Origin of the sequence: Treponema brennaborense DSM 12168 (assembly GCF_000212415.1) — a bacterium.
Taxonomy (GTDB): Bacteria; Spirochaetota; Spirochaetia; order Treponematales; family Treponemataceae; genus Treponema_F; species Treponema_F brennaborense.
Map to the genome: position 1 here is coordinate 2,191,519 of NC_015500.1, position 57,671 is coordinate 2,249,189.

A 57,671-nucleotide genomic window follows, 5' to 3' on the forward strand; every position below is an offset into this window, starting at 1 on the left:
TAAAAACGCAGCGGAACATATCGCGAAGCAAATCGGAGCGGACACGGTCAAGGCGGAAGTGCTGCCGCAGGAAAAGGCCGAGGCCGTAAAAAATTTGCAGCGCGCGGGTGAACGGGTCATGATGGTCGGAGACGGCATCAACGACGCGCCCGCGCTCGTACAGGCCGACTGCGGAATAGCCGTCGGCGGCGGAAGCGACATAGCGGTGGACGCCGGCAGTATCGTTTTAATGAAAGGCGACTTACGGGACGCAGCGAAAGCGGTAAAACTGAGCCGGCTTACGCTGCGAACCATAAAACAGAATCTGTTCTGGGCGTTTTTATACAACGTCGTCGGTATTCCGATCGCTGCGGGCGCGCTGTATCCGTTCACCGGAACGCTGCTGACCCCCATGATTGCGGGATTCGCCATGTCCGTCAGTTCCGTATGCGTCGTTACGAACGCACTCAGGCTGAAAACAAAAAAATTATAAGGAAAGGATCACACTGATGGAAAACGCAACGGAATGTACGAAAGAATGCTGCACCTGCCGTAAAAAACACCGCGATACGGCGGAATTTACGGATCTGATCCATCGGCTCAGCCGTATTGAAGGCCAGATCAGGGGAATCCGCGGAATGGTGGAAAACGACAGTTACTGCGTGGATATTCTGACACAAGTTTCCGCCGCGCAATCGGCACTGAACGCGTTCAGCCGTGAACTGCTCGGCAACCATATCAAAACGTGCGTTGCCGACGATATCCGTTCCGGAAAAACCGAAACGGTAGATGAACTGGTAAAAACGCTGCAGAAACTGATGAAATGACGCCGCCAGAAACACGGCGGCCTGCGTAAAAAATTATAAGGTATTACAGGAGGTTTTCATGGTTACGTTACAAGTTCCCGACATGCACTGCGCGAAGTGCGTTGCCAGAATCAGCAAGGCGCTCGACGACGCCGGTCTTACGTATCGGGTATCGCTCGAAGATAAAACGGTCTCCATCGACGGGTGCGATAACTGCGTCCGGACGGCCGTACAGGAGCTTGACGATTTGGGCTTTTCCGCATCGGTTAAAAAATAACCGGCAGCAGAAAGACGTTTTCTCCGACAGAAAGACCGTTTCCGCCGACAGGAAAACGTTTCCGGCCCGCGGCGGGCAATTCAGCCTGCTGCGGGGCGGATTCTCATTCGCTGATCGCTAGAATGCGGCGGGAACCATATCGATTCCCGCCGTTTCGGCAAAACCGTACAGCAAGTTCATGTTCTGGACGGCCTGGCCGGACGCGCCTTTCAGCATATTGTCCAGCACGGACACGATCTGCAGCATTTTTCCGCCGTGCACGGCGTATACCTGCACGTCGCAGTAATTCGAGCCGCGGACGTTTTTAGTCGTCGGATTTTTTCCGGCCGGAAGAACGCGAACGAACGGTTCGTCCGTATAAAAATCGGCGTACATCGAGCGGATACGTTCGGTGTCGAGTTCCCGCACCAACGGCGCGTACACCGTACTGATAATGCCGCGGCTCATCGGCAGCAGATGCGGCGTAAAAACGACGCCGCACGGTTTTCCGGCAGCTTTTGCGCAATTGTGCGCGATTTCCGGCTGATGCCGGTGCGCGCCGACGGCGTACGCGGCCGCGGATTCACCGCATTCGCAGAAATGATTCGTCATGGACGCAGTGCGCCCGGCTCCGGTAACGCCGCTTTTGCTGTCTACGATAATCGGATCAGTTTCGATGATACCGGCTTTCAGTGCGGGAAGCAGTGCGAGCGTTGCGGACGTAACGTAACAGCCGGGATTGCCGATGATACGCGCACAGCGTATCCGTTCCCGGTTCATTTCGGGAAGTCCGTATACGGACTCCGCGTGAACGGCGGGATATTCCCATTCTTTTTTATACCATTGCGTAAAAGTCGCTTCGTCTTCATCAAAGCGGAAATCGGCGGACAAATCTATCAGTTTTTTGCCCGTTTTGACACAGCGGTCGGCGTATTGCTCGGCGATACCGTGCGGCAGCGCCGTGAACACGACGTCCGACGCCTCGACCACTTCATCCGCAGTTCCCAGCACGCCGGTCGTTTTTCCGCAAACCGCACCGTTTTTTGACGCGCACAAACCGTATAAATTGGGATAAATATCAGTAATAAGCTGACCTTCAAAACTGACGGAACTGATGTACAAAGCCTTTACGTCCGGATGCTGAAGCAAAAGCCTAACCAGCTCTACCCCTGCGTATCCGGTGGCGCCGATAATACCCGCAGAAATCATGACGAACCTCCATTCTCCGTTGAATTGTAGCCGAAAACGGCCGGATGGGCAAGAAGCCGCATTTATCGGAAAGCGTCCCGAAACGGCGACAGCACACGCAAAAGCCGGCGGTTCCGGCGACGGCGCGCGCACGATTCCGGACGCCGTTCCGCGTTACATTCCGGTCATGAACCGTATCCATTCGTTACGGTTCCGAACGCTGCATTTTTCATAAATATGCTGAATATGCGTCGCAACGGTGCTTACCGCTATACCCAAACGCTCCGCAATCTGCTTGTTGCTGTAATTATCGTACAGAAGTTCTCCGATTTCGATTTCACGGGGAGACAGATTCCGTTTTGCATATAACGCGGTGCGCGCCGTCTGCTGCGGCGCCATTTCCGGTCTGAAGTCGCCGCCGAACGGAGATCGTTCAGCACAGGCGTTCGTTTCCGCCGCTTCCGTAACCAGCTGCAAAACAGTCTGCGCATATTTTTTACGCACGCCGGCGCATACCGATAAAACGGCGCAGGCTTTCAGAAACAATTCGTCCGGCTCAATCGGTTTTACGACAAAATCGAGTACGCCGTCCGCAAGCAGTTCGTGCCGCGCGCGCGAATCGGATCCTTCGCACATCATAAGAAACGGAATGTGACTCAATTGACTGCTGCCACGGCACAGGCGGTACAACGTACCGCCGCTCATAACGGGCAACTGCATATCCGCTATAACGATATCGGGTACGGTTTTCTGCATTACTTCAAGCGCGCTTTGTCCGTGCCCTGCGGTAACCACGCGAGCGCTGTCGGCGAACAGGCCGGACAGCAGCCGAAGCAGCGCAACATCATCAGTAACCAATAAAACGGTACTTTTATGCAGAACCGGCAGCAGCGCGGCGGCCGGCTGAACCGTACCGCCCGGCGGACAAAACGGCCCGAATTCCGCAGAATCGCAAGAAAAACCGGAAACACAGGAATCGCCCCGCTCCGCAAAAACGCCGGCGGCGCAAGTCTGCAAGAAAAGGGACGCCGTAAAAACCGCGGTATAGCGGGTATAACGGGGAGACGTTCCGTTTCCCGATTCCGGCCGGCAGTCTGTCGAAAAAACGCCGCCGTAAAGCGCGCAGATACGGGAAACGAAGCCCTGTCCGACGTTCAGCACTTGTTCGTAAAAAGGCTGCGGCGGAACCGGCACACCGCTCGTAACGTGCACACGATATACGAGGTTTTCCGTATCGGGATCCCAATTCAGCTCCACCCGAACGGGGGCGTTTTCAGCGCCGTATGTTACCGCCGTATTGAATATGTTATAGCAGACCGTTTTCAGAAACAGCGGAAACGCATATACGGCTGCCCGGTCTCGGCAATCCGCGGAAAATTCCAAGCGTTTGCCGTGCAGTTCCAAATACGGCATAAAACTGTCGGAAATGTTTTTAAAAAGCGGTACGAACGCAACCGGAACACAGTTTTTCCGCATGACGGCAACACTGCGCTCCTGCTCGTCCAGCGTCTTTGCCAAAAACGCGGCGTCGGCCATTCTCGTACAGCCGTCCGCAAAAATCCGGACGAACGACGCAATCGTTTCCGGCATATAGCCGGCGTCGCCGAGCATATTCCGCAGCAGCGTAATCGGCGTCATCAGGTCCCGTGCAACTCCGGTCAAAATTGGAGCCAGCTGCGAATGTATGAGGCGAAATCGCTGCGCTTCAAGCTGCGGACGGACGGCGCAACAACCGATCACCGCGGTCAAAACGAACACCGCGTCGTAGCCGAAATAAAAATCGACCGCAGCGGCTGCTCTGAACGGCAGGGTGTACAAGCCGGCCGGCAGACACACGCAGTACGAACGGAACACGAACAGTGCGATCGGATAAAAACAAAGCGCCGCGGAAACGGCGCGGCGGCAGCCGATTTTTTTCAGCACGCCGTACACAGCGTACGCAAAACACACACTCGCAATCAGCCCGGCGGCGACATACGGAATTTTCATGTCCGCAGGCAGCAGGTACGATACGGCGACGCAAACCGTACATACGCAAAAAAAGACGAAGCGTCGCCGAGCCGGACGGCCGCGGTGTTCCGAATAATGTCCGAGGGCGGTACGGATAAAAATTGCCTGTACCGAAAAAAAGGCAGCTGCCAGAAAAACGAATCCGATACGCGCAAAAAAACGGGTATCCGCAAAAACGTTCCATAGATAAGCGGCGCCGAATCCTTTTTCCGCACATTGATACAGCGCGGAAAAGACGCTGAACAGACACAGATACGAAAACAGTTTTTCCCTTTTCACAAAGAAAAAAAACGCAAATCCGGCGGCGGCCGCGCACATGCCGCCCAACAGCAGCAATTGCAGCGATAAAAGTACCGACATCCGCGCGTAAAAAACGCTTACCGGATAAAAATCCCAAAATACGGCAAAGGGCCCGCCGCGTTCGATACGAACAAAAACCGTACCGCCCGAAAATTCCGGAGGAATTTCCAGCACGGTTCGCCATGATACGATACGTTTTTCATCGTTTGCCGCACGATATCCGGCGGAATCGAGCAGGACTAACTGCGCCGACGCGGAATCCGGCGAACGGCGATATGCGTATAAATCCGCACGCGCCACGATTCCCGGTCCCAAATAAACGACGAGCGGCTCCGTGCAGACAGCCGCGTCGGGCAAGTCCGCTGCAAGCCAATACGAACCGCCGCAATCAGGCACACCCCGCTCGGAGAACGCCGGTGGCAGCGCGTTTTCTTTCCGCAAAGAAGCGATCTGCGTTACGGTCAGCATTCCCGATTCATCGGCGTACCCGTACGCGGAATCTGCGCTCACGACCGTTCCGTGCTGAAAAACGGCCGAAAGCCGATCTGAGCAGCCGGTAAACAGGCCCATACCGCTCAAAACGCCGAATACGAGCAGAGAAAGCGTATGTATCTGTTTATGTAACCGTCCGCCGGATTGCATCTGCATTTACAACCGATTTATAAGAAAATCGGTTTCAATACCTGAAATACATCCGTTGTGCCGCTGAGTACCGGGCGTACTGCCGCCGGACAAATCGTTTCGCCGTTCCGTATGGAAACGCTCACGGCGGAGCTCCAAAGGGAGCATCTCTCCAAAAACATGCACTGCCTCCGAATTATTAAACGAGAAAAATGACTGTAGAAACCTATTAATTGTAATCTTCAATAAATGGATTAGAATATCGTTTAAATAATGATATTCAGATAGACTAAATAATGATATTTACGGAACATGATCCGAACCCGATTCATAAAACCGTTACGATTCACCGACTCGCCGATTCGTCCGTCGGCTCACCGAGTATAACACCGCCCCGCCCTATCAGCGGATGCGGAACGATATCTGATTCCGGCCAGCGCCTGCCGCCGGTATCGCGGCGGGAATCGAGCATTGAATCACACCGCAGTTCTTACCCGACGGCTCGTACGATTCTGAACCGCAGATAAAATCCGGTACGGAAACGGCAACCGCGGGACTGAGACCGGTTACGACTTCGGAACGCACGAGCCGGGACGCGGCTACCGGCAGCGTGTGCAAAACGCTGCGCAAAGCGAAGCTGTCCGTATGAGGCCACCTGATATCCTGCACCAACCGCCGGTAATTCGTGTCACCTTTTATTACCACCAAGGCACTTTCCGAAAAGTAACTGCACAGGCCGAACGGCATTTCATCGAACGTGCACGGCAAAATCCAAAAATCGGCGGTTCGGACGGAAATCTTTTTTCTTGCGATAAAATCCGCCAGCGTTTTATTGTTTCCGTCCGCCGTCAATTCGGCCGCGAGCCGGTAAAAATCGGCGACGGTAGCGTTCCGTTCCAAAAACGGATACGGTTTTACATGAAATACGACGCGCTCCGCAAGACCGAAGCACAGCAAAGTACACGCCAAATATATGTCGGCAAACAGTTCCGGCCCGCTGTCCGCACACACAATATCAATTCGCGCAGTCCGATCGTTCCGCCGCACGAGGTAATCGAGCGCCGCAGCCGATTCGTCGCACAGCAACACCGCGTTGCACTCCGTAAAAAAAAGATGCCACGCGTCAAACGCCGCATGACTGCCGCTCCCGGACGCAGCGGATAAACTGCCGTAAGTCCGCTTTAATAGAAATAACTCGTGTAAAATCCGGCGGAACGACTCTATCCGCCGGCAATAGGCAAGTTCTTTTTTTGCCGCAAAAAAATCGAACCGATTGCAGCCGTACTCGCGCAGTTCGAGCAGCAGATGGTGAAAATAAAATTCAGCAAGCAAAAACGGCGCTTTATGAAAAAAGACACCGAGCGGAAGCCCCGCATACGGCCTGAGTTTTGCTTCAAACAGCGCCTGCGATTCGGCGGTTAAAACGGTATGCTGAAACACGCCGGAAACGATCGTTTCACGAAGCAGACGTCCGTAATCACCGCCGCAGCATTCGCTGTAAATCAGCGGAAAACGGGTATCAACCGTTCTTCCGGCAAAAGAATCCGGTTCACTTGCGGACAACCTCCCGTAACAGGAAACACTCATAACACGCTCTCCTACTCTGCGGATATTTTTAAAATCTTATTACGAAAAACCGTTTCGCAGTATCGTTTAAATGATGATCCATACCATAGACAGACGGACGGAACACTTATAATATGGCGTATTTTTTACGGAATTTGACCTGTTCGGAAAACATATCGTATCGGCCCGATTCATCGTTAACGCTTTTCACGCAATATGCCGATATAAGAAAATATGAAAAGAGTCGAGTTCGCAATATGCGCGCTGCTGTTCGCAGGCTCAGCGGCAGTTTGTTCAGCCGGGGACCTGCACCTCGGAACGGAAGATCTCCGCATCGAGCGGGAAACGGATGTTCCAGCCGGAACGGCGCCGGGATTTCATCTTTATATCCGCAAAAAACCCGATATAAATTCCGTACTGCTGACTGAAACCACAAAAGATCCGACCGGAACGGAAGCGAACTACGCTTTTCGGGCAAAAACGCTGAATCCGATAAACGGAAACGAACTGCGTATGCTGAACGGAGCGCCGCTCACTTCCCAATACGCAAAATACAGCATCATCGACTCAACTCCGGAACCGGACGCGGAATTCGGGCAGGCGTTCCATTTATATATTCCGTCTGAAATCGAATTCGGCTATCCCTGGACTCGGAACGGAACCGTTAAAATTGCGCGCGGAACGTTTATCAACATACGCGCATTCGGCGCCCGATACGGAGACTATACGGACGGATTTGCCGATAATCCGTTTATGTTCGATTTGGGACAGCCCAAAAAGGCCGAAAACACACCGGCAGAAAAAACGGAAAATAAAGTCGTTTTAACTGAAAAATACAGTCCCGAAGCGGCCGCGTCTTTTTCCGATATCGCACGCTTTGCCGGCGGCAGTGTCACCTATTCGGACGGTCCGGAAACGATCGTCGACGACATTATGCGTTCGCTGGCCTCGATAAATCCCAAAGAAACGGTCGACGTCGTATTCGCACTGGATACGACCGGCAGCATGAAAGACGATATCCAGCAGCTGCGCAGCGAACTGATTCCGCAGCTCACCGAGACGCTCGCCGATTTCGGCAGTCTCAGACTCGGTCTGCTGTTATACCGGGATTACGGAGACAATTACCGCACGGACGGACTGCCGGTAAAATATTTTCCGTTCACGCAGGATATCGGGCAGTTCATGAAAGCACTCAATTCGTTTACGATATACGGAACCGAAGGCGGAGACGTTCCCGAAGCAGTGTACGAAGCGCTGTACGCCTCGATGGATTTTTATCCGTGGAATCCTGCAGCGCAGCGGAAAATCATTCTTATCGGCGACGCGGAAGCACATCCCGTTCCGCGCGGAACAAAAAAGTACACGCGCGAACTGGTTGAAGCGACGGCGCTCGCACGCGATATCGTGATCGACGCAGTCATTACGCCGGACGGAAAAACGGCCCGCGACAGAAAATAAAAAACGCTCCCTGCGCCGGATATTCGTCCGGTTTCGGGAGCGCACGATGCGTGCCGGCATTTATTTTATCCGGCGACGATTTATCCTAAAATATATTACTCGGCAGATTCAGCGGCGGCAGGCTCGGCAGCGACAGACTCGGTTGCCGACTGCTCGCTCTCCGGCGGCGCAGCTTTTTCAAGCATATGTTCCGGCGCTTTTGCCAAATCGATCAGTACCAGCTTTTTATACGCAGCAGACAAATAACCCGATTCGTCGCTCTCGTAATAAGAGAGGATCCGGTTCAGCATGGGAACCGCTTCTTCCCACTTACCCTGCTTGACTTTCAAATGCGCGATCTCGAATTCCGCCTCAACGAGCAGATTTATGTCGTTGCCGTACCGTTTGATGATCGTTTCATAATAAACTTCCGCAGCCTTGATGTTTCCCGCGTCAAAACTGGACTGCGCAAGCTGAACCAATTCTTCGGCGGAAAGATCTTCGGGAATCGTTTTGGGAACGGAATAACACCCGCCCATAACGGCCGCCGCACAAAGGCAAAATACCGTGATAAAAAAACGTGTCTGTTTCATGCGCAAAGTGTAGCACACGCGGCACGTCGTGGCAAGAGCGCACCGGGCGCGGACATCGTTCGCAGTGATGCGGATCTTTGGCCGCGTGTAACGCCGCGTATGCCGGAAGCTATGTGTTAGTTTCTGAAAGCGTTTCTTCTATTACTTTTATCATTTTGAGCGTCAGGCGTTTTTTGAGAGCAGCGAGTTCCTGCCTTGAAACGCCGGCGGAAGTATCGCTGTACTGAACAAAAAAGGATGCAGCGGGAACATCGAATAGTTCGCTGAGTTTTTCTATGAGATCAAGAGACATACCTCTCTGGCCTGATTCAATCATTGTCAGAAACGGAGCGGTTACACCGAGATTCTCTGCTACATATGCCTGAGTCCATCCGTACTCGCGCCGCAATCGCCGTATATTATCTCCTACAATTATTTTTAATTTTTCCATACTATAATTATAACTTTGAGTTGTTGTTGACTTTTACTTTATGTGATGTTATGATAACTTTAAGTTACTATTTGATAACATAAGAGAGAAAATGAATCTTTTGACACGTTACGCAATTCTTGCCGGCTCGTCCGCACAAGCGGGATTTCAGCAGAAATCACTTTGCAACATATACGATTTTCTCAAAAGTACCGCCGGCGGCACGGGAGTTTCAACCGAATGCGGCTCATTTCAAATTGACGGCACTTGAAGCGGCCGGCAAATAGTGCGGCGCTTTTTATCCGCACCGGGCGATCCTTGACGCCGCACCGGCGGAACGAAAGGGACACGTTACGTGTGACGGACTTTTTTGCCGGGACGCTTTCGCGTGAAATTTCATAAAACCTAAACCCGTTCTCTGTCAAGTGCGTTCTTTGCGGCGCGTGTAATTTCAAGAAGGATTCTGGATTGCCGCTCGTCGCTTGCCGAAAAAAGTTCATCGATTTCCGATAATTTTGAGGTGGCACGATCCCCGTTCAGAAGCAGATCTGCGGAAATCTGAAGTGCGTCGGCAATTTTAACAAAGACGCCGAGACTCAGTTTTGTTCCTCCCGTTTCGATGTGGCTCATGTGCGTAGTCGAAACGCCTACCGCATCCGCAAGCTCTTCCTGAGATATATTGCTTTCCCAACGATATTTTTTTATCCGCCTGCCTATAGCGGCATAATCAATTTCTTTGCCTATGCAATTCATTTCACTTGAATTATATAGGCAAGTATGATACATTTTAATAAACTATATAGGCAAACTTGCCTATATAGTTAAAATACAGATAAAGGATACGGAATCTTTTGACACGTTACGCAATTCTTGCCGGCTCGTCCGCACAAGCGGGATTTCAGCAGAAATCGCTTTGCAACATATACGATTTTCTCAAAAGTACCGCCGGCGGTTTTTGGTTTGACAGGGAGATTCTCATTCTGCCTGAAGGCGTCAGCGTTCCCCTGTTGAAATTCATTCTGCGGCGCGTTGCTGAAAGCGGAACCGATTTTCTTTTTCTGTATTTCTGCGGAAACCAAGCTGACGAGCGAACCCGCGGCGGCTTCACCGTCGGCGGCACGGAGATTAAGTACAATTATATAGAAGAAATATGTCCGCATCAGATTACGGTTTTCGACGCGTGCGCCGCGCTCATTCCGATGGATGATGACTGCGCGGCAGAATGTACCGCTGATTTTGCGGACAAACGACAGTCCGCGGCGGCTAGAATTTTAAGCGACGAAGCGTTTTGTTCGCTGAACGGCGGATTGCGGCTGAACGGCTGCGGAGACGGCGCCCAGCCAGTGCTGGGTGCGGACGGGAGCGGAGTATACACCGCGGCATTAGTGGAGGCGCTTTGTTCGGCTGACACGCTGCTCGACTTTACGGCAGCGGACAGAAACGCGCGCTTTGCGTGCGCCGTGGCACGGGAAATCGGAAATCATACGACACAGCCTGCCGGTTCGGAAAAATCCGGCGGAGTATCGAGCAAAATCAAACCGGCACGTTGCCGCAAATCGGAGAGCGTGCGGATATGAGCGGAAAGAGTATTCAAAATAAAAGACAATTTTTTGCAGTTTCCGATGTTCCGTGTGAAAATGCATTCCAGTTTCTTCGTTTTGCATGCTGCATGATAGTGATTTACGAACACGCAGTAATGCTAACGGAAAATCCTTTTCCTTGTCTGAACTTGCGCGGAATTGCGGTAAAGATATTTTTTATTCTAAGCGGATTCTGGGTAACGCGCTCTTTTTTGCAAAGTTCCACGATAAGCACTTATGCACTTAAACGGGTACGGAAAATCTTTCCTCAGTACGCGGCAACAGTCATTCTGTGTGCAGTACTGCTCTTCCCGTTTTCAAACCTCGGTATGCGCGAATATTTTTTGAATGCAGATTTTTTCAAGTATCTGGCGGCAAATCTTTTAACGCTCAATTTTCTTTGTCCGACGCTTCCCGGAGTTTTTGGGGGAATGATTTTGGACGGAAGCGTGAACGGTTCGCTTTGGACTATCAAAGTTGAAATCGGCTTTTATATTGCGCTGCCTTTCATTGTCTTTCTGATAAAAAAGATAATCAGTCTATCAAGCAATACGTCAGAAAGGTATGGGGGGGGGGCATAAACGTGCAACACTGCTTGTATTATGCATACTCTATACATTTTCCGCTTTATATGAGGTGCTTATGCCGCATATAACATCCCGGATGAATCTTCCTTCCGCCTTAAACAATCAACTGCCGGCATTTCTTTCATATTTTGCAAGCGGAATGGCGTTCGTGTTTTTCTGGAATGAACTTTTCTCTCGGCTTGCATATCTTGTACTTCCTTGTACGGCGATTCTTGTAGTGTGTTCTGCGGTATCCGTTCCGTTCGCGACGGCGTTCGCCGTTCCGTTCTGCCTCACGGTTACGGTTATGTTTTTTGCATTCACGTTAAAGCCGTTTTTTTCCGTGGGAAAGAACGCCGATTTTTCATACGGAATGTATCTCGTACATTATCCGCTTGTGATGTGTTTTACCGCCCTCGGACTTTTTGAACGTTTTTGGATATTCGCACTGTTCGCAGTTTTAGGCACATCATTTTTATGTGCATACCTGTTGGAAATTTTTCATAAAAAATGCATGGAACTTTGGAACAGCAAAGAGGTGCGGATATGAGCGGAAACAAATTAACGGCGTCGGTTGTCCTGTACGATACGCCGCACGCTCAGATTGAGTCGGTAATGAAATCGGTACTCGATTCAAGGCGTGTGGAACGGCTGTACATCATCGACAATTCTCCGAACGACAAGTGGCGTATTCTTGAAAAAAAGTATCCGTTTATCCGCTATATTCACAACGAGAATCTTGGATACGGCGCAAGCCATAATCTTGCCATGCAGGAAGCGATTGAGGACGGAAGCGTCTACCACGTCGTTTTGAACCCCGACATACGCTTTAATGCGGAAGTACTGCCTTTTCTTGTTGATTTTATGGAGCAAAATCATGATGCGGCGTACGTGCTTCCGAAAGTAATCTTTCCGGATGGAGAACTGCAATATCTGTGCAAGCTGCTTCCGACACCCGGTGATTTGATATTCCGCCGGTTCGTGCCGTCCGCAGGATTTCTCAAAAAATGGAAGGAACGCAAGGACGCGCGATACTGTCTCAAGAATTCCGGCTACCACTCTGTGATGAATCCGCCGTGCCTTTCCGGCTGCTTTATGTTTATGCGGCTTTCAGTCCTTGCGGAAAACGATATTTTCTTTGACGACCGCTTTTTTATGTACTTTGAGGATTTCGACTTAATCCGCCGCTTGCACCGTGTCGCAAAGACGCTGTACTGCCCTGACGTTTCAATCGTTCACGACCACGAGAAGGCTTCGTATAAAAACAAAAAAATGCTCGCCGCGCACATTAAAAGCGCCGTACGCTACTTCAACAAGTACGGCTGGTGGTTCGACCGCGAGCGGCGAGAGATGAATAAGCGGGTGTTGAGGGAGATAGAGTAATGAGTAAAAAGAATAAAAATTCACTTATAACAATCGTAGTTCCAATATATAATTCCGAATTGCATATTCATGATTGTATCACATCTATACAGTCCCAATCATACGATAATATTGAAATTATTCTTGTTGATGATGGTTCTCTGGATAAATGTCCAGAGATTTGTGATTTTTACGCTAATAAAGATTCAAGAATTCATGTAGTTCATAAAAACAACGAGGGATCATATCAGGCTCGAAAAACCGGTTTACAAAATGCATCGGGAGAATACATTGCATTTATTGATAGCGATGATTGGATCGCAGTAAACTATATAGAAGAGTTATATAGAACAATTAAGAATAGCGATGCTGATATAGCCAGTTGCGATGCGTTTTTTGTTCATGGCAAAAAAAAACGAGTGAAAAAAGAAGTTCCTGCAAAAACTGGATTAGATACAATTTATAAGATTCTCGAAGGCTCTCTCGATGGTTACACCTGGTTAAAGTTAATACGAACAAATCTTTTAAGGCAAAATAATTTTTTCGATATTGGTAAGATTTCTTTATGGGAAGATATCTTGTTTTCCTTAGAAGCATATTACTTTTCTAATAAAATAGCCTATGTTTCAAAGCCTCTATATTATTATCGCTTTAATTATCAATCATTATGTAATCAGTTTTCTATAAAGTCAGCAACAGATATAATCGGTATCGTATGTAATGTGGAACTTTTTTTAAAATCAAAAAAAATTTTCCATTTATTCGAGAAGAATTTTAATTTTTTAAAAGCTCGAGCAAAAACGCTCATTTTAATCCAAGTAAGAAAGATGGAACGTAAAAATTTTATTGGTTTATTTCCAGAATCAAACCAGTATATCTACTCTCTATTCACTATTCCTTTTTACAATCGCTTAGAAGCATATTGTTACTTAAATGGGCTGTCTTTTGTCGGGGATTTATTAAAAGTGTTAAAGAAATTTCTCCACAGGATGAGAGAGAAAATATAGATGTCCTCTATTACAAATAATCGCCTTATCTTAAAAAATACTCTCATGCTTTATATGCGGCAGATTCTTGTTCTTTTTGTCGGATTATATACTTCTCGTATAGTATTAAAAGCATTGGGTGTTGTTGATTTCGGCATATTCAACGTTGTGGCTGGAGTGGTTACAATGCTCGGATTTTTGAGTAATGCAATGACAACCGCATGTCAGAGGTATTTTTCTTTTGATATTGGTAAAGGAGATGAGCGGCATTTAAAGAATACCTATGATACTAGTTTTGTTATTTACTTGATAATGGCACTGTTCATCGTAGTCATTTGTGAAACGATAGGTTTATGGTTTGTAAATAACAGACTTGTTATTCCTGCAGAACGTTTGGCAGCAAGTCGTTGTGTTTTGCACCTTTCGCTGCTTACCTTCGTTATCACTATTATGTCAACACCGTTTACTGCAATCATCACTGCATATGAGGATATGTCAATTTATGCTTGGATGAGCATATTTGAATGTGCTTTGAAACTGACTCTTGTTTTTCTTATGGCTCATAATACTCGTTTTGACAATATGATTCTGTATGGTATTATTTTTGTTTTCGTAGCACTATGTAATTTTATAATATATCAAATTGTTTGTATAAAAAAATATGTTGTTTGCAAAATCCGTTTTTTCTGTGACTTTTCACTTATAAAAGAATTGCTTCAATATGTTGCATGGAATATGCTTACAGGTATTTCAGGTGCTTTATATAATCAGGGACTGAATATGGTTCTCAACATATTTTGCGGTCCTGTCGTGAATAGTGCAAGAGCGATTGCTTCTCAGGTGAACGGAGCTGTTACGACTTTTGCCGGTAGATTTTCTTCTGCTTTACAACCTCAGCTGATAAAAAATTATGCAGTAAAAGCTTATGATGATTTATATGCACAATTATGGCGCGGAATAAAACTTACTTATGCCCTTATGTTCGTATTTCTGTTACCGCTTAGTCTTGAAATCCTGTTTGTGCTGAAAATATGGCTGAGCACTTACCCGGATTATACACCGATCTTTACGGTATTAACTTTGATTGCGACATGTATAGAGGTTACGACTTATTCTTTAGACATACTTGCACAGGCGACAGGAAAAATCCGCTTGTACCAAAGTATTGTGAGTCTGCTTACTTTCTGCAATGTGCCGTTTTCAATTCTTGCCTTATATGCCGGTTTTCCTCCATATATAATCATATGTATTTATATCATTTGTCTATTTATCTCTATTCTTTTTCGTCTTTTTATGCTTCAAAAATTGGCAGCTAATTTTCTAATATCTACTTTCATAAAAAAGGTAGTTTTTCCTTTGGTGTTATTTACTTTACTATCCTTTCCAATTCCGTATGCAGTCCAGAAATTGATTGATATACAAATAGTTCAGTTTTTTTCAGTTGTCTGTGCGTCGGTGATTTGGGTCGGAGTTCTTGCTACCTTACTGTTACTAGAAAAAAATGAGCGGGAAAAATTGCTATTCCTTATAAAACAAAAAATATTCCCCAAAAGGAGCTAAGCCGTGAATGAAAATGTTGCAATTGTCATACTGAATTACAATACTTTTGAAGATACGGTAGAATGTGTGAATTCTATTCGCAAACAGGATTATCCAAAAGATCTTATTCATATTGTTATTGTTGATAATAAGTCTACGGATAATTCAGCAAATTTGTTAAAAAAAACACTTTCGGGACAAAATATACATTTTTTACAAAGCAAGAAAAACTTGGGTTTTGCCAATGGCAATAATTTAGGAATTTTGTATGCTCGTGAAGTTCTGCATACAGACTATGTGTATCTGGTAAATAGTGATATAGAATTTTTTGATGAAAATGTACTTTCAGAAACATTTGATGCTGTTGAACCCAATATTGCTGTTGTTGCTCCTGAAATAATTAACTCAAAAAATGAACCTGCATACCTTTCTCGTTTGACAGTTCCTACGGTTGCAGAGCAGAAAAAAGAATATTTTAAGCGGAAACTATATTTGACAATTGTGAAGCATAATTTTCTGAATGCAATTTATTCAAAATTCAAGAAAACAAGAAATTTGTATGTTCCACCTGTCTATGATGGAAAAGCAAGTCGTCAACCAGAAATTTCAAATGATATATGGCTGCCAGGCTGCGGATTTTTATTAACTCCCTACTATTTTAGCCATTACAAAATGCTTTATCCATATACATTTATGTATTATGAAGAATCTATACTTTCTGTTTTATGCAGACTGGGGGGGGGGGTAAAATTAAAGTTTTTCAACACATCGCGGCTGCTTCATAAAGATGGAAAATCAACAGATACGCTTTGCAAGAAGACAGAGCAAGTTTCACTTGCAAAGCTGGAAATGTTTTGTCATGGAAGTAAAATTTTGCTTGATGTTATGAAACTTTCATATCAGAAAATTCAGAAACGCATAGATAAATATCCGCTTTCTTTAGAAAAGGACTGTTCATTTACAGGAGTTTTAAAATGAGAAGAACAATAACAGCTCATACGATGGTAAAAAATGAGGACAGATTCATTTGGTTTGCTATCATGTCTGTAATTGATTATGTGGACAAAATGATTATTTTCGATACCGGTTCTACGGATAATACTGTCGCAATAATACAGAGTATCATTGGATCAGGCTATGAGGATAAAATTATTTTTGAAGAAAAAGGCGATGTTGACCGCACTCGACTTGGTGTATTGCGACAGGAAATGCTTGAAAAAACTGAGACTGATTATTTTATGATTTTGGATGGCGATGAAATCTGGTGGAAAGATTCTATCGAAGAACTCATAGCAATTGCAAATTCAGCAGAAGAACCGTTATTAGTCGCTCAGCATTACATAAATTGTGCAAAGGACATTTTTCATTACCGAAAACCAGGAAGGGATGTTTTTGCTTTTCTAGATAAAAATGAGGCATCAACAATCCGATTGTATTCAACGAAAATACCCGGCATTCATTGCGGCGGCTATTACGGAATAGAAGGATTTTTTGACGGCGACAACAATGAAGTTCAGTGCGGTAAATATCAGATTTCATGGCAAAAAGAAAAGTATTTTCATACATCATATATTCAGCGCTCGTCAAATCAAAACAAAGATTTAAAGGCTTTCTCTCGGATGAGCAAACTTTTTATGTCTTATGATTATAAATTCCCAAAAAACTACAAATTTCCCGAAGTTTTCTATGAAACTTATCCGGCGCTTGTCTGTTCTCCATTCAAAAGAAATATCTTTTCATTAAGAACATTTGGGTATTTTCTGCTTGATACCCTGCGTTTGCGCCTGATTATAAATTTATTCAGAAAGAATCAATATCAGGAGGGGAAATAATGCAGAAAATTTGTTTGGTTACATGCGGCGATTTGCCAGTCCCTGCAGTTCAGGGAGGGGCTGTTGAAACTCTTTTGCAGCTTCTTGCGGAAGAAAATGAACGGCAACTAAAGTGTGAATTTGTTATTATATCTCGCTTGTATGAAAAGGCTTTTGAAGAAAGTAAAAAATACAGGCATACACAGTTTTTATATAATCGTGCAGATACGTGGCTTGAGCAAAAATTGCAGTTTATTTCTCGTACTGCAAACAAATTGTGCAAAATACTTTTTAGAACAGAAATACCGGTTTATTCTGCGTGGTATAAGCGCTCTTATAAACTCGCAGTTGCCTGTAAACCTGATTTTGTTGTCTTTGAGGGCGGGAATATGCCCGCTTCGTTTTCTGTATTCAATAAAACTTTTACACAGGACAGATTGGCTATTCATTTGCATGGAAATTGGTTTCCGTCACCGTTTGTATCCCGTCTGTTTGGTCGTGTTATCAGTGTAAGTAAATTTGTGAATGATGAATATCTTTCTTCCTGTACAAACAAAGATATTAAACCGTTTGTAGTACTGAATACAGTAAATCAGTCAGCCTTTAGAAGTAAAATCTCGGCAGACGAACGAAACGTGATTCGGCGTAAATACGGATTTACAGATTCTGATTTTGTCATTGTATTTTGCGGACGGATTTGTGCAGAGAAAGGTGTGCATGAACTGGAAAAAGCCGTATTGAATGCAGAAAAAAATGTAAAGCTTTTGATCATCGGAAGCCCCCAATATGCAAACGGAACAACGTCATCGTATTTAAAGGAAGCCATGCGCCTTGGTCAGATTGAGGCAGGACGCATTGTTTTTACAGGATTCGTTCATAATAAAGAGGTATATAAACTTTACAAGTCTTGTGAATGCATGGCTCTTCCCAGTTTATGGGAAGAGCCATGCGCCTTGGTACAGATTGAGAGCATGACAGCAGGGATGCCGTTAGTTGTTACCCGTTCAGGCGGTATTCCAGAATATGTAACAGAAAAATGCGCAATAATTTTGGAACGTGATGAACAATTGGTATCAAATATGACTGAAACGTTTAATAAACTTTGCCATTCGCCGGAAGATTGTTTGTCAATGTCAAAAGCAAGTCTTGAACGTGCAAGAGAATTTTCATTGGAACGGTTTTACGCTTCTTTTTTGGAGTGTTTTTCATGAATACGTATGTAATAAATCTACCTCGTGATGCAGAACGAAAAAGATATATGCAGAAAATTCTGCAGGAACAGAACTTCAAAAACGTTGTTTTTGTTGAGGCTGTCTATGGAAAATCTCTTTCTGCGCAAGAAAAAGAACGGCTTTTTGACAGCGCTGCATTTACAAAAAAATATGCAAAACTCCCGAATGATGCACAGATTGGCTGCACATTAAGCCATCGAAAATGCTATGAGGAATTTTTACAGTCAGGAGAAAAATCTTGTCTTATTCTTGAAGATGATATTGCACCAAAGTCAGAAATGATGCCCGTCGTAAAGAAAATACAACAGTTCCTTGAATCTAAAGAAGAACCGGCAATCGTCTTGCTTTCGGGATGGTTTTGGTATACAAAAAAAGAATTTTTTGCCGGTAATGCACTAGGAAGCCTGTATTCAGGCTTCCTCGCTCATTCATATATGCTGAATGCGAGAGGTGCAGAGTTGTTGCTTGCGCAAAAACCGTATTATGTTGCAGATGATTGGTACGAATTTAGAAAAAACTTTGGAATCAAGATGTATGGTCTGCTGTCTCACATTATAAATCAGCAATGGAATGGAAACTTTAAAAGCAACACGGACAGTCTTTCCATAAAATATGAGAAAGGGTTTATTTGTGCAAAACTTGCACTGCGTTTTAAAGGTCTTGCTCAAAAAATGCTTGCTTTAATAGGACATTATGAAGGAGTGGAGTGATGGAAATATATATATTTGTCTGTATGACATTGATGATTCCTGCTCTTTTTTCTTATCCAAAGCAGATTTCTTTCAACGTAATGATGTTTCTTTTTATTCCTTTATTTCTTTTATCTGCTATGCGCTATGACATCGGACGTGATTATGATTCCTATATGATAATTTTTAATAATCCGGAGAAAATGCAAGTTCATGAAAAAGGATATATGCTGCTGAATAATTTAGCTATAAATTATGATCTCACTTTACAGGCTGTGATTATCATATATGCAATGTTTACTTCGATATTTGCCTTTCTTTTCATTTCAGAGAATTCTAAGAATAAGATACTTTCCCTATTTATTTTTTATACATATACGCCGTTTTATTTGCAGACTTTGAACACATTACGTCAGGGGCTTGCTATCTATATTTTTATGTATGCTACCCGATTTATCCGAGAAAGAAAACTTTTTAAATATTGTTTTTTTATATTAATGGCAGCATTTTTTGCACATAGTTCCGTTTTAGTAACATTACCGTTATATTTTTTATTGAACAGGAAATACAGGACAACAACAAAAATGGTTTTAGTCGGGATTTTTGTTGGTATGTCAAGCTTGATGCATTTGATTATAAAAGCAACTCCTTATGCTGTTTATCTTTTAGGAAGTTCGGGTGAAGGAAGTTTTTCACCTGTATTTATACTTGATGTGCTTTTATGTGTAGTGGTTGTACTTTTTATGGTAAATAATCATGAATATATTTTTTATAATATAGCTTTTTTAAGTATTTGCATTTTAAGTATGGGAATTGCATTGAATGATTCTCCTATATTTGTGGTTGTTTCAAGAATAAATGAGTTCTTTTTGCCTGGTTTGATTATTATGATTCCTTCTTTTATCCATAAGCAAAAAAAATATAAAGAGATAGGATATTATGCCTGCATTTTATGCTTTTTTTGCGTATTTTATTTTTCAATACTTATGAATGGTGTAGAGAATCAGCTTGTTCCTTATAAAACATTTTTTGGTGTTTATCATACTGGTATTTTTTTTGATATTTCTATGATAGTGATTGCGGGCATGTTTTCATTGTTTTTATTAAAAATTACCGATAGTTTGCAGAAAAATAAAATTGGAAACTTTTTTATTTGAATTATTAGGAGCGATTCTTTAATGACCATCCTCTTCATCACCGCTTTTCCACCAAATCAAAAAACTGCCGGGCAGGACTATACTCGCCGGCTTCTGAATGATTTGACAGAGAAAGGGCATTCCGTTTCTCTTATATACGCAGACTATCCCGGTCATTCAATCGAGCTTGATAACAGAGTAAACGTCATTTCCGTTATACACCCGGACTTCAGAAATTGCCTTTTTCATCTTCGGCTTCATCCGTTCTATACACGGCGGTTTAATAGCAAAACGCTTGAATGTATAAAATCACGGTCTGCGCATTTTGACCTGTTGTATTTTGATTTTTCTCAGATTCACGTTTATTCGCTCTTTGTAAACCATCCGAACAAAGTCCTGATGTGTCACGATGTCATCTGTCAAAAATTTAGCAGGAAGGGAAAAGTTCAGCTTCCGTGGATAAAGCGTTGCGAAAAGAAGTTGCTTTCAACTGCAAATAAAATCGTTACGTTCAGTAAGAAAGATTCCAATGTGATAAAATGTGAATATGGACTTGATTCTGTTCCTGTGAATTTCTATCTGAAAAACGGACAGTTTGATTATTGTTCCTCAAAAATAACGATATATGAAAATACGTTCTGTTTTTACGGTGCCTGGAACCGCGCGGAAAATACAGAATGTCTGGAATGGTTCTTTTCTGAAGTGTATCCGAACGTCAGAGGTAATATTGAGTATGTGGTAATCGGCGGAGGAATGAGTAAGTCATTGAAAAATTGGCTTTGCGCTTATAAAAATGTAAAATGTCTTGGATTTGTTGATAATCCTGTGGTTGAGATTGCAAAGTGTCAGGCTTTGATTGCTCCGCTTCACAAGGGGGCTGGTGTAAAGGTAAAAGTCATAGATGCTCTTTCCTGCGGATGTTCTGTCATCGGAACGGATATTGCATTTGAAGGTATTGAGGATAATTCCGAAAACAAACTGTTTTATGTTGCGGATCTGCCGGGAGAGTATGCCGATTTATTGAATCAATGGAAAACAGTTTCCGCTGAGAACAAGCAGGCGGTGGCGGATGAATTTTTCTTACGATACAACAAGAATCATTTTACCGATTTAATAGAATCCAAGAAGAAAGCAGATTCATTATCCTAGAAATAAGCTTAGAATGTTGGCCGTAAGATTTAAGCGTCACGGCCGTAAGGTTTGAGAGCCACGGCCGTAAGGTTTGAGAGCCACGGCCGTAAGGTTTGAGCGTCAAAACAGTAAGGTTTGAGCGTCAAAACAGTAAGGTTTGAGCGTCAAAACAGTAAGGTTTGAGCGTCAAAACAGTAAGGTTTGAGCGTCAAAACAGTAGGATTTGAACGTGAAAACAGTAAGGTTTGAACGTGAAAACAGTACGTCGATACAATTTTCCGGCACAACGTAATGCGCTTGTCCTTTATTTCCGATTTTAATTGCTTGATTACCTGGTACGTGTCAAAAATACTTTTGTATCCGGTTTTGTCGAGAAGTTTTATAATGCGGGTGCCCTGCCGGTTCCGATACGTACTATGCAAAATGACGGGAAAGCGTTAAAATAAAAACGCTATGCAAAAACGGCTTTCACAATTGCTCACCGGGTTTCAGCACGAAACGGCTGGCGGATCCTCGGATCCGATAATTACGGATATATGTTTCGATTCACGGGCGGTACGCGCGGGATCTTTGTTTTTCGCGCTGCCGGGAACGCACGTTCACGGCAACGCTTTTATAGCGAAAGCAATCGCACGAGGCGCGGCGGCAATCGTCTATCAGGATGATTTGCCCGAAGACGCACTGCGCGCCGCCGAAGAAAGGAACAACGAAGCGGAAGCACCGGTACTCGTCCGGGTACGGGACGCGCGGTTCGCCATGTCGCCCGCTGCGGACGCTTTTTACGATTCACCGTCGGAAAAACTCGCCGTTATCGGCGTAACCGGTACGGAAGGCAAAAGTTCAACCGTATCGTTTATCTGGCAGCTGCTCGGACTCTGCGGCAAAAAAGCGGGATTCATTTCCACCGTGCAGTACTCGCTCGGAGACGACGCGATAGCCAATCCCGAACATCAGACGACGCCGGAAGCACCCATCGTGCAGCGGCAGCTCTACGAAATGGTGCAAAACGGATGCGAGTACGCCGTCGTGGAGTCTTCTTCCCACGGCCTGTCCCGTAAAACGAACCGGCTCGGAGACGTCCGCTTCGACGCGGGCGTATTCATGAACGTTACGCACGAACATCTGGAATTTCACGGTACGCACGAACAATATAAAAGCGACAAGGCGAATCTGTTCCGCGCGCTCGACGCGCACGATCATCTGAAAACGATCGGCGGCACACGGCGCAGGGTTCCCGCGTTCGGCGTCGTCAATCTTGAAGACCCCGCCGCCGCTTATTTCAACGACGCCACGGAGAAAACCGTCTACGGGTTTACCACCGGCGGAGCGGCAGGCAAAAACGCGGATATTCCGCTGCCTGAAATTCCTGCCGAAATTCCCCGCTTTTCCGCAGACCGCGTTGCGGCAAAATCGGACGGAATCGCTTTTACCGCAAACGTTCCGCCCTCGGACACGATTCGGGCCACCGCACCCGACCCGGTCGCCGTAACAGCGCCGCTCCCCGGCGCGTTCAACGTATATAACGTACTCGCCTCGCTCATCACGGTGAGCACGATAACCGGCATTCCGTTTGCACGCGTTGCCGAAAAATGCCCGCAGCTGCAGCCGGTAAAAGGCCGCATGACCGTCATCGACAAAGGACAGCCCTTTGAAGTGATCGTGGATTACGCGCACACGCCGTCTTCGTTCGAGACCATTTTTCCGCCGCTCCGTAAACGCGCCCGGAACCGCATTATCGTACTGTTCGGCTCAGGCGGCGAACGCGACACCAAAAAACGCCCGGAACAAGGCCGCATCGCCGCACGCTGGTGCGACGTCGTCATTCTTGCCGACGAAGACCCGCGCGCAGAAGATCCGGCGGCGCTGCTCGAGATGATTGCGGCGGGCTGCCGCAGTGCGGGCAAAACCGAAGGAAACGGACTGTACGTCGTTCCGCCGCGCCCGCAAGCCATCCGCAAAGCGTTTGCCCTCGCCGCTGAAGGCGACATCGTTTTGCTGCTCGGAAAAGCTCACGAAAATTCAATTATATATAAAGATTACACCATGCCCTACGATGAAATCGCCGAAGCGGAAAAAGCGCTTGCCGAAGCGGGCTTCACCGGCAGGACGGGCGGAGGTTCAGTGTGAAAATTGCAGTCATATACGGCGGAAAATCGGGTGAACACGAAGTGTCTCTCGTTTCCGCCGCGTCGATCGTGCGGAACATAAATACCGCGAAACACGATATCATTCTGATCGGTATAGCCAAATCGGGAAAATGGTTTCTTCAGAATGAAACCGAATGCGAACGGGTACGCGCCGACGCGCACGCCGCGTTAACCGTTGCCGAAGATGCCGACGCGCTTGTCAGCATCGTGCCCGGAGGCGGCACGGAAGGGCTGCGCACTAAGAAAGGCACGCTGCCGGTCGACGTCGTGTTTTCGGTACTGCACGGCACGTACGGTGAAGACGGAACCATTCAGGGCCTGCTCGACATGACCGGCATTCCGTATACCGGATGCAGCACCGCTTCCAGCGCGCTGACGATGGACAAGGAAAAAACCAAGCAGATTTGGCGTGAATCCCGGCTGCCGGTGCTGCCGCACGTCTGTCTTAAACAGCGCGACCGTGTGAACGGAAACGGCGAATCGCTGCAGAAACTGATGCGGCAGGCCGAAACGGAATTCGGCTATCCGCTGTTCGTAAAACCGTGCGGAACCGGCAGTTCTGTCGGCGCCTCCAAAGTGTCAAAAGAAACGGAACTTGAAGCCGCCGTTGCCGAAGCGTTCCGCTGGGACGACAAAATTCTTATCGAACCGGCTATAGACGCGCGCGAAATCGAATGTTCGGTTACCGGCAACAGCGTCAGCGGCGGTGAAGTAACCGCCTATACGCCGGGAGAAATAAAACCTTCGCACACGTTCTACGACTACGACGCAAAATATACCGATCCGAACGGAGCCAAACTGTGCATTCCGGCGGATCTGTCGGCGGAACAGTTGGACGTCGTCAGGAAAACGGCAGTCAAAGCGTATGAAACGCTCGACTGCAGCGGACTTTCGCGCGTCGATTTCTTTATCGACCGCAAAACGGGAAATCTGTATCTGAACGAAATCAACACGATGCCCGGATTCACGTCGATCAGCATGTTTCCCAAAATGTGCGAAGCGGCGGGACTTTCTTACGCCGATTTGGTGGAATTGATCATCACCGAAGGTCTCGACCGCTATAAAGCGCGCCGCGCGCTTAAAACGAGCAGGAACTGAAACATGGCTGAAAAACAGCGTGAGACGGAACCGCATGAATATCCGGCAGGATGCGCGTTCAAATCGCTTCAAGACATCGCGGGAAAACGCGTCACCGTTATGGGGCTCGGCCTGAACGGCGGCGGCGAAGCGTCCGTACGTTTTTTTCTGAAACACGGCGCGTACGTTACCGTTACCGATATGAAAACGCCCGCGCAGCTGCAGCCGACCATAGACGCGCTCACGCCCGAGTCGCTCGCCTATCCCGACAAACTGCGGTACGTTCTGGGCAAGCACGAAATTGCGGATTTTGCGGATGCCGACGTCGTCATAAAAAATCCGGGCGTCAAATTTGAAAACAACGCGTATCTGGCCGCGGCAAAATCGATAGAAACCGACGTGTCCGTTTTTCTGCGTTTTACGCAAGCGCCGATTATCGCCGTTACCGGCAGCAAAGGCAAATCTTCAACCGTAAGTGCGATTCATTACGGATTGTGTGCGGCCGGGTTTGAAGCGTTTTTGGGCGGCAACATTACCGTCAGCCCGCTCACCTTTCTCGATAAAACCGACGGAACGACTCCGGTCGTGCTCGAACTGTCAAGCTGGCAGCTCGCCGATTTGCGCGGACGGCGGCTGCTCAAACCGCACGTGGCCGTGCTCACGAAAATAGTTCCCGATCATCAGAATTGGTACGGCTCGATGGAAAAATACGTCGCCGATAAAAAACTGATTTACGCGGATCAGGACGCGTCGTGCTGGACGGTCTGCGCCGCGGACGACGAGTGGGGCGACGCGTTCGCTGCGGAAACGAACGGAACGGTACTGCGGTACGGCGGCGGAAAGCTGCCTGCAGCCGAATGCGGCGCCTGGATCGGAAAAAACGGAAAAGGATACGTCAGACTGCCCGCCGCGCGTTTTTCCGGCGGCCGATTCGCCGACGGCGAACCGCACGAAGTTCTGGATACGCTCGCCGTCCCCGGCAGCCATATGAAAACGAACGCGCTCAACGCAGCGCTCGTCATGTCTTTGCTGGGAGTAGCGCCGGAACAGACCGAAACGATCCTCGCGCGCTGGCCCGGCATTCAGCACCGGCTTGAATATTTTCACACATGGCAGCTCCCCGGCGCAAAAGGTCGTTCGGTAAAGTTTTACAACGATTCCGCCGCCACGGTTCCCGAAGCGGCCGCAGCGGCTTCACAGGCGTTCGGCAAGCCGGTGCATCTGCTCTGCGGCGGAACGGATAAAAACCTCGATTTTCTGCCGCTTGCCCGAACGCTCCGGTCACAGCCGCCGGCGTCCGTGTACGCGCTGGCCGGAACCGGAACGGACAAGCTGCTGCCGCTGCTCAAGGCGAGCGACATCCGGTACGAGGGACCGTTTGAATCACTCGCGCAGCTGCTCTCCGCGCTGAAACGCAATTTGCAGCAAACCGCCGCCTCCGGCACGGATCGGGAACAGATCGTCGTCTTTTCTCCCGGCGCGACGTCGTTCGGCATGTTCAGCAACGAATTCGATCGCGGCTGCCGGTTCAAAAACGCGGTCGCGGAACTGTTCGGCTGACGCGGGCAACCGCAGCAGCCGGCTGACGCGGCACAGTCTCAGTTTCCGTTTTTATCCGCCGCGTCGCGCGCATCGGAATCACGCAAATTCTGCGGCGCAGGCGCCCCTTCGGGCGAATGCGTACCGTGTTTCAAGTTATACAGATATCGTTTTATTTTCTGACTTGCCGTTTTTTCAAACTGCGCGACGGATTCCACTTTGCCGATTTTTGAAATCCGGTTTACCTTATTGTTTATGAAAAACTGGATTTCGGAAAGAATTTCTTCGCGCTTGTACAGCAAATCGCCTTTCAGTTCTTCAACCGCGTTGCTTACCGCCGCAGCGGCGTTTTCAACGGCAGTCTGCAGCACTTCGGGTAACGGCAGCAATCCCGGCTTTCCGGCGGCCGGTTTTCCGGCAGACGGCTGAGCGACACGTTTTTTTTCTTCCGCTTTCATTTTTTCTTCATCAAGCTGAACGAGCGCAACCAAGCCGTTGCCGTCTTCAACCACGAGCGACTCCGAAACCAGCGGATGCTGATTCAAAATGAATTCGATGTCTTCGGGATAAATATTTTCGCCGGACGCACCCAAAATCATGTTCTTCGAGCGGCCTTTCAGCGACAGCCACAAACGGCCTTTACGCTTTTCAAGCAAACCCAAATCGCCGGTTTTAAACCAGCCCGAACCGCAGCTGTCCGCGGCGGTCGTAAACGCCTGTTCCGTCAGCGCCTCGTCGCGATAGTAGCCGCGCATTACGTTCGGCCCGCACGCGATGACTTCACCGATTCCCGTACGGGGATCGGGATCCAAAATCCGCATCACGACCCCTTCCATCACCGGCCCGATAGTACCCGGAACCGTTTCTTTCGGACCGGAACCGGCAAGCAGCGGAGACGTTTCGGTCAGTCCGTAGCCGATCGCGTACGGAAAGCGCGCTTCTTTCATAAACCGCTCGACTTCGGGATCCACCTTCGCCCCGCCGATACCGAAAAACTTGATTTTACCGCCCATCGTTTTCTTCAGCTGTTTTCCGGCGGCTCGGTTCATCAGTATTCTGAATAACGGAATCGAGTACAATCGGGCGACGAGTTTTTTCGACGTAAAGGTCGGAACGATTTTGTTTTTGTAAATCTTTTCCATTATAAGCGGCACGCTCAGCACGACGGTCGGACGCACGAGCTTGAACGCGGGAAGCAGCGTCGAAACGGTCGGCGGTTTTTCAAGATAATAAACGCAGCTGCCGTTCAGTATCTGCATCGCGAATCCGATGGTAAACTCGTACACGTGCGACAGCGGCAAAAAAGACAGGCAGCGGTCGAGTTTGTTTACGCGGTGAATCGTCTGACACTGAATTGCCGTCCACACCAGATTCTTATGCGACAGTTCCACTCCTTTGGAGCGCCCCGTCGTTCCCGACGTATAGATGATCGAAGCCGTATCGGTTTCGGCAACCGGCACGTCGGGCAAGGGCGCGGCGCTCTCATCAGCCGCCTGAGCATTATCAGCCGCAGCGTGCTCCGCCGCAGCAGTTTCCGCCGGTGCGCGTCCGCCGCGAAGCACGCTGAAATCGTCCAATTTGATGACGACCGGCAGCAATTCCGGTGCGAGCGATTCTATGCGCGCATACAGGCGGTCGCTGACGAACATACCGTCTACTTCCGCGTGACGCAGGATCGCTTCAACCTCTCCGGCCGTAAAATCGGGTAAAAGAGGAACGGCGATGCCGCCGTTGTTGACGATCGCCAAATACGCGGCGCCCCAGTTCGGCATTCCGGAACTGAAAACGGCAAATTTCTGCTTGGGCGCGAAACCGTTCTTATACAGCAGCCGCGCCGCCCGTTCGACCCGCGCGTTCAATTCCCGGTACGTGATCGGAGTTCCGTGTACCATAGAAAGCGCGCTGCATTCGGAAAATTTCAAAAGCGTATTCCGGAACAGGGCCGGAAACGTGTATGTTCCTAAATCAGAAATCGTCTGCATAAGACCTCCTACGAAAAACCGGCAAAACTCTCCGTTAAAACAAGCGGCACCGACTTACAGTATACCGCACCTATATGAAGAAAGACAGCAAAATCGCTGTCTCTCTCCGTCGAGTATCTGATATGAAAACAAAATCCGGCTGCGGACGGTTACCGCCGCCGGAACTGCGTGTTATTTTTTCCAAGGATTTCTGCGGATAAAGGTTTCGCTGCGTTCGTATCCGACGGAAATGATATCCACCGGAGTTTCCGTAAACGATTCGATGAATTCCACGTATTCCCGGGCAGCTTTCGGCATTTTCTTATACGAGCGGCATTCTTTGAGCGACGCTTTCCAGCCGCTGAACTGCTGCAGCACCGGTTTGGCGCGATTGAGTTCTTCAATCGACGCGGGAAAATCCGTTACCAGTTTGCCGTCGATTTCATACGCGACGCACGCTTCTATTTCGTCAAGCGTATCGTAAATGTCCAAGTGCGTCAGCACCAGCCCGTCGATCGAGTTTGCCTGACACGCGTACCGCAGCGCAACCAGATCGAGGTAGCCGCAGCGGCGCGGCCGTCCGGTCGTAACGCCGTATTCGCGGCCCGTGTCGCGCACGAACTGGTACAGTTCGCTCTGATTCTGCTCGTCGAATTCGGTGGGCATGGGACCGTTGCCGACGCGCGTCGAATACGCTTTGAACACACCCAAAATCCGGTCGAGCGCGCGCGGACCGACGCCTGCTCCCGTTGCCGCTCCGGCGGAACACGACATGCCGGAAGAAACGTACGGGTACGTTCCCGAATCGAGGTCGAGCAGCGCGCCCTGCGCGCCTTCCATAAGCACGTTCGCTTCTCGGAGTTCGTGCATTTTAGCCGTGAGGTTCACGCGCATCGCAAGCAGCCGTTCCGTATACGGTGCAAGAAAATCGCGGTCTTCCGGTTCAAGTTCCGCCATTTTGTCGTTCCACTGCAGATCGGCAAGGCGGATGCCGTCGCGTTCGCTTTTCATGGAATACGTTGTGCCGATGCCGCGGCCGGTCGTTCCGATCGGTTTTTTGCGCTGCGCGTCGCGCGTTTTATCCATTTCACGGTAACGGGGAAGCACCAAATGAGCGCGTTCCGAAATGAACACGCGGCCTTCCCATTCGATTCCGCGTTCCTTGAGCATTGCCAATTCCGCAAACAACGCCTCGGGATCAATAACCATGCCGGTTCCCAAAAAGACAACTTTACCGGGATACAGGATTCCGGACGGAACCAGATGCAGCGCATACTGCTCGCCGTTAATGACGATCGTATGACCGGCGTTCGCACCGCCCGAATAGCGGACGATCGCGTCAGCGTCGTCGGCCAAAAAGTCTACGATTTTTCCCTTCCCCTCATCACCCCACTGGGCACCGATAACCACAACGTTCATAGTATAATCCTCCGGACAGAGCCTGCGCAAGAGACGCCGGTTTTCCGACTGTCCCAAACATTTCTACTATATCACAAATCACGGGCCGTGTCATTGGGTAAAACGACGGTGCGTACAGGGAAACGGCACGCGCTCCCGCCGGATACGCGGAAGTTTTCATTTTATGCTCAACCCGTCCCGCCGTTTTTCCGATACTGTATACGTATACACGAACACCTGCGGAGGATACGATGGTACGAGGTTGGTATATCGGTTCAAGCGGCATGAACGCCCAGCAGAACAGACTCGACGCTATTTCAAACAATTTGGCAAACGCGGACACAACCGCGTACAAACGCGACGTTACCGTAAGCAAATCGTTTCCCGAACTGCTGATGCGCCGCATGAACGACGACGGTGTGTACCGCACGCCGTTCGGTTCCGCGGACGCTGCACCCATCGTCGGAAAAATCGGCCTCGGCGTCGAAACGAACGAATTGTATACGGATTTCGAGCAGGGGTCATTCAAACAGACGTCGTCGAAGGCCGACATGGCGTTGAGCGGCGAAGGTTTTTTTGCCGTTCAGACTCCCGCCGGCGAACGGTACACGCGCAACGGTAATTTTATGATCGGCAAGGAAGGCATTCTTGAAACCAAAGAAGGCTACCCCGTTTTGGGTGAAAACGGTTATATCCGCGTAAACGACGATTCGTTTACCGTAAATCCCGACGGCATGATTTATTCGGCGGACGATATGGAACTGATAGACCGATTTAAAGTCGTCCGGTTCGACAACGAACGGTATCTGCAGAAAATGGGTTCCAGTTTGTACAAAAATACCGATATCAGCGGTGAAGCGTACATCGCCGAAGGCAAGGAACGTCCGGCGTTCATACAAGGATACACGGAAACGTCGAACGTGAACGTCGTCAACGAAATGGTTTCCATGATAGAAGTGAACCGCGCGTACGAAGCGAACCAGAAAACCATACAGACTGAAGACACGATGATGTCCACGTTGTGGGGCAAAGTGGCGCTTTCAAGATAACACGAGGCAGAGGAAATAAATGGTACGTAGTTTATGGACAGCCGCCACCGGCATGAACGGTCAGCAGGCGAATATCGACGCAATCTCGAACAATCTTTCAAACGTCAACACCACCGGCTATAAACAGCAGCGCGTCGAGTTTGAAGATTTGATTTATCAGAACCTGAAACTGGCGGGAACGCCGGCAACGGAAGACACCGTAACGCCCGTAGGTATTCAAATGGGTACCGGCGTCAAAGTCGGCGCCACGCAGCGCATCATCACGCAAGGTTCCCTGCAGAATACCGGCGTGGACACCGACATGGCGGTCGTCGGCGAAGGATTTTTCCGCGTTCAGCAGTACGACGGCAGTTTCGCGTATACCCGCGACGGTTCGTTCAAAGTGGACATGAACGGTCAGCTCGTAACGTCAGAAGGGCTGCGCGTAATGCCGGAAATCATCCTGCCGGAAGGATACAACCTTTCAACGCTCACCGTCAGCGACGACGGCCGCGTTACGGTCAAAATCGCCGGCAACGACGATCCGCTGACGGTCGGACAGCTTGAATTATACCGGTTTCCGAACGCCGTCGGCCTTGAAGCGACCGGCAGCAATTTATTCAAGGTAACCAACGCGTCGGGCGCAGCCATCGCCGGCCGGCCCGGATTCGACGGTATGGGCGTAACCAAACATAAATTTCTTGAAATGTCGAACGTGTCCGTCGTCAACGAAATGGTGCAGATGATCGTTGCCCAGCGGGCGTACGAGTTCAGCTCAAAGGCCATTCAAACCAGCGACACGATGCTGTCGTCCGCCGTCAACTTGAAACGGTAATACTGAAAACGAGAGGTAGCGCGTATGAGTTCCGTAAACGGCATATTCACCGGCGGCAGTGCGTCGGTAACGAACGGTCAGTCGGCAGCACAGTCCGCCCGCCTGCAGCAGGAAACGGCGGGCTTTCAGGCACTCGTCGACTCGATGCGGAACGCGCAAGCCGATTCGGCCGGCGGCGCGGCGGCACAAAATCCGGCGGCCGTACCGTCTGCAGCTTTCACCTCAGGCAAAATCACCGAAGCCGGCCGGCTGAACGGCGACTACGCGTCGTCGTTCGCGGGAACGTTCACGTCAGAAGCGGACAAAACCGCACGTCCGAGCGGAGCTGCCGCCAACTCCGCGGCGGCAGCGACCGCCGGTTCGGCAAAAACGATAGACAAAACCAGCACATTGTACGAAAAATCGCTTGAACTCGAATCGTACTTCGTCAAAATCATGCTTTCCTCGATGCGCAGTACGCTCGGCGGCACGTCGCTCAACGGTGAAGAAAAAAGCTACGCCCAGAATATGTACGAAGACATGCTGTACGACGAACTCGCTTCGTCCATGACCAAAAACGCGGGATTCGGCCTTGCGGATCAAATCTATCTGCAGCTGATCTAAACTGCGTACTGCGCAGCCGGCCGTATTATTCACAGCCGGCCGCATCGGCAACCAACCGCAGTAGCGGCAAACCGCCGTCGCATCGGCGTATCCTCCGCATCGGCAAACTTTTCCTTGACAGTACGAAATTTCAAACTTATCATATAAGCATCGATTTCATATGATTTTTATTTGAACAAGGAGCGATGCATGGATTTTTCTACCCAACAGTTAAGAAACGTTTCTATTGCCGGACACGGTCAGACCGGAAAGACCGCGTTGTTTGAACAGCTTCTTTTTACCGGCGGCGCCGTTGCAAAACCGGAATCCGTCGAATCGGGCAAAACGGTCAGCGACTGCTCGTCCGAAGAAATACAGCGCAAAATCTCGATATATGCATCGCTCGCCCATCTTACCTGGAAAAATACGCTCGTCAACGTGTGGGACACCCCCGGTTCTTCCGATTTTATCGGCGAAGTCATTTCCGCGTTCCGCGCCAGTGAAATGACGGTCATGCTCGTAGACGCCCGAACCGGCGCGCAGATAGAAACGATCAAATTGTGGCGTGATCTCGACCGGCGGAACAAGCCGCGTATGCTGTTCGTCAACAAGTGCGAAGACGACCGAGCCGATTTTGCCGCCGCTTCAAAAGACATTCACGATAAATTCAACGTTGAAGTCTGCGCGCTTACCATTCCGATGGGCTGCGGGCGTTCTTTTGCCGGAGTCGTCGACGTTCTGCACGGAAAAGCGTACGCGGCGGACGGTTCGGCGGAAAAAGAAATGCCCATCCCCGCCGAATACGAAGAAGCGTATAAAACCGCGCGCGGCGTTCTCGCCGGAGCCGCAGCTGAAGGCGACGAAGACCTGCTCGTCAAATTCATAGACGAAGGGGAACTTTCCGCCGAAGAAATCATCCGCGGACTCAAAATCGCGTTCGCAAACAACCGCGTCGTTCCGGCGTTCGCCGGCAGCGCGGCGCGGAATTCAGGAACCACCGCCCTGCTCGATTTTATTGCGGAAATCGCCCCCGACCCGTCTTCGGTATTTGAAACGGCACGGAACGAAGCGGGTGAAACGGCCACCGTAAAAATCAGCGACGGCGGCAGCGTGTCCGCTCAATGCGTCAAAACGGCGAGCGACCAGTTTTCCGGCCGGCTTTCGTATCTGAAAGTAGTCACCGGCACGCTGAGCGCGGACAGCGAACTGTACAATTTGACGGAAAACCGTAAGGAAAAAATCGGCAAACTGTACCGCTGCGTCGGCAAAAAACTTGAAGAAATCAAATCCGCCGCCGCCGGCGACGTCTGCATCGCAGTCAAACTTGCCGTAACCAAAACGAGCGACACGCTCTCCGCACTGCCGGACGCCGTACCGTTCGTCAAATTGCGCCATCCGGAACCGGTGTATTCCGTCGCAGTTTCGGCAAAAGACAAGCGGGATGAAGATAAAATGGGCGAACAGCTCGCACGAGCGGCGGAAGACGACCGCACGCTGGCGTTCCGCTACAATCCGGAAACCAAACAGAACGTCGTGTCCGGCATGGGGGAACTGCACATCGGCATCATACTTGACCGAGTCCGCGCACAGTCGAAAATCACGATCGACACCGCGGTGCCCCGGATTGCGTACCGTGAAACCGTGCAGCGCAAGGCGCAGGCCGAGTACACGCATAAAAAACAGTCCGGCGGTCACGGCCAATACGCACGCGTCGTGCTTTCGGTGGAACCGCTTGACCGCGGCGCAAATTATCAGTTCACCAACGCGGTTTTCGGCGGAGCGATTTCCAAAGGATACATTCCGGGTGTGGAAAAAGGCGTGAAAGAAGCCATGGAGCACGGCGTACTGGCAGGTTATCCGGTAGTGGACACCGCGGTTACCGTACTCGACGGCAAGGAACATCCGGTCGACTCTTCGGAAATGGCGTTCAAAATCGCCGCACGCAACGCGTTCCGCGACGCAATGCGAAACGCCGGCGCGATTCTGCTCGAACCGGTCATGAACATCACCGTTTGGGTTGAATCGAAATATCTGGGCGACATCATGTCCGATATTTCGGGAAAACGCGGCCGCATTTTGGGACAAACGCCTCTTGCAGGCGGAATTGAAGAAATACGCGCGCAGGCGCCGCAGTCTGAACTGCTCAAATACGCGATCGATCTGCGCTCCATGACCAGCGGCACCGGCAGCTTTGAAACGGCGTTCAGCCACTACGATCCCATATCGGGCAAACTTGCCGATGAAATCATACAAGCAGCGAAAGCCTTCATTCAGTCCGCACCGGAAGAATAACCACCTGCAAAAACGAACGCCCGGCAGCACACTGTGCCTCCGGGCGTTTTTTACACTTGAACTCTGAACAACGGTAAACGCGGCCGGTTCTGCCCCGTATTACCGCGCGGCGATCTTCATAACGGACATTCCCGCCGGTACCGCCACCGTTTCGCCGGCTCGGCAGAAAAACGTATCTTCCGCCTTACACGATGCGCGATTACCCGCACAGGCAAGCGCACCGCCCCCGCTCAGCACGAACAGGATAAAATCGTTTTCAGCACACGAAACGGTAACGGCTCCGCTTCCGGCGTCGATACGTTCCAGCGAAAAATAATCGCATGAAAACGGCCCCGTAAAATCGTTCACCGGCTCGGACGACAGATCCTTCGTAACCGACAGCCCTTTTTCTACGTGGACTTCACGCCCGCGTCCCCAATCGTACAAGCGGTACGTAATATCGCTCGACTCCTGCACTTCAAGCAGGCGCAGACCGCCGTTGATCGCGTGCACCAATCCCGCCGGGATGAAAATGAAATCACCTTTGGAAACCGGCACGGAACGCAGATACGGCTCGAGGCGGTTTTCCGCAATAGCGGAACGGAGTTCCTGCGCAGTGTACGTTCCGGTCAGTCCGCAAATCAGCGACGTACCGGGCGCGGCGTCCAGCACGTACCAGCACTCGGTTTTTCCCAGCGACCGTTCGTGAACGCGCGCGTAGGCGTCGTCGGGATGCACCTGAACGGACAGCGTCTGATCGGCCTGAATCACTTTAATCAGCAGCGGATAGCTGCCGATCGCGTCGGCCAACGGTACGGCGGTTCCGTCGTTTCCGGCGCCCTCCGCAAGCGACTGCCCCGCCGGATGCGTGGACACGATCCAGCGTTCATAACCCCATATTTTTTCGGATACGAAAGGTCTCAGCTTATACATGCTCTAGTTCGCCCACAATTTGTCCGGATAATAACCGCTTTCAATTTTTGCGGCGATTTCCGTTTTGACGATCGCGCGGTCTTCGGGATACGTCATACCGAACCATTTTTCGGGCGACGTATAGAATTTGATTTTCCCTTTACCGTGCGCAACGATACCGCTCGCCGCTTCCGGCAGCAGCGATTCGGCTTTTTCACTGCCGCTGTTCGCCGCGATAAAAGCATCCCAATACGACTGGAATTCTTCATACGCCTTCGGAGAAAAACCGAAAAAGTTCATCGACACCCATTCCTTGCCGGTCAGTTCGATTTTTTTATCATCCAGCAGGCTGATTATTTTATCGTTTTCATAGCCGATTTTGGTGTTTTCACGCATGGAAACGAGGTAACCGTCTTTCACCGTACACACCGCGCGTGAAACGGTTCCCGATTTGCTCATCGTATTACCGAGCACGAACCCGACCATCGCGTGTTCCGTACCGTCGGTTCCCATTCCCGACAGATGTTCGCCGAGCGTTGCGAACGCGCTGCGGCCGTAATAATCGTCGGCGTTGATGACGGCGAACGGCGTTTTTACGGCGTCTTTTGCGCACAGCACGGCGTGGATTGTTCCCCAGGGTTTCGTGCGGGCCGCCGAGGCGGCGAGCTGTTCGCGCGTTAAACCCGCTTCGTGAGTCTGAAACACGTATTCGGCGTCGCAATTGCGCGCAACGCGGTCAAACAGCCGCTCGCGGAAATCTTTTTCAATATCTTTGCGGATGATGTACACGACTTTACCGAAACCGCTGCGCAGCGCGTCGTACGTTGCAAAGTCGAGCAGCGTTTCGTTATGCAAACCGACGGAATCTATCTGCTTTACTCCGCCGTACCGGCTGCCCATTCCCGCAGCCAAAACCACTAAAGTAGGTTTCATATTCTTCTCCTATGCAATCGGCATGATTTTCCGTACCGTATCATACGTTCGATTTGAAAGCATATCACGGAAAAACGAATCCGGCAAGTATAAAAAAATACCCGGATTTTGACAAACAGGCAAAAATCCGGGTACAGCGGTTATACGCAGCGCATCGTACGCTGGCGGACGTTATTTCTGGTTCAAAGAACCTTTTACCGTCAGAATACCTTTTTTATACGCAGCGGTCAGCGTACCGGTAAAACTGCGGGAAGCGTCCGCAGCGGCGGTATCGGCAGCCAGCGTTACTTTCGACCAATCGAGATCGGCCATGTTCGCAGCGTCTCCGCCGTCTTTCAGGTAATCGGCTTTGATGATGAATTTTCCGGCAACGTTATCCGCGAGACCGCCGGCCATCGAAAAAGACGAACCCATATCGATTTTGCCTTTAGCGTCGGTAACGATCTGATACGCGGTTCCGCGATGAACGAAGCGGATAGTCAGCTGTTTGCCGTTTTCAATAACGGTAAACGCGTCGTATTCGGCAGTTCCGCGGTCAGCAACGGGATATAAAACCAACGAGCGCAATCCGGCGGGAATGGCAGCTTTTTTGGAAGTTTCGCTGTCATAGCGAACCGCATTGAAAGCAGTCGTGGACTGTGCTTTTGAAGCGCCGGTCGCCGCATCGTAGCCGTCTTTCACGGCTTTTCCGTCCGCGGCCCAATTAAAATAATTGGCCGAATCTTCCGCAAGTGCGTTAAAGCGCAGGTCAATCGTCACTTTCTGAGCTGTCGCTGCAAAAACGGAACCTATCAGAACCGCGGCGCACGCCAGTATCAGTTTTGTATTTTTCATACGAACTCCTATGAAATCTTTCCGGTAAGGAGGAGACAGCCGAAAACCATTCGATTTCCGGAACGTCCCGTATTGCCGGCCGACTGCAACGCAGCGAAGCGGCAAAACCCCTTTTATAGCCCGTAAAGCCGCTCTACGGGCAACTTACATACTACTTAATTCATACAAAATATACGCATTTTAAATACGGCAGTCAAGTAGTTTATACGGAAATCCCCGCATCAAGCGCAATCCGGATCATGTTCGAGAACGTCGTCTGCCGCTCTTCCGCCGACGTGGATTCACCCGTCGCGATATGATCGGAAACGGTCAAAATGGCGAGCGCCTTGCGGTCGAACTTTGCGGCGAGCGTGTACAATTCGGCGGCTTCCATTTCGATTCCCAATACGCCGAATTTTGCCCACAATTTCCAGTTTTCGTTCTCATCGTAAAAAAGATCGCTCGACGCAACCGAACCGACCAGCGTTTTGATGCCGGCTTTTTCGGCAGCCGTTCGGGCGGCCGACAACAAGTCGAAATTCGCCGTCGGCGCAAAATGCAGATTGCCGAACCGCTGCAGCTGCAGCGACGAATCGGTACAGGCGCTCGCGGCAAGAATCGTATCCCTGATCTTCGTAGACGCGTGTATCGCGCCGCACGTTCCCACGCGGATCGCTTTCTGAACTCCATAAAATTGAAACAATTCGTTTACGTAAATCGAAAGGGACGGTTGTCCCATCCCCGTTCCCTGCACGGAAACCCGTTTGCCTTTATACGTACCGGTAAAACCGTACATACCGCGCACTTCGTTATAGCATTCGGCGTTTTCCAAAAAATGCTCCGCAATGAACTTTGCTCTCAGCGGATCACCGGGCAGCAAAACAGTATCGGCAATCCGGCCTTCCGCAGCGTTGATGTGAGTACTCATGTGAACTCCTGTAAAAATTTCTCACTGTCAGTATAAACCGGACATACGGAAAAAACAAGACGCCGATACGGACGGATTACAGCGAATCGGCAATTTCGAGCAGTTCCGCATCTGCTCCGAATTCCTTGCCAGAAACGATTGTTCCGTATATACTGTCAGTATGTTCGATTTTATCATAAAACATTTGCCGTGGTTTTGGTTCGGCATCGCGGTCGTCTGCACGGCGATTGAAGCGGTTACGTTCGGGCTGACGACGATTTGGTTCGCCGCGGGAGCGCTCGTCATGATTTTCATATCGTTCACTCCGCTGCCGTTCGCCTGGCAGCTGCTCGTTTTTTTCATACTGTCCGGAGTGCTGCTCGGATTCACCCGGCCGCTCGCCGTCAAAAAGCTGAAAGTCGGAAAAGAGAAAACGAACAGCGAAAGCCTTATCGGTAAAAAAGCGCTGGTCGTCAAAAGGATTTCCGAATTTGAAAAAGGCGAAGTTACCGTAAGCGGAACCGTGTGGACGGCGCAGAGCGCGGACGGTTCCGTTCTGGAAGAAAAGACCGAATGCGTCATCGATAAAATAGCGGGAGTAACGCTCGTCGTCAAACCCGTTCAAGAATAAAGGCTCCGATTCGGATTCTTTTTATGGAAGGTAAGCTGAAAACTGCCGATTTGCCGTCAGTTTGCAGCTTTTCCGGTTTGCGTTGCAAACTGTCTTATTGTCTGTACGTTCACGCTTTGCTTTGAACGTGCTTAAAAAATCAATCCGAAACTTGACACTTTCGTCTTGATTTTTTACGGGAGAAGAAATTGATTTACATCGTTATCGCCCTGATCGTGTTTATCCTGATCGTGCTGATTAAAAACATCAGAATCGTTCCGCAGTCACAGGCGTTCATCATAGAACGGCTCGGCGGATATTTGACGACCTGGGACGTCGGACTGCACGTCAAGGTTCCGATCATCGACCGCGTCGCGAACAAAGTGTCGCTCAAGGAACGCGTGCTCGACTTTCAGCCGCAGCCGGTTATCACCAAAGACAACGTTACGATGATGATCGATACGGTCATTTATTTTCAGATTACCGATCCCAAACTGTACACGTACGGCGTTGAAAATCCGATGAACGCGATTGAAAACCTTTCGGCAACCACGCTGCGCAACATCATCGGCGAACTGGAGCTCGACGGCACGCTGACCAGCCGCGACGTTATCAACACCCGGATGCGCAGTATCCTCGACGACGCGACCGATCCGTGGGGTATAAAAGTGAACCGCGTGGAAGTCAAAAACATCATTCCGCCCGAATCCATTCAGGAAGCGATGGAAAAACAGATGAGAGCCGAGCGCGAACGCCGCGAATCGATTCTGATCGCCGAAGGACAGAAGCAGTCCGCAATCCTCGTTGCCGAAGGCAAAAAAGCGGCCACAATTCTTGAAGCCGAGGCACAGAAAGAGGCGGCTATCCGCAGGGCTGAAGGCGAAGCCGAAGCGATCCTCGCCGTACAGAACGCAACTGCGGAAGGATTGTTGAAAATCAAAAACGTTCAGGCCGACGAATCGCTGATACGGCTGCGCGGGTTGGAAGCGTTTGAAAAAGCCGCGAACGGTCAGGCGACCAAAATAATCATTCCGTCGGATATCCAAAATCTGGCGGGCATCGTAACGGCCGTTACCGAACTGGCAAAAAAGTAAGGAATCGGCTGCAGTACGGTTCCGCCGTATGCGCGTTTCGTATATTCGAAGTACCGCGGAGTCCGCCGCCCGGCAGACTCCGCTATAAAAACAGCGCGCCGAACACGGCGCCGGCGGCGATTACCGCGATCGGATGAATTTTCGTTTTAAACACGGCGGCGAGCGCCGCAGCGTAAAAAATCACCGACGGCCAATTGCAGATATCCAGCCAAGCGCCGGTTTCCTTGAACGCGGGAATATCGAGAATCGCGATAACGAACACCTGCACCGCCGCCACCGCCACCATCCCGCTTACCGCCGGCCGAAGTCCGGTAAAAGCCGCTTTCACCAGCGGTTTTTCCTGAAAACGCCCGAAATATTTGGCGATAACGATAATGCAGATCAAAGACGGCAGCACGGTTGCGGCAGTCGTCGCGATTCCGCCCCACACGCCGTACAGCTCGCAGCCGATATACGTCGCCATATTGATGCCGATGGGCCCCGGCGTCGACTCCGAAATGGCGACCATATGGTAAAACTGTTCGGAACTGATAAGACCGCCGCCCACGATCGGATCGTACATCAGCGTAATGGCGACCAAACCGCCGCCGATGGTAAACAGGCCGACGTAAAAGAAGACCCACATCAGCTGCAGCAAACTCACGACCGATCCTCCCGCCGCGATTTCAGCGAGCGCGTAAACGAAGCGGCGATTCCCAGCGCTGCGCTGACGGCGATAACCGCTACCGAATTTACCCCGAAAAAATACATCGAAACGAACGCCGCCGCCAAAATCAGAAATCCCCAGATATTTTTTACCGATTTTTTGCCGAACTGCCACACCGCCTGCGTCAGCAGCGCAGCCACCGCAACGTTTATACCGCCGAGCGCTTTCCGTACCCACACGATATCAGTAAAATTGCGCAGAAAAAGCGCGAGCAGCGTAATGACGATAATCGAAGGCGCAACGATTCCGGCAGTCGCGACGACACCGCCCGCCAAACCGCAGCGGTTGTAACCGATAAAAGTCGCGACGTTCACGGCGATAATGCCCGGCGTCGATTGTCCGATCGCGTAATAGTCGAGCAATTGGTCGCCGGTAACCCAGTCGCGCTTTTTTCCCAATTCCCGTTCCAGAATCGGCAGCATCGCCAGTCCGCCGCCGAACGTAACGGCTCCTATCTTAAAAAAAACGCCGAACAGTTCCGCACACAGGCGCAGCGTATTCCGTATATTTTTCATGGGCCGAGTATAGCACGCCGCGCGCTGCGTTACAACAGACTGAAACGTGCAGTATTTGACTTTTTATGTACGACGCGTTATAACGGTGCTATGAAGTCAAACGGTATCACCGCGGGCAGTATCCGGAAGCAGCTCCTCTTATTGTTCTTTCCCATTATGCTGGGAACGTTTTTCCAGCAGTTGTATAATACGGTGGACGCCGTTATCGTCGGCCGTTTTTTGGGAAAAGAAGCGCTCGCCGCGGTCGGCGGCGGAACCGGTACCATCATAAATCTGCTCGTCGGGTTTTTCGTCGGACTTTCCTCCGGCGCGACGGTCGTAATTTCCCAATTTTACGGCGCGAACGCCGAACGGGACGTGGAACGCGCGGTTCATACCGCGATCGCCCTTTCCGTTGCCGGCGGAGTCGTCATCATGGCGGCGGGAATCGCCGTTTCACCGACGCTGCTGCGCCTGATGGGAACGCCGGAAGACATACTCGCCCCCGCAGTCGTCTACATCAGCATATTTTTTACCGGCATGGTTCCGTCGCTCGTATACAACATGGGTTCGGGCATTTTACGTGCAGTCGGCGACACCCGCCGCCCCCTGTATTTTTTGATCGCCGGCTGCGCCGCGAACATCGTACTCGACATGCTGTTCATCACCGTACTGCACTTGGGCGTTGCCGGCGCGGCGCTGGCAACGGTGCTGTCGCAGGTCGTCAGTATGGTTCTGGTAATGGCGTGTCTGATGAAGACGAACGAAACGTATAAAGTGTCGCTGAAAAAAATCGGGTTTTCATCGGCAATGCTGAAAAGCATGGTGCGCATCGGCTTGCCTGCCGGTCTGCAATCGGTCATGTACGCGGTTTCAAATATTATCATTCAGGCGAACATCAACGTATTCGGAACGAACACTATCGCGGCTTTTACCGCGTACGGCAAAATCGACAGCATGTTCTGGATGATAATCAACGCGTTCGGCGTCGCAATCACCGTGTTTGCCGGGCAAAATTTCGGCGCAAAAAAATACGATCGGCTGCATCAGGGAACCAAGCAATGCCTGTTTATGGCTGCGGGTACAACCGTCTTCATCAGCGCGTTTTTTATGCTCACCGCAAAATATCTGTATCTGCTGTTTACCCCGGATCCGGACGTCGTTTCCGCCGGGCTCGAAATGCTGTATTTTCTGGTACCGACGTATATCACGTACACATCGATTGAAATTCTGTCCGGCGCAATCCGCGGAACCGGCGATTCGTTCATTCCCATGGTCATGACCGGCGCGGGTATTTGTCTGCTGCGCATTCTGTGGCTCGTCGGCGTGGTGCCGTTTCGCCGGGAAATCACCACCGTACTCGCAAGTTACCCGGTTACCTGGGTCGTTACCTCGATTCTTTTCATCCTGCATTATAAGTACGGAAAGTGGCGCAAAAGAATGGCGTAGCGCTTTACGCGATATGTTTTTTGCGCTACAATGTAGAAACTTCAATATAATTGGAAACTGCTATTTTAATATAGAGGGGACTAGATATGGAAAAGGTAAATTATTTTAATTCCATTCCGTGGCGGGAAGCTCTGATCCAGCTGGGTCACTGCCGTTTTATGGATCGCGCTGAATTTGCGGACGGAACGAACGCGCTGAAAGGCAAAAAAATCGTTATCGTCGGCTGCGGCGCCCAGGGACTGCATCAGGGTATGAACCTGCGCGATTCGGGACTCGACGTCAGCTACGCGCTGCGTGAATCGGCTATCGCCGAAAAACGCCAGAGCTGGAAAAATGCGGCTGAAAACGGTTTTAAAGTCGGAACGTACGACCAGATGATTCCGGCCGCAGATCTCGTCGGTAATTTAACACCCGACAAGCAGCATTCCAACGTGCTGGAAAAAGTAGTTCCCCTTATGAAAAAAGGCTCGGCATTGTGGTACAGCCACGGATTTAACATCGTTGAAGAAGGAATGCAGATTCGCCCCGATATCACCGTCGTCATGATGGCGCCCAAAGGTCCGGGTTCCGAAGTTCGCACCGAATACATGCGCGGATTCGGGATTCCCACGCTGATTGCGGTGCACCCCGTCAACGATCCCGACGGTAAAGGCTGGGCAATCGCCAAAGCGCTTGCAGTCGGAACCGGCGGAAGCCGCGCAGGCGTGCTCGAATCGAGCTTTATTGCGGAAGTAAAATCCGATCTTATGGGCGAACAGACGATTCTGTGCGGTATGCTCCAGACCGGCTCGATTTTGTGTTTCAATAAAATGATAGAAAAAGGTATCGACAAGGGATACGCGTCCAAACTTATCCAGTACGGATGGGAAACGATCACCGAAGCGCTCAAGTGGGGCGGTATCACCGGCATGATGGATCGCCTGTCGAATCCGGCGAAGCTGAAAGCTCACGCACTTTCCAAAGAACTGAAAACCATCATGTGCGATCTGTATCACAAGCATATGGACGACATCATTTCAGGCGAATTCAGCCGCGTCATGATGATCGACTGGGCGAACGACGATATCAATCTGCACACGTGGCGTGAAGCGACCGGCAAAACGGCGTTCGAGCAGACTCCCGCGGGTGCCGTTGAAATTGCCGAACAGGAATATTTCGATCACGGCATTCTGATGGCCGCGATGGTCAAAGCAGGCGTCGAACTCGCGTTTGAAACGATGGTCGCCGCCGGCATTAAACCGGAAAGCGCCTATTACGAGTCGTTGCACGAAGTGCCGCTTATCGCCAACCTGATCAGCCGCAAAAAGCTGTACGAAATGAACAAAGTCATTTCCGACACGGCCGAATACGGCTGCTATCTGTTCGACAACGCGTGCCGGCCGCTGCTGAAAGACTTTATGGCAAAGATCGATACCGACGTCATCGGCAAAGGACTTTCCGTAAAAGACAACAGCGTTTCAAACCATGAATTGGTTTACGTAAACGACGAAATCCGCAATCATCCGATTGAAATCGTCGGCAAAAAACTGCGCGGCTACATGACCGCAATGAAAGCCGTCATCGGTAAATAAACGTCGCCGGTACGTAAAAACACGATACGCCGAAGCACTGCCCCGCATGTCCGTAAAAACGAACCGCGGGGCAGTTTTTTTAGCCCCGCGTGAAAAATCGGGAAATCGAAAAATCAGCGGTGCGCACTACCCTTTCCGACCGTTTTCCGGTATACTGGTATGCATATTTTTCTGAAAAGAGGCTTGTAATGTACGTAACTTGTCTGGATCTTGAAGGCGTTTTGGTTCCCGAAATATGGATCGCGTTCGCAGAAGAGACGGGAATAGCGGAACTGAGGCTCACCACGCGCGATATTCCCGACTACGACGTGCTGATGAAAAAACGGATCGGTATTCTTGCCGAACGCGGGCTCGGTTTGAAGGCGATTCAGAATACGATCGCAAAAATAGACCCGCTGCCCGGAGCGAAGGCCTTTCTGGACGAACTGCGCACGGTTACGCAAGTAATCATTTTATCCGACACGTTCACGCAATTCGCGTTTCCCCTAATGCAAAAATTGGGGCTGCCGACCATTTTCTGCAACGAACTTGAAGTCGGCACCGACGGTATGATTACCGGCTATAAACTGCGCCAGCACAACGGCAAATACCACGCCGTTAAAGCGCTGCAGTCGATCGGATTCGACACGATCGCTTCGGGAGATTCGTTCAACGATCTGGAAATGATAAAAGCGTCCCAAGCGGGATTTCTGTTCCGCGCGCCGCAGCACATAATCGCCGAGTATCCGGCAATTCCCGCGTTCACCGAATACGGCGAACTGCTCGCCGCGGTACGGAAACAGACAGGGCTTTAAGAATTTTCGGTTTCCGCGTCCGCGCGGCACAACACGTCGAGAATCCGCCGTTCCGCGGTGCGGGCGCTTTCATCCGGAGAAGCATAGCGGTCAAGCAGGGAATTTTCCCTGCCGCAGCCGGGAATATCGAGCCGGATTTCGAGCGGAGAACCGGTCATGACGACGATGCGGTCTGCCAAACACAGCGCTTCGCGGAAATCGTGCGTAACCAAAACAACGGTGCGTTTTTCGCGGGAGAGCAGCGCTTCCGCTGATTCCATCAGTTTCAGTTTAAGCGAAAAATCCTGAGACTGAAACGCTTCGTCCATAAGCAGTACGGACGACGGATACACGAACGCGCGGGCAAGCGCCGCACGCTGCCGCTCTCCGCCGGAACATTCGGCGGGCAAGGCGGCCGCTTTGCACAGAAGACCCACCTGTTCCAAAAAAAAATCGGTTCTCTCTTTTGCTTCACGGGCGGAAAGCAGTTTTTCAACGGGAAGCATGATATTTTTTGCAATACTGCACCACGGCAGCAGCCGCGGCTCCTGAAACAGGTACGAAACGCGCGCGGGAGCCAGAATCGTACCGCTGCCGGCCTGAAAAAGACCGGCGATGCCGTCGAGCAACGTCGTCTTACCGCCGCCGGAAGGCGCAAGCAGCGCGGTTACGGCGCCGGAAGCGAAATCGATTGAAAAATCGCGATACAATTCTTTGGAACCGCGCGTAACGCGCAATCCCGCAATCGAAATCGGCGCGCCGTCCGGCGCCGTGCGTCGCTCAATCATACGCCGTCCGTCCGCAGCCCGCGGCGGCGCAGCAGCGCAGCGAACCCCGTTTCAAGCGTAAAACACAGGATAATCAAAACGATCGTTACGGCGAACACGTCGGCCGTTTCAAGGTGCACTTTGGCATTGTATAAAAGCGTTCCCGCCGCCCGCCGCGGCAGACTCAGCACTTCGCCGGCTGCTACCACTTTCCAGCTCAAACCGAACGCAGAAAGCGCCCCGCTCCAAAAATACGGCGTGCAGGACGGAAGATACACGTACCGCGCGGTGCGGGCGGCACTGAAACCGTATACGCGCGCGCAGTCAAGCAGTTTCCGATCGGCGGATCCGATTCCGGCCGAAACGGCGGCAATCACTACGGGAAGACTCATCAACACGGAAACGAACACCGGCACCAGAGAGGAACCGAACCAGAAGATGGAAAGCAGGATAAACGAAACGACGGGGGTCGAACGGATGACTGCAAGCGGAAATTCAAGCAGGCGGCGAAACGTTTTACTGACACCGCAGCACACGCCAATCACCGTCCCGGCAGTCACCGACACGGCGAACGCCGCGACGCTGCGCAGTGCCGTCGCACCGATATGCTGCCAAAAAACCGGCGTACGGATATTCCGGCACAGCGCGGCAGCCGTTTCAGCCGGATACGGCAGAATGAGCGGCGAACGGACAACCGCCGCCGCAAGCTGCCACAGCACTAGCATAACCGTGAAGGAAATACCGAATGCAGCCGGAGCCGGAAGTCTTTTCATTCCGGTACGTTGAAGCATACCCTGCGGCCCGGCGCTCAGCGGAAATAGAAATCGTCCGCAGGCAACGCGCCGCCGACCGCTTCGGGTGCGAAACTCATGAAGATCGTAAACAGATTTTCAAGTTCGCTCCGGGCGTCCGCCGCACTCTGATATACGTACGCACCGTTCGGAATCACTTTCGCCGCAATGGGCGCAAGCAGCCCCAACGAATGCTTCTGCACCAAAACGCCGGCTTTTGCAGGGTTCGCGTTTGTCCAGACGATAGCGGCTTCATACGATTCCAAAAAGCGGCGGACAGTCTCCGCCTGATCCCGCGCGGCGGCGGCGCGGATAACGACGACGGTCATCGGATAATTGAGAGAACCGTTTGCCGCTTCAACCGCGGCGTACTCGGTCTGTAAGTTAACCGCACGGCGCACGGACGGATCTTTTGAAACGGCTACCGTCGCGAACGGTTCGGGAACGACCGCGTATTCAATCCGGCCGGAAAGCAGCGCGGCGGCGATTTCCGCAGCGGGAATGGAAAAGTCGAGCTCAACGGTATTTTCGCCGGCAGCTTTTCCGTCAGGTGCGACGGCGATTCCGTTGCGTTCAAGCAGGTATCTGAACAGGTATTCGGGAGTCGCACCTTGCCCGGCAACCGTTACCTTTTTGCCTTTCAAATCGGCAAGAGAAGCGATCTGCGCGTCTTTGGTTATCAGGTTCAGCATTCCCTGCCCGACGACCGCACCGACGACGACCGCGCCGTTATTTTTATTGAACACTTTCGCAGCAACGTTCGGCGGCAGAATACCGATATCGACTTCACCTTTAAGCAGCTTCGGCAGCAGAACGTCCGCACCTGCGACTATTTCAAACGAAACGGCCGTATCGCCCAAATCGGAAACGTTTTCCATCAGATACGCAACGGGAATGCTGCTGGGACCGTTGAGTGCGGCGACGCGCAGCACGGAACCGGCCGGTTCGGGCACAGTCGGAACCGCGGGCGTTTCGGAAATCGCTTCCGCCGGAGCAGGAAGGTCGTCGGTTTCGGGCCGGACGGGAGTTTTATCCTTTTTGCCCCCGGCAAATACGGAAACGGCGAGCAGCGCGCTGGCCGCTATACAGACGATCGATTTTAACGAACGATTCATTTTAATCTCCCATAAAAAGTTTCTGACTAAACGTCAATGCAGGCATCGACGTTCCCTGATACGTTTGCACCGTAAACTTGAATCGGACAATCAGCCGCCGCCCTTTGTGGCAGCCGCCGTTCTTTGCGGTAACCGCCGTTCTTTGCGGTAACCGCCGTTCTCTGCGGCAGCCGCGGCAGCTCAGCCGATACGGTTTTCCTTATATACTTCCGCCAAAATACGCAAGCCTTCGCGAACTTCGTCTTCCGGCCCCGAATAATTGACGCGCAGACATTTATCGAAATGACCGTGACAGGTATTCGCAGGATCTTCGGCGCCGAAAAAGAAACATTCTCCGGGAACGGTGATCACGCCGCGCTCTTTCAATTTACCGTACAATTCCTTTGCCGGAATGGCCAGATCTTTCAGCAAAAGCCACAAAAAGATAGCGCCTTCGCTTTTATGAACGGCATAATCGCCGCCGGCAAAGAATTCATGAATCCAGCGCTGCGCCTGTTCGCTGCGTTTCTTGTAAAACGGACGGACGTATTCGTGTGCGACGGACACGATTCGGCCGGAGGCAATGCAATTTTCCGCAAGCGCCTGTCCCAGTGTTCCGGAGGCGAGCGCCGCAATTGCGTTCAGATTCGACAGCGCGCTGATAATCTGCGCGTCCGCGACGATTATCCCGGTACGCAAAGTCGGCAGGCCGATTTTGGACAGACTCATAGAAAGCACGACCGATTCGTCCCAATACGGCGCGGCGTCGTCGATAAACACGATGTCGGGAAACGGCAGTCCGTACGCGTTGTCCACGAACAGCGGCAGCTGATACCGGGAAGCAAGCGACGCGAGCCGTTTGATTTCAAAATCCGTCAGCACGTTGCCGGTCGGGTTCGTCGGGCGGGACACGCACAGCGCGCCTACGTCCCGGCGGGCAGCGAGCCGGGCTTCAAGTTTTTCAAAATCGATAAAATATTTGAACGTATGGTCTTCGTAATATTCACAGCGCGCGGGGATTCCCTCGAACGTATCGGGTTCGATTCCCTGATCGGCATACCCGACGTACTCGGGAACAAGCGGGAACAGTATCTTTTTGCGCTGCGGAGTTCCGCCGGCCGCGTCGCTGAAACAGTCGGCCGCGGATGAACCGCCGGCCGCGTCACCGGAATCACCGGACAATGAATACGTGCCCGAAAACAGATTGAACAAATAGAAAAACGCCGACTGGCTGCCGTTTGAAACGGCGACGTTTTCGGGTCCGATTTTCCATCCGTACGTTTTTGACAAAAACGAAGCGACGGCTTCTATAAACTGCGTGCGTCCCTGCGGCGCGTCGTATTGGGAAATCAACTGCTCGAAGGAATCGCCGTCCGCCATGATCCGTTCCATTTCGCGCCGGAAAAGCCGTTCCGCTTCAGGAACGCGTGCGGGATTACCGCCGCCCAGCCGGTACGGAGTAACGCCTTCCGGCAGCGGACGACCGAGATCGTCCATCAGCTGCAAGATACCGGAACGACCGGTCAACTTCGTACCGAAGTCTGAGAATATATAGCGAGTATCCATGTGTTTCATTGTAGCCTTCATCCGTGTGAAATACAAGACTGCTTGTATTCCGCCGGTGCAGCGGAAAAAATATCCGTTTCGGGAAGCGCGTCGAGCATCGTTACCTGCCCGTGAAAATTGACGTTGTCGGCAATGCGCAGTCTGAGCGTCGTAACGTCTCCGGTAATCTTACTGCCGGAACGCATTTCAACGCGCGACGCCGCTTCAAGATTTCCCGTAACGGTACCCGCCACCAGTATGGAATCGGCGGCCATGACGGTCACCGTGCAGACTGCCGTTTTATCGATCTCAAGATTTCCCGTCGCTTTGATCGTACCGTCGAACTTTCCGGTAATAACCAAATTGTCGGTAAACTCAAGTACGCCGTTAAATTCCGTTTCCTGGCCGAACACGGTTACGTTCCCATTCTTCATATCAAACGAGTGAGCCATTGCTTCTCCTACTAAAAGCCGAACGAATCGTCCGATCACAATCTTTCAGTCAGTATACTTTTTTTTTCCGTTCTGTTCCAGTAATTTTACGTCGGAAAAATCCATTTCATCCAATTTTTCGGCATAAGAATCTTTCAGCCGTTTCAATTCGTCCGCCGGACAGCTCGGACCGGCACCGGCGAGCACGTCCATATCGCTCAGCACGCCGGACAGCAGCGTCTTCAGTTTCCGTTCCGCGGAAGCCGAATTCTTCCGCTTATCCTGTTTTTCAAAAAAGAGCCGAAGGCGCATCAGCATATCTTCAAAAGAAACCGGTTTGGTAATAAAATCGAGCGCGCCCAGCTGCACGGCTTTGTATTTGTCATAAATGCTTGCCGAAGCGGAAAACGCGATGACCGGAATATCTTTCCACGCGTCGAAACCCGCGTCGTGCTTCAGCCTTTTCAGAAAAGACCAGTCCGACGCCTGCGCCAGCGCGCCGTCGAGCAGCACGATGTCGGGAGCGGCCGTCCGTATCAGTTCAAGCGCGGCCTGCTCCGTTTCGGCGCAGTAAATTTCATATCCGTATTTGGAAAGCATGATGTTGAAAAACGATACGTTTTCCTTACCGTCGTCAACAATCAGTATTTTTTTCTGTGCAGACATCGGCGCAACCTCTCCGTGCTATCTTCAATATAACTCCGAGAACGAGCAAAATGCCTGCACAAACGGCAAAAAAGATTCCGGCGTAATCGCCGTACCGCGTATAAAGCGTTTTTTTATCCATCGAGCGAACGGGAACGGAACCGGTCAGATACGTCTGTGCGAACGGCTCCGCCATAGCGGTGATTTTTCCGTTCGGATCGATGATCGCCGTCTGTCCCGACGCCGTCGCGCGAACGGACGGTATCCTGTTTTCCACGGACCGGAAAAGCGCCATGGATAAATGCTGATATTGACACGCCGGGCTTTTGGACCAGGCGTCGTTGGAAAGGTTTACGATCGCGTTCGCCCCGGCGTTTACGAAGCGGCGGCCGACGAAGCCGAACGTATCCTCAAAACAGATCGGCGAACCGAATTTCAGCCCGCCGACGTCGAACACGACGGCTTCCGTTCCCGGTTCCCACATGTGCGTGTCGCCGTTTAAAAGCAGCTGATACAGTTTGGGAAACAGTTTTTCAAACGGAAAATATTCGGTAAACGGCACCAGCTTCATCTTGCTGTACAGTTCGGGCTGCGGCGGAACGACGTTTTCTCCCGGCCTGAACAGCAATACGGAATTGTAATCGACGACGTCGTACGAACCGCTTCTGGTGTATCCGTCCACACCGTGATCGTTGCCGATAACGAACGGAACCGGAGCGGCGTCTATGTAATTAAGCAGTTTTTCGACCAATTCGAATTTATCGCGTTCGTACAAATGCTTATAATGCCAGGTGATGCGCGGAACGAACGCCGTTTCGGGCCAAACGACGAGCTGAACGGCGGGATCCGACGCAAGCGCTTCATCGGACAAGCGCATCAGCGTGTCCAGATCGCGCCGGTACGCGTTCACACCGCCCACCCAAGGGTCGGAATTCTGCTGCACGAGCGCAACCGTTACCGTTTTATCCTGCGAATAATCTACCGGAGAAACGAAGCCGTAGACGAGCACGGCGACAAAAACTGCGCACCACAGGCAGGCCGAGAGCGCGTGCGTTTTCACCGCCGCCGGAATCATCCGCACCGCGGCGCGAAATCCGCCGCCGGCAGCCGTACGGTTTGCCTGCACGATAACGGCAGTGCACCAGGCGGAAGTGAACACTATCAGCGCGTTCAGTCCCCAAACGCCGGCGATGTCGGCGCATTGGATAAGCGGCGTCCACCGCCAGTGCGTATACGCGGTTACCCCGTAATGAAAGCCGGCGAAACCGAGCGTTTTAACGTATTCATAGCCGCACCAAACGACCCACTGCACGAGCCAGCCGCGCTTCGGAAACAGCGAATCGGCCGCTTTCAGCAGCGGGAACGTCAGCATCAGATAGAAGCCGTACATGAACGATATGACGAAAATTCCCATCGGATGGAACGTAGCGAGCCAGTAAGTGAAAAGACAGTAAGATCCGACGCCGTACAGCAATCCGTACAGCCAGACGGTTTTCCAGGACACGAGACGGACGAGTAAAAATACCGGAATGAACGCGACGTACGCAAGAACGGGAAAGCCCTGTACGGTAAAAAGGTTCGGCTGCGGCAGCGCGAACAGGATAACGGCGGAAACGAGCAATCCGAACGGCATAACCACACGCTGTATTTTACGATCACTGCACGCAATCCGGTTCGTTATCGCCATATGAAAATTATTCTTCCTCTACGGGTAAATTCCACAAAGCGTTTTTCAATTCCTGACCGGAACGGAACGCGGCAATATAATGGGGAGGAACGGAGAGATGGTCGCCGGTTTTAGGATTACGGGCCTTTTTGCGACCTTTGCGCAGCCGGGGTTCAAACGTGCCGAAGCCCCGCAATTCGATCGTAGCGCCGGATTTTAACGATTCTTTGATCTGATCAAGTAAAGATTCAAATACTTCCTGAACGACACGTTTTTCACATTTGGTATTCTGATATACGGATTCGATCAAATCGTATTTAGTAACTTTTAACATGGTACACACCTCAACCAGCACTCTATTCTAAGCGAATCCCGACGACGGGACGTTACAACTATTCGTTTGCAACATCCCATGCCGGACCCGATTATTTCGCAGCAGCTGCAGCGCCGAATGAAACGTTATACAGTTTCATCATGCGTGACTTTTTCCGCGAAACAGCATTCTTAGACAAAATTCCCTTGCCGGCCGCCGTATCCAGTTCTTTTACAAGATCTTTCAACAACTGCGCTGCAAGTGCAGAATCCTTGGCCTGTACAGCTTCAACATATTTTCTAACACTTGTACGTGCAGAACTTTTGACTGACTTGTTGCGCAAGCGGCGGACTTCACTCTGCTTATGTCTTTTTTCTGCAGATGACTGTTTTACTGCCAAAAGGACACCCCCAAACAAAAAACTTTATATATGTTACCAGACAGCCAATCGTTAGTCAAGTGCAGGAATCGAGCATTTTTCCGCAATACGCCGATTTACGCGCCGCACTGAACGAATTTTACGCACCGGCGGCCGCAGGCGTTCCTTTCCGTATCAGCGAAAAATACAGCGGCCCCGCGCCGCCGCACGAATCGGGCAGTACGTGTACACCGAACGCGGTCGGTTCGCCGTCAGGCAGCGCTCCGTCGAAGAACGAAGACGCGGATACGGGAACGGGCGGAAGATTCCTGACGAACTGCACGCCGGAGAATTTTTTTTCAAGGCGAGCGACGACTTCATCGTTTTCCGCCGGAGAAAGCGCGCACGTCGCGTACAACAGATATCCGCCGGGCCGCAAAAGGCGGAAGGCCGACGAAAGCAGCGCCCACTGCGTAACCGAAAGCGTTTTTACGCGCGCCGGAGACCATTCGCAAAGGTACTGAGGAGAAGACAGCACGTGCCGTTCCGACGAACACGGCGCGTCGAGCAGAATGCGGTCGTAGCATTCCGTCCGGGACAGACACAGGCGGGCTCCGTCGCCGCAGGTTACCCGAACTCTGGCGCGGACGGACGGCGGCAGATGCTCGTCCGCAACACGGGAGAGACGCATCATGCGTTCGTGCGAACGTTCGTTTGAAACGAGCTCGGCGGTTCCGTCCATAAGGGATGAAACGACGAGCGTTTTACCGCCGGGAGCCGCGCACATATCGAGGATACGTTCGGCGCCGCCGAGCGGCAGCGACAAAGCGGCTTTTATACTGCCCCGATCGAGGAAATATGCCAGATACGCATCGTCCGTCCGCCAGGCGGCGGCGCAGGCTTCCTGCAACAAAGCGGCTTTCAGCGGCTGCCAGCGCGCGCCGTACAATCGCGAATAATACGTATCGAACCCTTCCGCACCGCGCAGTTTTTCCGCAGCCTGCGCTTTCTTTTTACTCATCGGCGCCCCGCGCCTGCCGGCGGCGCTTCGGGGCCGGTTGTGCGCACGCCGGCTGGGTACACGCCGGCAGCGCTTCGGCCGACTGCGTTTCGGCAGACTGCGTTTCGGCAGACTGCGCGGCCGCATCCAGACAAGCCTGCCACAGCGTGTCTACGACAGGCGGAGGAGCGGTAAAGTCGCAGCGTTTTCCGGTAACCGGATGCGTAAAACGCAGCCGATACGCGTGCAGGCGGATTCCGCCGAGCGGATCGGAACGGCGCGCGCCGTATTTGACGTCGCCCTTAACCGGCATTCCTTCGGCCGCCAGCTGACATCGTATCTGATGCGTGCGGCCGGTCAGCAATCGTACCGTCACGAACGAATACCGTTCGCCCGTACCGGCGATTCGATACGCGAGTTCCGCTTTTTTGGCTTTTCGGGTGGTTTCCGCTACGATACGGGCTTTGCGCGCTTTCGGGTCGAATATCATATGACAGGAAAGCAGCGTTTCCGGCGACGGAGTACCGCTATGAACGGAATCGTCTCCGTTTTTTTTCAGTTCGGTAACGGCCAAATACGTTTTTTCCACCGAATCGCGGTTGGCAAACTGCGCGGAAAGCAACGCCGCACAGTCACGGTTCAAGGCAAGCACGCACAGCCCGGAAACCGGCAGGTCGAGCCGATGCACGCAGCCGCAAAACGGAACGGGCGAACCGAGCGCCGCTTCAATTTCCGGCCGGACGACGTCGGCCAGGCACGGCGCTTCAGCCGCAGCCGGCGATTCCGCCGCCGGACGGTCGGCAGAATGTGCGGCGGCCGCAGACGGTAACTCGCACACTTCACCTGCATATTTGACGACGACGGCAAGATCCGTGTCCGCGTACAAAACTCTGGCACTGCTCATTTTTTTCCTCCGAAGTATGCAGAATACAATTCGCTTCCGTCATCGAACGCCGTGCTGAACGCCGCCGTCCGAACGGCTATCCGGGATTCCTCGTGCACGGGTGCGATGCGAACGGCGTATGCCGCCGAGTCGAACGCAGAACCGGGCGCAGCAGCGGAGCCGGCCGCCTCCGCCGAACGATAACCGCCGGTTCGTTCAAGTTCCAAAACGCCCGCCGCTATTTTTGCCTGCAGAATCCGAACGACCGCGGCGTCTATTTTTGCGGCGAACTCGCCGTCGGCCGCGGCTTTCTGCAGCAGGACGGTTACGGCGGACGCGAATTTTTTTTCCGACAGCATGATGACGTCAACGCCCGCTTCTATCGCCATGACGGCCGCCGTATCGGGCGGAAATCCGTTCCGCTCCAGCGCCGCCATAAAAATATCGTCGGAAAAGATAAGCCCGGTGTAGCCGAGCGTTTCGCGGAGCATCGACGTGACCCAAAACGGCGAAAGACAGGCGGGAGTGCCGCCGTCGTACGCCGCAGTGCGTGCGTGAGACATCAGAACGCCCGCGGGTTCGTACCGCAGCAGCGAACGGAACACCGCTATCGCGTGCGTTTCGAGCGCTTCCGCGGAAAGCGTGATTTCAGGCAAACCCGAATGCGGATCGTCGTTCGTGTTGCCGGGAAAATGTTTCAGCACCGCGCCGATCCCGTTCGACTCATAACCGCGTACCGCGGCCGCCGCAAACGTGCCGACCGCAGCGGCGTCACCGAAACTGCGCGTTCCCAAAAACTGCCGGTTCGTATCGGCGGCGGCTTCCGCCACGGGCGCCAAATTGATATGGAAACCGAGCGCCGAAAGCTGCCGCGCCTGCGCCGCGTACAGCGCTTCGGCAGCCGACGGCGGCATACGGGAAGCGACGAGCTGCGCGGACGGAAGCGGCGACGTTACCGCACGCAGACGGTTTACGACGCCGCCTTCCTGATCGATTGTCAAAAGCGGCGGCGGCAAGTTCCGTTCACGGCAGAACGCCGCGATACTTTCCGTAAAACGCATGATCTCCGGCGCGGAATCGGCTATATTATATGAAAAAAACAAATAGCCGCCGGGGACGAGCGGTGTTCCGTCCGCCGTATATTCGATCGGACGGAAAACGGATTTTCCTTCCAGATTGACCAGAAAAAGCTGCGCGATTTTTTCTTCCGCCGAAAGCGAACGCGCGAATTCCCTGACCGCGTCAGTACGCAGCTGCATATCGGAACGCAGACTTTCGTACGATGCGCGCGCCTCCGCGCGGAGCTTCAATTCTTTTTCATTTTGCTTTTTTTCGGCCTGCCCGCACGACACGCCCAGCGCGCACCACAGCAGCACGGCGGCGGACGTCAGGCAAAGCGGACTACAGCAATGCTTCAGTAAACCACGGGACATACGTTACCAACAATAAAACGATAAATTGCACGAGTAAAAAAGGAAGGATTCCTTTGACCACTTTCATAACGGGCGTATCGAACGCATACGACGCGATAAATAAATCCATGCCGACCGGCGGCGTCAAAAATCCCAACTGCATGTTCATCAGAAAAATGACGCCGGTGTGCACCGCCGATATGCCGAACGATTCGGCAATCGGAATGACAAGCGGCGACACGATCAGAATCGCGGAATAAATGTCCATCATACAGCCGACGACGAGCAGCACCAGATTCAGCAGTATCAGAAACACGTATTTCGAGCTGACGAACGACGAAATGAAATCCGAAAGCAGCACCGGCACGTTCGCGTCTATCAGAAAATACGACAATCCGCGGGCAGCGCCCAGAATGATCAGCACGCCGCCGGAAACCGGAATACTTTCGGCAACGACGCGCAGCGTACCTTTTAACGTAAAATCGCGCCGGATAAAACAGGTCAGACAAAACGCATACACGACGGCAAAAGAAGCCGTTTCAAGCAGTGAAAAAAAGCCGCTGAAATATCCGGCGCAGATCAACGCCGGCATCAGCAATTCAAACGCACCGTTTTTCACTGCGCCGAACGCTTCCCGCGCGGAAAACGGAGCCGTTTCGGGTCTCTTGTCCTTGAAAAAACCGAGTGCAATCATCGAAACGGCCAAAATGCAGCCGGGAATAATCGCACCGCGGAACAAATCGAACACGTCGACGGAAAAATAATTAGTCGTCCCGTACATGATGATCGCAACGCTCGGCGGAAACAGCAGTCCCAGCGCACCGGACGACGTTACCAGCGCCTGCGCGCCGGTTTTTGAATAGCCGGACCCGGCGAGCGCCATCGTAAGCAGCGAACCGAGCGCCAGTATGGTAACGCCCGAAACGCCGGTAAACGTGGTGAAAAACGTCGCGACGACGACGGCAGCCACCACCGCGCCGCCGCGGAACCAGCCGAACAGGGATTTGAACACGGCGACCAGCCGCGAACCGGCACTCCCCTTCGACAAAATGTAACCGGCTATCGTGAACAGCGGAATGGCGGCGATACTTTTATCCGTCAGAATGCCGTACGCTTCAAGCGAAAGCACTTCCACATAGCCGCCGCCCTGGGAAAACGCGATGTACGCGGCGGCGCTGATCACGATGAACAGCGGTACGCCCAGCAGCGCGAGCGCGACGACCGCGAGCATAAGCGGTACGAACGCCGCCGACGAAAACGAAAGCCAGCAGTCGCCGAGCGCGTATAAAACGTTCAGATTCTCAAGCCCGAACAGATAATACAGCACGCCGCCGATCGGTCCGGCGGAAACGAACAGTCCGGCAAGGATACCAGCGACAGAAGCGAGCCGGTTTTCTTTTACCGCGCAGCAGGCCGCGAGCATCACCGCATACGACGCGGGCAGTACGGCGAAAATCAGCGGCAGCGGCACGCCCCACACCGCCGAACCGGGCGCGAACGCGGCGAACGTTTCGGAAAACGCGGCAAAAAACAGCGCGGTCAGCACGGCGCTCACGGCGGCGCTTCGCAGGGAACGGATAACGGCGCGCACTTTTTGCGGCGCGGTATCGGATAATGAAGCGAGACTGATATGGCGATCCGCCCGCCACGTTACGACGCCGGCGATGCAGGTGAAAACGAACACGAGATTTACGATGGCCGCGTCCGACCCTACGACGGGAACGCCAAATCCCTGCTGTACCAGCTTGATTGCGAGCGGCAGCAGCGAAAGACAGACGACGGAAACGACCGCGGCGACGGTTTCGGCGGCGGCAAACACGCGGCGAGCGGTCATCAGCGCATCCCGTTTCGGTATGACGTCAGGATCGCTTCGATTTCACGATAAAACGCAACGTCGATCACCGAGTTTTTCATACCGGTCAGCTTTGAAACGTCGGCACTGAAAGTGCGTTCCCACAAAGCGGTTTCTTCCGGAGAAAGCACGATGCGGGTCATACCGGCGGCTTCAAGCAAGTCGAGATTTTCCGCATCGGACGTCCGCTGCACGGCGACGAATTTCTGTTCGGCTTCTTTTACCGCGGCGCGCAGCGCGGGACGGTACGATTCGGGAATCGAGTTCCACGTTTTTTCGGAAATGACGAACGCGGTCATAACCGGGCACAGCGGCGCTTCGATCACGTACGGCAGCGTTTCGTAATACCGCGCGGCGTACGCGTACATCGGGATCGTATACAAACCTTTGACGCCGTTAGGACTTTTAAGACTCTGCATCAGTTTGTCGTCGGGAATGTCTTCGGTGTTGAATCCGACCGTCTTAAACGCCGCGCCGAGCGCGGGACTGGTAATACCGCCGACGACCAGTTTCAGTTTTTTCAGTTCTTCGGGCGTACGCACCGGCTCTTTCGTAAAAAAGTACGCCCAGCCGATGTTAAACCAGCCGAGCAGAACGAAGCCCTGTTCGCTGACGGT

Annotated in this window: 57 protein-coding genes (2 of these 57 only partly in view); 29 read left to right on the top strand and 28 right to left on the bottom strand. The window is 51.3% G+C overall.

Translation table 11 applies throughout. The annotated features are described in order from the left end of the window. The 3 genes in view from TREBR_RS09605 to TREBR_RS09615 are tightly spaced (at most 58 nt apart) and all read left to right on the top strand, a layout consistent with a single transcriptional unit that may run on beyond the window. On the top strand, positions 1-472 hold the end of the coding sequence (locus TREBR_RS09605) for a heavy metal translocating P-type ATPase (protein ID WP_013758982.1). Its footprint begins 1,856 nt before the window's first position; 472 of the gene's 2,328 nt are visible here — the last part of the coding sequence; its start codon lies off the left edge, out of view; the stop codon is at positions 470-472. A 16-nt stretch (positions 473-488) separates the two neighbouring features. Continuing rightward, entirely contained in the window at positions 489-806 is a 318-nt protein-coding gene (locus TREBR_RS09610; RefSeq protein ID WP_013758983.1) for a metal-sensing transcriptional repressor, read from the top strand. 58 nt (positions 807-864) lie between these two features. Beyond that, positions 865-1,062, top strand: a complete 198-nt coding sequence (locus TREBR_RS09615) for a heavy-metal-associated domain-containing protein (RefSeq protein WP_013758984.1) — start codon at positions 865-867, stop codon at positions 1,060-1,062. Between the two features lie 117 nt (positions 1,063-1,179). Here the strand turns inward: TREBR_RS09615 and argC are convergent, their stop codons facing one another. The 3 genes from argC to TREBR_RS13765 form a co-directional block, all read right to left on the bottom strand. Next, on the bottom strand, positions 1,180-2,250 hold the full coding sequence (argC, locus tag TREBR_RS09620; protein WP_013758985.1) for an N-acetyl-gamma-glutamyl-phosphate reductase: 1,071 nt from the start codon (positions 2,248-2,250) through the stop codon (positions 1,180-1,182). A 153-nt stretch (positions 2,251-2,403) separates the two neighbouring features. Further along, complete coding sequence (locus tag TREBR_RS09625) at positions 2,404-5,187, bottom strand: response regulator (RefSeq protein WP_013758986.1); 2,784 nt, start codon at positions 5,185-5,187, stop codon at positions 2,404-2,406. Between the two features lie 375 nt (positions 5,188-5,562). Next, positions 5,563-6,747 carry an ARMT1-like domain-containing protein gene (locus TREBR_RS13765; protein ID WP_013758988.1) on the bottom strand — a complete coding sequence of 395 codons (1,185 nt, stop codon included), beginning with the start codon at positions 6,745-6,747 and terminating at the stop codon, positions 5,563-5,565. Between the two features lie 213 nt (positions 6,748-6,960). Between TREBR_RS13765 and TREBR_RS09635 the strand changes: the two genes are divergently transcribed. Beyond that, the gene (locus TREBR_RS09635) at positions 6,961-8,184 is read left to right on the top strand and encodes a vWA domain-containing protein (protein ID WP_013758989.1); all 1,224 of its coding nucleotides are present in this window, start codon (positions 6,961-6,963) and stop codon (positions 8,182-8,184) included. A gap of 95 nt (positions 8,185-8,279) precedes the next feature. On the opposite strand, the gene TREBR_RS13770 is transcribed toward TREBR_RS09635, so the two are convergent. After that, positions 8,280-8,756: an outer membrane protein assembly factor BamD gene (locus tag TREBR_RS13770; protein WP_013758990.1), complete on the bottom strand. Its 477-nt coding sequence runs from the start codon at positions 8,754-8,756 to the stop codon at positions 8,280-8,282. A 109-nt stretch (positions 8,757-8,865) separates the two neighbouring features. Continuing rightward, a complete protein-coding gene (locus TREBR_RS14130; protein ID WP_013758991.1) occupies positions 8,866-9,186 on the bottom strand; it encodes a helix-turn-helix domain-containing protein in 321 nt (106 codons plus the stop codon). Positions 9,187-9,277: 91 nt separating this feature from the next. On the opposite strand from TREBR_RS14130, the gene TREBR_RS14315 reads away from it, so the two are divergent. Next, positions 9,278-9,436 (top strand): hypothetical protein, encoded by a 159-nt coding sequence (locus tag TREBR_RS14315; RefSeq protein WP_156786648.1) that lies wholly within the window; start codon positions 9,278-9,280, stop codon positions 9,434-9,436. Positions 9,437-9,570: 134 nt separating this feature from the next. On the opposite strand, the gene TREBR_RS09650 is transcribed toward TREBR_RS14315, so the two are convergent. Further along, positions 9,571-9,918, bottom strand: a complete 348-nt coding sequence (locus TREBR_RS09650) for a helix-turn-helix domain-containing protein (protein ID WP_013758992.1) — start codon at positions 9,916-9,918, stop codon at positions 9,571-9,573. 98 nt (positions 9,919-10,016) lie between these two features. On the opposite strand from TREBR_RS09650, the gene TREBR_RS09655 reads away from it, so the two are divergent. The 15 genes from TREBR_RS09655 (at position 10,017) to murD (ending at position 25,981) form a co-directional block, all read left to right on the top strand. Continuing rightward, positions 10,017-10,742, top strand: coding sequence for a hypothetical protein (locus TREBR_RS09655; protein ID WP_013758993.1), 726 nt, complete (start codon positions 10,017-10,019; stop codon positions 10,740-10,742). Beyond that, positions 10,739-11,326 carry an acyltransferase family protein gene (locus TREBR_RS09660; RefSeq protein ID WP_052296182.1) on the top strand — a complete coding sequence of 196 codons (588 nt, stop codon included), beginning with the start codon at positions 10,739-10,741 and terminating at the stop codon, positions 11,324-11,326. Before TREBR_RS09655 ends, TREBR_RS09660 begins: the two co-directional genes overlap by 4 nt. 61 nt (positions 11,327-11,387) lie before the next feature. Further along, positions 11,388-11,861, top strand: a complete 474-nt coding sequence (locus TREBR_RS09665) for a hypothetical protein (RefSeq protein ID WP_156786649.1) — start codon at positions 11,388-11,390, stop codon at positions 11,859-11,861. Continuing rightward, entirely contained in the window at positions 11,858-12,694 is an 837-nt protein-coding gene (locus tag TREBR_RS09670; RefSeq protein WP_013758994.1) for a glycosyltransferase, read from the top strand. The genes TREBR_RS09665 and TREBR_RS09670 overlap by 4 nt, the downstream gene beginning before the upstream one ends. After that, entirely contained in the window at positions 12,694-13,680 is a 987-nt protein-coding gene (locus tag TREBR_RS13780; protein ID WP_013758995.1) for a glycosyltransferase family 2 protein, read from the top strand. The genes TREBR_RS09670 and TREBR_RS13780 overlap by 1 nt, the downstream gene beginning before the upstream one ends. 54 nt (positions 13,681-13,734) lie before the next feature. After that, on the top strand, positions 13,735-15,219 hold the full coding sequence (locus tag TREBR_RS09680) for a lipopolysaccharide biosynthesis protein (RefSeq protein ID WP_156786650.1): 1,485 nt from the start codon (positions 13,735-13,737) through the stop codon (positions 15,217-15,219). A 3-nt stretch (positions 15,220-15,222) separates the two neighbouring features. Further along, a complete protein-coding gene (locus TREBR_RS09685) occupies positions 15,223-16,176 on the top strand; it encodes a glycosyltransferase (protein ID WP_013758997.1) in 954 nt (317 codons plus the stop codon). Then, positions 16,173-17,030 carry a glycosyltransferase gene (locus TREBR_RS09690; RefSeq protein WP_013758998.1) on the top strand — a complete coding sequence of 286 codons (858 nt, stop codon included), beginning with the start codon at positions 16,173-16,175 and terminating at the stop codon, positions 17,028-17,030. The genes TREBR_RS09685 and TREBR_RS09690 overlap by 4 nt, the downstream gene beginning before the upstream one ends. Next, entirely contained in the window at positions 17,030-18,220 is a 1,191-nt protein-coding gene (locus TREBR_RS09695; RefSeq protein ID WP_013758999.1) for a glycosyltransferase family 4 protein, read from the top strand. Before TREBR_RS09690 ends, TREBR_RS09695 begins: the two co-directional genes overlap by 1 nt. Then, on the top strand, positions 18,217-18,951 hold the full coding sequence (locus tag TREBR_RS09700) for a glycosyltransferase family 25 protein (RefSeq protein ID WP_013759000.1): 735 nt from the start codon (positions 18,217-18,219) through the stop codon (positions 18,949-18,951). The genes TREBR_RS09695 and TREBR_RS09700 overlap by 4 nt, the downstream gene beginning before the upstream one ends. Positions 18,952-18,974: 23 nt before the next feature. Further along, positions 18,975-20,087 carry an EpsG family protein gene (locus TREBR_RS09705; protein ID WP_169310636.1) on the top strand — a complete coding sequence of 371 codons (1,113 nt, stop codon included), beginning with the start codon at positions 18,975-18,977 and terminating at the stop codon, positions 20,085-20,087. Positions 20,088-20,108: 21 nt separating this feature from the next. Continuing rightward, positions 20,109-21,215, top strand: coding sequence for a glycosyltransferase (locus tag TREBR_RS09710; RefSeq protein ID WP_013759002.1), 1,107 nt, complete (start codon positions 20,109-20,111; stop codon positions 21,213-21,215). 435 nt (positions 21,216-21,650) lie between these two features. After that, positions 21,651-23,324 (top strand): UDP-N-acetylmuramoyl-L-alanyl-D-glutamate--2,6-diaminopimelate ligase, encoded by a 1,674-nt coding sequence (locus tag TREBR_RS09720; protein ID WP_013759003.1) that lies wholly within the window; start codon positions 21,651-21,653, stop codon positions 23,322-23,324. Next, complete coding sequence (locus tag TREBR_RS09725) at positions 23,321-24,442, top strand: D-alanine--D-alanine ligase family protein (RefSeq protein ID WP_013759004.1); 1,122 nt, start codon at positions 23,321-23,323, stop codon at positions 24,440-24,442. Before TREBR_RS09720 ends, TREBR_RS09725 begins: the two co-directional genes overlap by 4 nt. A 3-nt stretch (positions 24,443-24,445) precedes the next feature. Continuing rightward, positions 24,446-25,981, top strand: a complete 1,536-nt coding sequence (gene murD / locus TREBR_RS09730; RefSeq protein WP_013759005.1) for a UDP-N-acetylmuramoyl-L-alanine--D-glutamate ligase — start codon at positions 24,446-24,448, stop codon at positions 25,979-25,981. A gap of 38 nt (positions 25,982-26,019) precedes the next feature. Here the strand turns inward: murD and TREBR_RS09735 are convergent, their stop codons facing one another. Both TREBR_RS09735 and purA read right to left on the bottom strand, forming a co-directional pair. Then, complete coding sequence (locus TREBR_RS09735; RefSeq protein ID WP_013759006.1) at positions 26,020-27,942, bottom strand: AMP-binding protein; 1,923 nt, start codon at positions 27,940-27,942, stop codon at positions 26,020-26,022. 171 nt (positions 27,943-28,113) lie between these two features. Continuing rightward, the gene (gene purA, locus TREBR_RS09740; RefSeq protein WP_013759007.1) at positions 28,114-29,340 is read right to left on the bottom strand and encodes an adenylosuccinate synthase; all 1,227 of its coding nucleotides are present in this window, start codon (positions 29,338-29,340) and stop codon (positions 28,114-28,116) included. A gap of 230 nt (positions 29,341-29,570) precedes the next feature. On the opposite strand from purA, the gene flgF reads away from it, so the two are divergent. The 4 genes from flgF (at position 29,571) to fusA (ending at position 34,056) form a co-directional block, all read left to right on the top strand. Further along, positions 29,571-30,368 (top strand): flagellar basal-body rod protein FlgF, encoded by a 798-nt coding sequence (gene flgF, locus TREBR_RS09745; protein WP_013759008.1) that lies wholly within the window; start codon positions 29,571-29,573, stop codon positions 30,366-30,368. Between the two features lie 19 nt (positions 30,369-30,387). Then, positions 30,388-31,182, top strand: a complete 795-nt coding sequence (gene flgG / locus TREBR_RS09750; protein WP_013759009.1) for a flagellar basal-body rod protein FlgG — start codon at positions 30,388-30,390, stop codon at positions 31,180-31,182. Between the two features lie 24 nt (positions 31,183-31,206). Then, positions 31,207-31,785 carry a rod-binding protein gene (locus TREBR_RS09755; RefSeq protein ID WP_013759010.1) on the top strand — a complete coding sequence of 193 codons (579 nt, stop codon included), beginning with the start codon at positions 31,207-31,209 and terminating at the stop codon, positions 31,783-31,785. A gap of 189 nt (positions 31,786-31,974) precedes the next feature. After that, positions 31,975-34,056 carry an elongation factor G gene (gene fusA / locus TREBR_RS09760; RefSeq protein WP_013759011.1) on the top strand — a complete coding sequence of 694 codons (2,082 nt, stop codon included), beginning with the start codon at positions 31,975-31,977 and terminating at the stop codon, positions 34,054-34,056. A gap of 99 nt (positions 34,057-34,155) precedes the next feature. On the opposite strand, the gene TREBR_RS09765 is transcribed toward fusA, so the two are convergent. The 4 genes from TREBR_RS09765 to deoD form a co-directional block, all read right to left on the bottom strand. Then, positions 34,156-34,968, bottom strand: a complete 813-nt coding sequence (locus tag TREBR_RS09765; RefSeq protein WP_013759012.1) for a type I phosphomannose isomerase catalytic subunit — start codon at positions 34,966-34,968, stop codon at positions 34,156-34,158. Between the two features lie 3 nt (positions 34,969-34,971). Then, positions 34,972-35,880: a nucleotidyltransferase family protein gene (locus tag TREBR_RS09770; RefSeq protein ID WP_013759013.1), complete on the bottom strand. Its 909-nt coding sequence runs from the start codon at positions 35,878-35,880 to the stop codon at positions 34,972-34,974. 171 nt (positions 35,881-36,051) lie between these two features. Then, entirely contained in the window at positions 36,052-36,714 is a 663-nt protein-coding gene (locus tag TREBR_RS09775; RefSeq protein WP_013759014.1) for a hypothetical protein, read from the bottom strand. Positions 36,715-36,916: 202 nt separating this feature from the next. Further along, the gene (deoD, locus tag TREBR_RS09780; protein ID WP_013759015.1) at positions 36,917-37,621 is read right to left on the bottom strand and encodes a purine-nucleoside phosphorylase; all 705 of its coding nucleotides are present in this window, start codon (positions 37,619-37,621) and stop codon (positions 36,917-36,919) included. Positions 37,622-37,781: 160 nt separating this feature from the next. On the opposite strand from deoD, the gene TREBR_RS09785 reads away from it, so the two are divergent. Next, positions 37,782-38,231, top strand: coding sequence for an NfeD family protein (locus tag TREBR_RS09785; RefSeq protein ID WP_013759016.1), 450 nt, complete (start codon positions 37,782-37,784; stop codon positions 38,229-38,231). A 191-nt stretch (positions 38,232-38,422) separates the two neighbouring features. Next, a complete protein-coding gene (locus tag TREBR_RS09790) occupies positions 38,423-39,304 on the top strand; it encodes an SPFH domain-containing protein (protein ID WP_041610811.1) in 882 nt (293 codons plus the stop codon). An 82-nt stretch (positions 39,305-39,386) separates the two neighbouring features. On the opposite strand, the gene TREBR_RS09795 is transcribed toward TREBR_RS09790, so the two are convergent. Together TREBR_RS09795 and TREBR_RS09800 are read right to left on the bottom strand one after the other, a co-directional pair. Beyond that, on the bottom strand, positions 39,387-39,947 hold the full coding sequence (locus tag TREBR_RS09795) for a chromate transporter (protein ID WP_013759018.1): 561 nt from the start codon (positions 39,945-39,947) through the stop codon (positions 39,387-39,389). After that, the gene (locus TREBR_RS09800; RefSeq protein WP_013759019.1) at positions 39,944-40,525 is read right to left on the bottom strand and encodes a chromate transporter; all 582 of its coding nucleotides are present in this window, start codon (positions 40,523-40,525) and stop codon (positions 39,944-39,946) included. Before TREBR_RS09800 ends, TREBR_RS09795 begins: the two co-directional genes overlap by 4 nt. 90 nt (positions 40,526-40,615) lie before the next feature. Between TREBR_RS09800 and TREBR_RS09805 the strand changes: the two genes are divergently transcribed. The 3 genes from TREBR_RS09805 (at position 40,616) to thrH (ending at position 44,318) form a co-directional block, all read left to right on the top strand. Beyond that, positions 40,616-41,953, top strand: coding sequence for an MATE family efflux transporter (locus TREBR_RS09805; RefSeq protein ID WP_013759020.1), 1,338 nt, complete (start codon positions 40,616-40,618; stop codon positions 41,951-41,953). A gap of 86 nt (positions 41,954-42,039) precedes the next feature. After that, positions 42,040-43,524, top strand: a complete 1,485-nt coding sequence (ilvC, locus tag TREBR_RS09810) for a ketol-acid reductoisomerase (protein ID WP_013759021.1) — start codon at positions 42,040-42,042, stop codon at positions 43,522-43,524. 188 nt (positions 43,525-43,712) lie between these two features. Continuing rightward, positions 43,713-44,318, top strand: coding sequence for a bifunctional phosphoserine phosphatase/homoserine phosphotransferase ThrH (gene thrH / locus TREBR_RS09815; RefSeq protein ID WP_013759022.1), 606 nt, complete (start codon positions 43,713-43,715; stop codon positions 44,316-44,318). Here the strand turns inward: thrH and TREBR_RS09820 are convergent. From TREBR_RS09820 to TREBR_RS09885, 14 genes are all read right to left on the bottom strand, one after another. Continuing rightward, entirely contained in the window at positions 44,315-45,085 is a 771-nt protein-coding gene (locus tag TREBR_RS09820) for an ABC transporter ATP-binding protein (RefSeq protein WP_013759023.1), read from the bottom strand. The genes thrH and TREBR_RS09820 overlap by 4 nt on opposite strands. Beyond that, on the bottom strand, positions 45,082-45,837 hold the full coding sequence (locus tag TREBR_RS09825) for an ABC transporter permease (protein WP_169310637.1): 756 nt from the start codon (positions 45,835-45,837) through the stop codon (positions 45,082-45,084). Before TREBR_RS09825 ends, TREBR_RS09820 begins: the two co-directional genes overlap by 4 nt. A 35-nt stretch (positions 45,838-45,872) precedes the next feature. Next, entirely contained in the window at positions 45,873-46,970 is a 1,098-nt protein-coding gene (locus tag TREBR_RS09830; RefSeq protein WP_013759025.1) for an ABC transporter substrate-binding protein, read from the bottom strand. A 180-nt stretch (positions 46,971-47,150) separates the two neighbouring features. Then, positions 47,151-48,515, bottom strand: a complete 1,365-nt coding sequence (locus TREBR_RS09835) for a pyridoxal phosphate-dependent aminotransferase (protein WP_041610815.1) — start codon at positions 48,513-48,515, stop codon at positions 47,151-47,153. A gap of 17 nt (positions 48,516-48,532) precedes the next feature. Continuing rightward, positions 48,533-48,946 (bottom strand): bactofilin family protein, encoded by a 414-nt coding sequence (locus TREBR_RS09840; protein ID WP_013759027.1) that lies wholly within the window; start codon positions 48,944-48,946, stop codon positions 48,533-48,535. Between the two features lie 45 nt (positions 48,947-48,991). Next, entirely contained in the window at positions 48,992-49,591 is a 600-nt protein-coding gene (locus TREBR_RS13785; RefSeq protein WP_013759028.1) for a response regulator, read from the bottom strand. After that, entirely contained in the window at positions 49,560-51,257 is a 1,698-nt protein-coding gene (lnt, locus tag TREBR_RS09850) for an apolipoprotein N-acyltransferase (RefSeq protein ID WP_013759029.1), read from the bottom strand. The genes TREBR_RS13785 and lnt overlap by 32 nt, the downstream gene beginning before the upstream one ends. A gap of 7 nt (positions 51,258-51,264) precedes the next feature. Continuing rightward, positions 51,265-51,588, bottom strand: a complete 324-nt coding sequence (locus TREBR_RS09855) for an HU family DNA-binding protein (protein WP_425358335.1) — start codon at positions 51,586-51,588, stop codon at positions 51,265-51,267. A gap of 73 nt (positions 51,589-51,661) precedes the next feature. Beyond that, positions 51,662-51,949 carry a 30S ribosomal protein S20 gene (gene rpsT, locus TREBR_RS09860; RefSeq protein WP_013759031.1) on the bottom strand — a complete coding sequence of 96 codons (288 nt, stop codon included), beginning with the start codon at positions 51,947-51,949 and terminating at the stop codon, positions 51,662-51,664. A 118-nt stretch (positions 51,950-52,067) separates the two neighbouring features. Continuing rightward, entirely contained in the window at positions 52,068-52,928 is an 861-nt protein-coding gene (locus TREBR_RS09865; RefSeq protein WP_013759032.1) for an RsmB/NOP family class I SAM-dependent RNA methyltransferase, read from the bottom strand. Continuing rightward, positions 52,921-53,811, bottom strand: a complete 891-nt coding sequence (locus TREBR_RS13790; protein WP_013759033.1) for an RluA family pseudouridine synthase — start codon at positions 53,809-53,811, stop codon at positions 52,921-52,923. Before TREBR_RS13790 ends, TREBR_RS09865 begins: the two co-directional genes overlap by 8 nt. Beyond that, positions 53,808-55,223, bottom strand: coding sequence for a glycoside hydrolase family 3 N-terminal domain-containing protein (locus TREBR_RS09875; RefSeq protein WP_013759034.1), 1,416 nt, complete (start codon positions 55,221-55,223; stop codon positions 53,808-53,810). The genes TREBR_RS13790 and TREBR_RS09875 overlap by 4 nt, the downstream gene beginning before the upstream one ends. Then, on the bottom strand, positions 55,192-57,036 hold the full coding sequence (locus TREBR_RS09880; protein ID WP_013759035.1) for a TRAP transporter large permease subunit: 1,845 nt from the start codon (positions 57,034-57,036) through the stop codon (positions 55,192-55,194). The genes TREBR_RS09875 and TREBR_RS09880 overlap by 32 nt, the downstream gene beginning before the upstream one ends. Then, positions 57,036-57,671, bottom strand: partial view of a TRAP transporter substrate-binding protein gene (locus tag TREBR_RS09885; RefSeq protein WP_013759036.1) — the 3' portion only. 429 nt of this gene lie beyond the right edge of the window; the window shows 636 of its 1,065 coding nt (coding positions 430-1,065); its start codon lies off the right edge, out of view; the stop codon is at positions 57,036-57,038. The genes TREBR_RS09880 and TREBR_RS09885 overlap by 1 nt, the downstream gene beginning before the upstream one ends.

Bases quoted from the DNA above. Each gene is read 5' to 3' on its own strand.
- TREBR_RS09880 (WP_013759035.1), bottom strand. From the start codon at position 57,036: ATGACCGCTCGCCGCGTGTTTGCCGCCGCCGAAACCGTCGCCGCGGTC.
- murD (WP_013759005.1), top strand. From the start codon at position 24,446: ATGGCTGAAAAACAGCGTGAGACGGAACCGCATGAATATCCGGCAGGA.
- TREBR_RS13770 (WP_013758990.1), bottom strand. From the start codon at position 8,756: ATGAAACAGACACGTTTTTTTATCACGGTATTTTGCCTTTGTGCGGCG.
- TREBR_RS13790 (WP_013759033.1), bottom strand. From the start codon at position 53,811: ATGAGCAGTGCCAGAGTTTTGTACGCGGACACGGATCTTGCCGTCGTC.
- TREBR_RS09765 (WP_013759012.1), bottom strand. From the start codon at position 34,968: ATGTATAAGCTGAGACCTTTCGTATCCGAAAAAATATGGGGTTATGAA.
- TREBR_RS09785 (WP_013759016.1), top strand. From the start codon at position 37,782: ATGTTCGATTTTATCATAAAACATTTGCCGTGGTTTTGGTTCGGCATC.
- flgG (WP_013759009.1), top strand. From the start codon at position 30,388: ATGGTACGTAGTTTATGGACAGCCGCCACCGGCATGAACGGTCAGCAG.
- TREBR_RS09825 (WP_169310637.1), bottom strand. From the start codon at position 45,837: ATGAAAAGACTTCCGGCTCCGGCTGCATTCGGTATTTCCTTCACGGTT.
- flgF (WP_013759008.1), top strand. From the start codon at position 29,571: ATGGTACGAGGTTGGTATATCGGTTCAAGCGGCATGAACGCCCAGCAG.
- TREBR_RS14315 (WP_156786648.1), top strand. From the start codon at position 9,278: ATGAATCTTTTGACACGTTACGCAATTCTTGCCGGCTCGTCCGCACAA.
- TREBR_RS09710 (WP_013759002.1), top strand. From the start codon at position 20,109: ATGACCATCCTCTTCATCACCGCTTTTCCACCAAATCAAAAAACTGCC.
- TREBR_RS09695 (WP_013758999.1), top strand. From the start codon at position 17,030: ATGCAGAAAATTTGTTTGGTTACATGCGGCGATTTGCCAGTCCCTGCA.
- TREBR_RS09800 (WP_013759019.1), bottom strand. From the start codon at position 40,525: ATGAAAAATATACGGAATACGCTGCGCCTGTGTGCGGAACTGTTCGGC.
- TREBR_RS13780 (WP_013758995.1), top strand. From the start codon at position 12,694: ATGAGTAAAAAGAATAAAAATTCACTTATAACAATCGTAGTTCCAATA.
- TREBR_RS09805 (WP_013759020.1), top strand. From the start codon at position 40,616: ATGAAGTCAAACGGTATCACCGCGGGCAGTATCCGGAAGCAGCTCCTC.
- TREBR_RS09680 (WP_156786650.1), top strand. From the start codon at position 13,735: ATGCGGCAGATTCTTGTTCTTTTTGTCGGATTATATACTTCTCGTATA.
- TREBR_RS09700 (WP_013759000.1), top strand. From the start codon at position 18,217: ATGAATACGTATGTAATAAATCTACCTCGTGATGCAGAACGAAAAAGA.
- TREBR_RS09650 (WP_013758992.1), bottom strand. From the start codon at position 9,918: ATGAATTGCATAGGCAAAGAAATTGATTATGCCGCTATAGGCAGGCGG.
- TREBR_RS09610 (WP_013758983.1), top strand. From the start codon at position 489: ATGGAAAACGCAACGGAATGTACGAAAGAATGCTGCACCTGCCGTAAA.
- thrH (WP_013759022.1), top strand. From the start codon at position 43,713: ATGTACGTAACTTGTCTGGATCTTGAAGGCGTTTTGGTTCCCGAAATA.
- TREBR_RS09665 (WP_156786649.1), top strand. From the start codon at position 11,388: ATGCCGCATATAACATCCCGGATGAATCTTCCTTCCGCCTTAAACAAT.
- TREBR_RS09865 (WP_013759032.1), bottom strand. From the start codon at position 52,928: ATGAGTAAAAAGAAAGCGCAGGCTGCGGAAAAACTGCGCGGTGCGGAA.
- TREBR_RS09755 (WP_013759010.1), top strand. From the start codon at position 31,207: ATGAGTTCCGTAAACGGCATATTCACCGGCGGCAGTGCGTCGGTAACG.
- purA (WP_013759007.1), bottom strand. From the start codon at position 29,340: ATGAACGTTGTGGTTATCGGTGCCCAGTGGGGTGATGAGGGGAAGGGA.
- TREBR_RS09670 (WP_013758994.1), top strand. From the start codon at position 11,858: ATGAGCGGAAACAAATTAACGGCGTCGGTTGTCCTGTACGATACGCCG.
- TREBR_RS14130 (WP_013758991.1), bottom strand. From the start codon at position 9,186: ATGGAAAAATTAAAAATAATTGTAGGAGATAATATACGGCGATTGCGG.
- TREBR_RS09820 (WP_013759023.1), bottom strand. From the start codon at position 45,085: ATGATTGAGCGACGCACGGCGCCGGACGGCGCGCCGATTTCGATTGCG.
- TREBR_RS09735 (WP_013759006.1), bottom strand. From the start codon at position 27,942: ATGCAGACGATTTCTGATTTAGGAACATACACGTTTCCGGCCCTGTTC.
- TREBR_RS09660 (WP_052296182.1), top strand. From the start codon at position 10,739: ATGAGCGGAAAGAGTATTCAAAATAAAAGACAATTTTTTGCAGTTTCC.
- TREBR_RS13785 (WP_013759028.1), bottom strand. From the start codon at position 49,591: ATGTCTGCACAGAAAAAAATACTGATTGTTGACGACGGTAAGGAAAAC.
- ilvC (WP_013759021.1), top strand. From the start codon at position 42,040: ATGGAAAAGGTAAATTATTTTAATTCCATTCCGTGGCGGGAAGCTCTG.
- TREBR_RS09690 (WP_013758998.1), top strand. From the start codon at position 16,173: ATGAGAAGAACAATAACAGCTCATACGATGGTAAAAAATGAGGACAGA.
- lnt (WP_013759029.1), bottom strand. From the start codon at position 51,257: ATGGCGATAACGAACCGGATTGCGTGCAGTGATCGTAAAATACAGCGT.
- TREBR_RS09705 (WP_169310636.1), top strand. From the start codon at position 18,975: ATGACATTGATGATTCCTGCTCTTTTTTCTTATCCAAAGCAGATTTCT.
- TREBR_RS09720 (WP_013759003.1), top strand. From the start codon at position 21,651: ATGCAAAAACGGCTTTCACAATTGCTCACCGGGTTTCAGCACGAAACG.
- deoD (WP_013759015.1), bottom strand. From the start codon at position 37,621: ATGAGTACTCACATCAACGCTGCGGAAGGCCGGATTGCCGATACTGTT.
- fusA (WP_013759011.1), top strand. From the start codon at position 31,975: ATGGATTTTTCTACCCAACAGTTAAGAAACGTTTCTATTGCCGGACAC.
- TREBR_RS09775 (WP_013759014.1), bottom strand. From the start codon at position 36,714: ATGAAAAATACAAAACTGATACTGGCGTGCGCCGCGGTTCTGATAGGT.
- TREBR_RS09615 (WP_013758984.1), top strand. From the start codon at position 865: ATGGTTACGTTACAAGTTCCCGACATGCACTGCGCGAAGTGCGTTGCC.
- TREBR_RS09830 (WP_013759025.1), bottom strand. From the start codon at position 46,970: ATGAATCGTTCGTTAAAATCGATCGTCTGTATAGCGGCCAGCGCGCTG.
- TREBR_RS09770 (WP_013759013.1), bottom strand. From the start codon at position 35,880: ATGAAACCTACTTTAGTGGTTTTGGCTGCGGGAATGGGCAGCCGGTAC.
- TREBR_RS09635 (WP_013758989.1), top strand. From the start codon at position 6,961: ATGAAAAGAGTCGAGTTCGCAATATGCGCGCTGCTGTTCGCAGGCTCA.
- TREBR_RS09840 (WP_013759027.1), bottom strand. From the start codon at position 48,946: ATGGCTCACTCGTTTGATATGAAGAATGGGAACGTAACCGTGTTCGGC.
- TREBR_RS09625 (WP_013758986.1), bottom strand. From the start codon at position 5,187: ATGCAGATGCAATCCGGCGGACGGTTACATAAACAGATACATACGCTT.
- argC (WP_013758985.1), bottom strand. From the start codon at position 2,250: ATGATTTCTGCGGGTATTATCGGCGCCACCGGATACGCAGGGGTAGAG.
- TREBR_RS13765 (WP_013758988.1), bottom strand. From the start codon at position 6,747: ATGAGTGTTTCCTGTTACGGGAGGTTGTCCGCAAGTGAACCGGATTCT.
- TREBR_RS09835 (WP_041610815.1), bottom strand. From the start codon at position 48,515: ATGGATACTCGCTATATATTCTCAGACTTCGGTACGAAGTTGACCGGT.
- TREBR_RS09875 (WP_013759034.1), bottom strand. From the start codon at position 55,223: ATGTCCCGTGGTTTACTGAAGCATTGCTGTAGTCCGCTTTGCCTGACG.